Here is a 54,920-nt window from a genome sequence, read left to right on the forward strand (position 1 = left end):
CCGCTTCGTTTTCGCTGCGGCGCGGGGTGTGCATATTACGCTTTCCCGCTTCAGAGTCAAGCGTTTGTTTTGCTTTTCTCTGCTGACCCGGCGGCTTGCGTGCCGTTGTTCCGTGTCAGTGGAGGCGCATTATAGGGAGTAATTCCGAACCTGCAAGGATAAAGTGAAAATTATTTCCTGACCGCTCATTTTCCAGGCAAATCACATCCCAGACCTCAATTTTCGCCTGGTTTTTAAACAAAAACGAGCCGCAAGCGGCCCGTTTTTGCGTTTTGTGACTTACTGCACTGCCACAATGCGATCGTCGTTGGCTTCCAGACGAATAACTTTGCCCGGAACCAGCTCCCCAGAGAGGATTTGCTGTGCCAGCGGGTTTTCGATCTGCTGCTGGATAGCACGTTTTAACGGACGCGCACCATAAACAGGATCGTAACCATTCTCGCTCAGCAGTTTCAGCGCATCGTCGGAAATGTGGATTTCATACCCACGCTCTTCCAGACGTTTGTACAGACGCTGCAACTGGATCTGCGCAATCGACGCGATGTGTTTCTCGCCCAGCGGATGGAACACGACCACTTCATCAATACGGTTGATGAACTCCGGACGGAAGTTTTGACTGACCACACCCAGCACAAGATCTTTCATATGGCTGTAATCCAGCTCACCGAAGCGTTCCTGAATCAAATCGGAACCCAGGTTCGAGGTCATGATCACCACCGTGTTACGGAAGTCGACCGTTCTTCCCTGCCCGTCCGTCAGACGCCCATCATCCAGCACCTGCAACAGAATGTTAAACACGTCAGGATGAGCCTTTTCCACTTCATCCAGCAGGATGACGGAATAAGGACGACGACGAACCGCTTCCGTCAGGTAACCGCCCTCTTCATAACCGACATATCCCGGAGGCGCACCGACCAGACGCGAGACGGAGTGTTTCTCCATAAACTCGGACATATCGATACGCACCATCGCGTCATCGCTGTCGAACATAAAGTTAGCCAGCGCTTTACACAGCTCAGTTTTACCGACACCGGTTGGCCCCAGGAAAAGGAACGAGCCGATTGGACGATTCGGATCGGACAGCCCCGCACGGCTACGACGAATGGCGTTAGATACCGCTTCGACCGCTTCGTTCTGTCCAATGACGCGCTGATGCAGATCCTGCTCCATACGCAGCAGTTTCTCACGTTCGCTTTCCATCATGCGAGCCACAGGAATACCCGTCCAGCGCGCCAGCACTTCGGCAATCTCGGCATCCGTCACTTTATTACGCAACAGACGCATGGTTTTGCCTTCCGACTGCGTGGCAATCTCTAGCTGTTTTTCCAGCTCAGGGATCTTGCCGTACTGTAGCTCGGACATCCGTGCCAGATCCCCCACGCGACGCGCCTGCTCAATGGCAATTTTCGCCTGCTCCAGCTCCGCCTTGATTGTCTGGGTGCCAGAGAGGGAGGCTTTCTCAGCTTTCCACTCTTCTTCCAGCTCAGAATACTGACGCTCTTTCTCGTCCAGTTCTTCGTTGAGCATATCGAGGCGTTTCTTACTCGCTTCATCAGACTCTTTGTTCAGCGCCTGCTGTTCCAGCTTGAGCTGGATAATGCGGCGATCGAGTCGGTCCAGCTCTTCCGGTTTCGAGTCAATCTGCATACGGATGCTGGACGCCGCTTCATCGATAAGGTCGATGGCTTTATCCGGCAACTGACGGTCGGCAATGTAACGATGCGAAAGCGTCGCCGCCGCAACGATGGCCGGGTCAGTGATCTGCACGTGATGGTGCAGCTCATAACGCTCTTTCAGTCCTCGCAAAATGGCGATGGTATCTTCAACGCTTGGTTCAGCGACAAACACCTTCTGGAAGCGACGCTCCAGCGCGGCATCTTTTTCAATGTACTGACGATACTCGTCCAGCGTAGTGGCGCCGACGCAGTGAAGTTCACCACGCGCCAGCGCAGGTTTCAGCATGTTCCCGGCATCCATTGCGCCGTCAGCTTTACCCGCCCCCACCATGGTGTGCAGTTCGTCGATAAACAGAATGACGTTACCTTCCTGTTTCGCCAGATCGTTCAGCACGCCTTTCAGACGCTCTTCAAATTCACCGCGGTATTTCGCCCCGGCCACCAGCGCGCCCATATCCAGCGCCAGTACGCGACGGCCTTTCAGCCCTTCGGGCACTTCGCCATTAACGATACGCTGCGCCAGCCCTTCAACGATGGCGGTTTTACCGACGCCAGGCTCACCAATCAGCACCGGGTTGTTTTTGGTACGACGTTGCAGTACCTGGATAGTCCGACGAATTTCTTCGTCACGGCCGATCACCGGGTCAAGTTTGCCCTGCTCGGCACGTTCGGTCAGGTCGACCGTAAATTTCTTCAAAGCCTGACGTTGGTCTTCGGCTCCCTGGTCGTTCACGCTTTCACCTCCGCGCATTTTCTCAATCGCCTGGGTCACATTAGCGGTGGTTGCACCGGCGGATTTCAGCAGGTCGGTTAAGGTACCGCGTGATTCAAGCGCCGCCAGAACAAACAGCTCTGACGAAATAAAGTTGTCCCCACGTTTTTGCGCCAGCTTGTCGCAAAGGTTCAGCACGCGCACCAGATCCTGCGACGGCTGCACGTCGCCGCCGGTACCTTCTACCTGCGGTAAACGGCTCAGCGCCTGATCGATGGCGGTGCGTAACTGGCCGGCATTAATGCCAGCGGACGTTAATAAAGGACGTACCGATCCCCCTTCCTGATTCAGCAAGGCGCTCATTAAATGAAGAGGTTCGATAAATTGGTTGTCGTGCCCCAGTGCAAGGGACTGGGCATCGGCGAGAGCAAGCTGGAATTTATTAGTAAGACGATCCAGACGCATAACTCCTCCCATAACAGGTCAAATTTGCTACTGGAGATTAAATGAGGTCATCCCTCAATTATTCAAGGTTAATAACCTGAATTATGTGAAAAGAAAACGGCGCGTACCGGATCGTCTTGATTCTTTAGGTTATATCAGCCAAATGAAACTTGCCATACGACCTGTCGTCTTGTCGCGGCGATAGGAGAAAAAATCACCCTTTTCGGTGAAGGTACAGCGATCTCCGCCGAAGATTTGGGTCACGCCGACGTTATTCAGGCGCTGGCGGGCAAGCTGATAAATATCGGCCAGATATTTATCTCCGGAAGCCACAAACGCTTCGACCGCTTGCGGATCTTTTTCCATAAAGGCATCCCGCACTTCGGGCCCTACCTCAAACGCCTGCGGGCCAATCGCCGGGCCAAGCCAGGCGATGAGATTTGCAGAATCGTCATGGAAGCAGGCAACGGTCTCTTCCAGCACGCCTTCGCACAGGCCTCGCCATCCGGCGTGGGCAGCAGCCACTTCAGTCCCTGCCTGATTGCAGAACAACACCGGCAGGCAATCAGCAGTCATCACCGCGCAAACCGTTCCCGGCGTATTGCTGTACGAAGCATCGGCGCGCTTAGACGCATAGGGCTCCCCCGTCAGCTTCAGCACCGCTTTACCATGCACCTGCTCAAGCCAGACCGGTTTTGAAGGAAGGTTTCCCGCAGCAAAGAGGCGTTTACGGTTCTCTTCAACGTGCTCCAGGTTATCACCACAGTGCGCACCGAGGTTCAGTGACTCCCACGCGCCCTGGCTCACGCCACCGATACGGGTTGAACTACAGGCGGCCACGCCTTCAGGCAGTGGCCATTCCGGGACAATCAGTTTGGTCATAACCAGTCCACGTGATCCTTATGTTCTTCGAAATCTGCGCGCATCGCGTCGATAAGTTCCACCATATCCTGTGGGATCGGCGCATGCCATTCCATCTGAATTCCGGTGATTGGGTGGTAAAGACGTAGCATCGTCGCATGCAGCGCCTGGCGATCGAATTTACGCAGCACGGAGATGAATTCATCCGATGCGCCCTTTGGTGGACGCGGACGACCGCCGTAAACAGGGTCCCCCACCAGCGGATGGGTAATATGCGCCATGTGCACGCGGATCTGGTGAGTACGCCCGGTTTCCAGACGCAGACGCAGGCGCGTATGAATACGGAAATGTTCCATGATGCGGTAGTGGGTTACCGCCGGTTTGCCCATCGGGTGTACAGACATATGCGTACGCTTGGTTGGGTGACGGCTGATAGGCTCTTCCACCGTGCCGCCAGAGGTCATATGACCAATCGCCACCGCTTCATACTCACGGGTGATTTCGCGCAGTTGCAACGATTCCACCAGGCGAGTCTGGGCGGGAACCGTCTTCGCCACCACCATCAGACCCGTGGTGTCTTTATCCAGACGGTGAACGATACCGGCACGCGGTACATCGGCAATCGGCGGATAATAATGAAGGAGAGCGTTAAGTACCGTACCGTCAGGATTGCCCGCGCCCGGGTGAACAACAAAGTCGCGCGGCTTGTTGATGACCAGAATGTCGTCATCTTCGTAGACGATATCCAGCGGGATATCCTGCGGCTCGAAGCGGACTTCCTCTTCGATTTCAGCATTGATGGCGACAGCTTCCCCACCAAACACTTTCTCTTTTGGTTTGTCCCAGATCTTGCCGTTTACCAGCACGCGCTGGTCAAGGATCCATTCTTTTATGCGTGAACGCGAATAATCAGGGAACAATTCGGCCAAAGCCTGATCTAAGCGTTGACCGAGCTGATTTTCGGAGACTGTTGCGGTGAGTTCTACTCGTTGTGCCATAAACTGCTTCTTCGTTTAACGTTGGGTTTTACGGCTTTGCCGTTTAATATAGTGTGCTATTGTAGCTGGTCTTAATCGGGAGCAGGAACTGAGTTTCTCCCGGACAAACATTTGAGGAAAGTCAAAACGTCATGACGCGCATGAAATATCTGGTGGCAGCGGCCACGTTGAGCCTGGCTTTGGTGGGCTGCTCCGGTTCGAATGAACAGGTCCCTGACAATCCGCCGAATGAAATCTATGCGACTGCACAACAAAAGTTGCAGGACGGTAACTGGAAACAGGCGATAACGCAACTGGAAGCGTTGGATAATCGCTATCCGTTTGGCCCGTATTCGCAGCAGGTACAGTTAGATCTTATCTACGCCTACTACAAAAATGCCGATCTGCCGCTGGCTCAGGCAACCATCGATCGTTTCATGCGTCTGAACCCTACCCATCCTAACATCGATTACGTGATGTACATGCGCGGCCTGACTAACATGGCGCTGGATGATAGTGCATTGCAGGGCTTCTTCGGGGTGGATCGTTCCGACCGTGACCCGCAACATGCGCGTGATGCTTTCAATGACTTCTCCAAACTGGTGCGTAGCTACCCGAACAGCCAGTACATTACCGATGCCACTAAGCGTCTGGTATTCCTGAAAGATCGTCTGGCGAAATATGAGTACTCCGTTGCGGAATACTACACCCGCCGTGGCGCATGGGTTGCCGTGGTTAACCGTGTAGAAGGCATGCTGCGTGATTATCCGGATACCCAGGCCACGCGTGATGGCCTGAAGCTGATGGAAAATGCGTATCGCCAGATGCAGATGACGGCTCAGGCTGACAAAGTGGCGAAAATCATCGCCGCGAACAGCAGCAACACCTGATACCGCTACAACGCATAACGGCAGCCCGCGGGCTGCCGTTTTTTTATTCTTTCACACTTACGCTGAAGCGGTTTAGCTTCAACACATCCATTCAACTATGACCGCAATTGTTGGCTTCGACAAGGTAAATCTCACCTCTTCCTGCCCTGCCTCACAAAAAAGATTCCCTGACAAAAACCGACAAAATAACGTGATCTAAATCACACATTTTGACATTAGGTCGGGTATGCTGGAATCACCAAGACGGAAAGACAAGAGGTAAAATTTATGACAATGAACATTACCAGTAAACAAATGGAAATTACTCCGGCAATCCGCCAGCACGTCGCAGACCGTCTCGCCAAACTGGATAAATGGCAAACACATTTGATTAATCCACATATCATCCTGTCCAAGGAGCCGCAGGGTTTCATCGCTGATGCAACTATCAATACTCCAAACGGCCATCTGGTCGCCAGCGCAAAACACGAGGATATGTACACCGCAATTAACGATTTGATCAACAAGCTGGAACGGCAGCTCAATAAAGTGCAACACAAAGGTGAAGCACGTCGCGCCGCAACCTCGGTGAAAGACGCCAGCTTCGCGGAAGAAGTTGAAGAAGAGTAATCCTCTAAAATTGAGTGTACCGACAACGCGCCTTCGGGCGCGTTTTTTATTGACAGGATCAAAACAGTGCAGGTACTTTAACCTATCAATTTCAGGATGACCTTATGAAACAGACGCCGTTTTTCTTCGCATTCTTTTTTACCTTCCCCTGACCGGGAGGCGTTTCGTCGTGTGATAAAGAATGCGAAGACGAACAACAAGGCCTCCCACACCGGGAGGCCTTTTTTATTGATAACGATAAAATGAGACAGACAACACTATGACACCGGAAAACCCGCTCCTGGATTTACGCGTAAAAATCAGTGCACTCGACGAAAAATTACTGGCCCTGCTGGCAGAACGCCGCGCGCTCGCCGTTGAAGTGGGCAAAGCCAAGCTCGAGTCCCATCGGCCGGTGCGCGATATCGATCGCGAACGTGATTTACTGGAACGGTTGATTCAACTCGGCAAAGCGCATCATCTGGATGCGCACTACATCACCCGCCTGTTCCAGCTCATCATCGAAGACTCCGTTCTGACGCAACAAGCCCTGCTCCAGCAGCATCTGAACAAAACCAACCCGCACTCTGCTCGTATCGCTTTCCTCGGCCCGAAAGGGTCCTATTCTCACCTGGCAGCTCGCCAGTACGCAGCCCGCCATTTCGAAGAGTTTATTGAGAGCGGCTGCGCGAAATTTGCAGACATTTTCAACCAGGTCGAAACCGGCCAGGCAGATTACGCCGTAGTGCCTATTGAGAACACCAGTTCCGGTGCCATCAATGATGTTTACGATCTGCTCCAGCACACCAGCCTGTCGTTAGTCGGCGAGTTGACTATCCCTATCGATCACTGCGTGCTGGTCTCTGGCTCAACCGATCTGAGTCAGATCGAAACGGTGTACAGCCACCCGCAGCCGTTCCAGCAGTGCAGCCAGTTCCTGAACCGTTATCCGCACTGGAAAATTGAATACACCGAAAGCACCTCGGCGGCGATGGAAAAAGTGGCGCAGGCAAACTCTTCTGCCGTCGCGGCTCTCGGTAGCGAAGCGGGCGGCGCGCTGTATGGCTTACAGGTGCTGGAACGCAATCTGGCCAACCAGACGCAGAATATCACCCGTTTCGTGGTTCTGGCCCGCAAGGCCATCAACGTGTCGGACCAGGTCCCGGCGAAAACCACCCTGCTGATGGCGACCGGCCAGCAGGCGGGTGCGCTGGTTGAAGCGCTGCTGGTGCTGCGTAATCACAACCTGATCATGACGAAGCTGGAATCCCGCCCAATACATGGCAACCCGTGGGAAGAAATGTTTTATCTCGACGTTCAGGCCAACCTGGAGTCTGCGTCCATGCAGAAAGCCCTGCGCGAACTGGGCGAGATCACACGCTCCATGAAAGTGCTGGGCTGCTATCCGAGCGAAAACGTGGTCCCGGTCGATCCGGCTTAACGTTCGATAAAGCGGCTTTTCTTCATCCCTGCCACATTTACAGGCAGGGTGAAGATGGCACCGGAAAGCGGATATTTCGCCAGCTCCTCCGCCTCCATATTTTCCCGCGTGGTGGTGATAAACAGCGTTTTCATATCGTCGCCGCCAAAGCAGACCATTGTCGGGCAGCGTACCGGCAGCCGATACTCTTCCAGCTGTTCGCCTTGCGGTGAAAACCGTGCGATACGCCAGCCGTCAAACAGTGCGCTCCAGTAGCAGCCTTCCTCATCCATTGCCGCACCGTCGGGTATACCTTCTCCCTCGCTAAACCGGCGAAACTCTTCGCGCTTACCGGGTTCTCCCTGCTCATCAAGCGGCGTACGGTAGATCACGCCGTTCGGCGTATCAGAAGTAAACATCCACCGTTTATCAGGACTAAACGCTAAACCGTTATGCCCGTGAATATCGCACTGGATCACTTGCGGCGTCAGGTCGTTGTCGATACGCATCAGCATGGCGCCGTTATAATCTCCCGGCCCCCAGAACGTGCCCGCATAAAACCGTCCCTGATGATCGGTACCGCCATCGTTAAAGCGTGCAAGCTGCGGGTTGGACGGGTTATCGCAAACCTTACGCTGGAGCAGGCCGTGTTTATCGGTCAGCCAGATGGCGTTTCGCATCGCGACGATAAATCCGCCGCGTTCACGCAGGGCAAAACACCCAACTTCTTCATGGAATGAGAGCACCGAGTGTTCCGCGGTGGGCAGATGGTACCGATGGATCTCCCCTTCCAGGATATCCGCCCAGTAGAGCGCCTTCTCGTCTGCACTCCATGTCGGGCATTCGGGCAGATGCCCGGTATAGTTCAACAGCAGCTGCGGTTCAGCCATGACAGTTCCCCAAAATGAAAAAAGCCAGCAATGCTGGCTTTCAGTATATACATCATCGCATTACTGGCGACTGTCATTTGCCTGGCGCAACAGCGTGCGGCTTTCACTCTGGAATCGCGTGGCGTAATCACCGAACCAGTGCTCCACTTTACGGAAACTGTCGATAAAGGCTTGTTTATCGCCGTGTTCCAGCAAGGTGATCGCTTCGCCAAAACGCTGATAATAGCGCTTGATCAGCGCCAGATTATTTTCAGACGACATGATGATGTCGGCGTAAAGCTGCGGATCCTGGGCAAACAGTCGCCCGACCATCGCCAGCTCCAGACGATAGATTGGCGAGGAAAGCGCCAGCAATTGTTCAAGCTGAACGTTCTCTTCCGCCAGGTGCAGCCCATAGGCGAAGGTTGCAAAGTGGCGCAGCGCCTGAATAAACGCCATGTTCTGGTCATGCTCTACCGCGCTAATGCGGTGCAAACGTGCTCCCCAGACCTGGATCTGTTCCAGGAACCACTGGTAGGCTTCCGGCTGCCGTCCGTCACAGTAAACCACTACCTGCTTCGCCAGGCTTCCGCTGTCCGGGCCAAACATCGGGTGTAACCCAAGCACGGGGCCAGTGTGCGCCGCCAGCATTGCCTGTAGCGGACCATTTTTAACGGAGGCCAGGTCCACCAGTATGCAATCTTCCGGCAGCGGAGGAAGTTTCGCGATTATTTGCTCCGTCACATGGATCGGCACGCTGACGATAACCATTCCGGCGTCTTTCATCAGCTCCGGCGCGTGCGACCAGTCCTCTTTCTCCAGAATGCGCACCTGATAGCCAGAAAGCGTCAGCATTTTCTCAAACAGACGCCCCATCTGCCCGCCACCACCGACGATAACCACCGGGCGCAGCGACGGACAGAGGGTTTTGAAGCCCTTGTCGTTTTCGCTGGAATAGGACTCGCGCATCACGCGACGCAGAACGTCCTCAATCAAATCAGGTGATACGCCCAGGGCCTGCGCCTCTTTACGGCGGGAGGCGAGCATAGAGGCCTCGCGCTCCGGAACGTAAATCGGCAGGCCGTATTTACTTTTAACCTCGCCGACCTCAGCAACCAGTGCCATGCGGCGCGCCAGAAGATCCAGCAACGCCTTATCCACTTCATCAATTTGATCGCGTAATGCGGTCAATTCAGCAACCATAACTACCCTCTTATGCCAGACGCGTCGCCAGCTGGCCGTTCAAATCTTTGTGGATCTCACGCAGCAGCGCATCGGTGGTTTCCCAGCTAATGCAGGCATCGGTGACCGAGACGCCGGGCTTCATCGCGCTACGCGGCTGTTCCGATGACTGATTGCCTTCATGAATATTACTTTCAATCATCAGGCCGATAATTGAACGGTTGCCATCTTTAATCTGAGCAATCACAGATTCTGCAACCGCAGGCTGGCGACGGTAATCTTTATTCGAATTACCATGACTGCAATCTACCATCAGCGCCGGACGCAGTCCCGCCTGTTCCATCTCTTTTTCACACTGCGCGACATCCGCCGGGCTGTAGTTTGGCGCTTTACCACCGCGCAGGATCACATGCCCGTCCGGGTTGCCCTGCGTTTGCAGCAGGCATACCTGGCCCGCCTGGTTGATCCCGACAAAACGATGGGGCATGGCGGCGGCGCGCATGGCGTTAATCGCCGTGGCCAGGCTGCCGTCGGTACCGTTTTTAAAACCAACCGGCATAGACAGGCCAGACGCCATCTCGCGGTGGGTTTGTGACTCGGTGGTGCGCGCCCCAATCGCAGACCAGCTGAAGAGATCGCCCAGGTACTGCGGGCTGTTCGGATCCAGCGCTTCGGTAGCCAGCGGCAGCCCCATGCTCACCAGTTCCACCAGCAGGCGACGCGCAATTTTCAGTCCTGCTTCCACATCAAACGAGCCATCCATGTGCGGATCGTTGATCAACCCTTTCCAGCCAACGGTCGTACGTGGCTTCTCAAAATAGACGCGCATCACCAGATAGAGGCTATCGCTGACCTCCTCCGCTAATGCTTTAAATCGACGAGCGTACTCAATGGCGGTTTCAGGATCGTGAATAGAGCAAGGACCACATACCACCAGCAGGCGCGGATCGCGGCCAGCGATAATGTCAGAAATGGTCTGGCGCGAGTGCTCAATCTGAGCTTCCTGCGCGACGCTCAGCGGGAATTCCGCCTTCAGTTGATCCGGGGTGATTAACACCTGTTCGTCAGTGATATGTACGTTGTTCAGCGCGTCTTTTTGCATGATTGCGATCCTGTCAAACTCGTTTGCGATAGTGGTTTTCCTCGAAGAGGTGACACAACGATATCACATTAAGTAAAGATTTCAATCCAAAACACGTACACATTACTTTACACCAACCCTTTAATTGCAAAAATAATGGCCTAAAATCGTAAAGTTAAAATTACACATGCACGCCTGTAAGCCAGGCTATGCTCACAAAAAGGAGAATAGCCATGCGTTCAATTGCTTTTATGTTGTTGTCGCTGATTTTGTCGGGTTGCCAGATCAATCCTTATACTTTTCAGCCTAACTGGACCAGACCGGACTGGTTCACGGCCGGTAAAGAAGACGCTATGAATGGTGTTCCGGTTAAAGATAACCAGGCTCTGGCCGATAGTTTTAATGACCCTCAGGTTGATCGAGCGGAATATCTTCGTGGCTACGCTGACGGACAGAAAAAAATATGCGAAGAGGGCTTTATTCACGCCTGGGGATTAGCGGGCAAATCATTTCCTGCCAGCTGCGATGCAACTGAAAATGCAGTAAAACTGCATGAATCCTGGCAACAAGGATTGGATGAAAGTATGCGTTCCAGCAGGCTTAATTGAGCCTGCCTTAATTCCTCTGAATATAGCTCACTGTAAGATTTAGCTTAGGTCAAAACAGGGATATTTCTGACATAATGACGGCTTTGATAAACAATGGTATTCTGCCGACAATTCTTAAGGACATCTATTTCCGGGGCGGTTTGGCGGATTCTGATGAGAAATGCAATCTTGATCGCTTTGCTCCGACTCCCCCTGGCGCTAATACTGTTCATTTTAGTAGCCCCTGCAACGGCAGGCTCGTTCACGGAAACGGATAAATCAGTACGTTCGATTGTTTCTGGCATTGTGAGCTACACCCGATGGCCAGCACTGTCCGGCCAGCCTAAGCTCTGTATTTATGCCTCTTCCCATTACAGACAGGCGCTCAGCAGTGAAGATGAACACAACCCGTTGCCCTATAGTCCTGTCATTGTGCATAGCGATCGGGAAGCACTCGCAGCAAGGTGTGATGCCCTCTATTTCGGGAGCGAGTCGCCGGCAAAACAACAGGAAATAATAAATCAATATCAGGGCCAGGCGTTGCTATTAATGTCAGAACAAAATCCTGAATGCGTTATTGGCAGCGCATTTTGTCTGATAATAGAGCACAACCTCGTCAGGTTTTCCGTAAATCTGGATGCGCTGGCGCGCAGTGGCGTAAGAGTCAATCCGGATGTATTAATGCTCGCACGGAATAAGAAGCATGAATAAGGAAGTCGCACCAACACCGCGTCCGACGTTTAAAAGAACGTTGCGACGAATCAGCATGATAAGCGTCATTATAACGATGACGTTTATATGGTTGCTGCTGTGTTTCGCTTCCGTGGTGACATTAAAGCAATACGCGCAAAAAAACCTCGAACTTACCGGCGCCACCATGAGCCACAGCCTTGAAGCCTCTCTGGTGTTCAACGATGCCGTGGCGGCAAATGAAACGCTGGCGACCCTCGGCAAGCAGGGGCAGTTCGCCGTGGCGGAAGTGCTTAACGCACATCATAAACGGTTTGCCTGGTGGTCATGGAACCCGGCGGATAATACCGACACGCTGGGCGCGCTGGTCAACCGGTGGTTGTTCCCTGTTCCTGTCGCACAGCCCATCATACATAATGGCAATGTGATTGGCGAAATTCGTCTGACCGCGCGAGACAGCCTGATTAGCCACTTTATCTGGCTCTCATTTGCGGTCCTCACCGGCTGCATTCTTTTTGCCTCTGCCGTCGCATTGACCATCACCCGCTCGCTACATCATGGCATGGTTGTTGAAATGCAAAACATCACTGACGTTGTGCATGACGTTCGCACTAACCGCAACTTCTCTCGCCGGGTAACGGAAGGCCGCATTGAAGAGTTCCACCAGTTTGGTGAAGACTTCAACAGCCTGCTGGATGAAATGGAAGAGTGGCAGCTCAAGCTACAGGCGAAAAACGCTCAACTGTTGCGTACCGCCATGCACGATCCGCTCACGGGGCTTGCAAACCGCGCCGCGTTTCGCAACAACATTGCGGCATTAATGAACGACGCTTCAGCAAAAACCAATTCTGCCCTGCTCTTCCTGGACGGTGATAACTTCAAGGTTATCAATGACACCTGGGGTCATGCCGCAGGTGACTGCGTACTGATCGAAGCCGCCAAAAGGATGGTCGAGTTTGGCGAAAAACGTCATCAGTCTTACCGTCTTGGCGGCGATGAATTTGCCATGATCCTTTACGGCGTCCACACCGCACGTGAGGTCGAATTTATTTGCGCTGCGCTGTCGCAGCAATTTATCCGTCCGTTTGATCTGCATAACGGGCACACAGCATCAATGTCCCTCAGCATTGGCTTTGCTCTGGCGTGGGAAAATGCCTCCGTTGAAGCATTACTGGAGCAAGCCGATCGCAATATGTATCTGGTCAAAAACCAGCGTTCGAAAACAATATCCTGAAAGGAAGACGATATGTTAAAGCGATACTTTGCGCCGTTAATACTGGCATCACTGGTAATGTCCGGATGCCAGTCATCCCCTGAAGGGAAATTCACGCCAGAGCAAATTGCGGCCATGAAATCCTACGGCTTTAACGAACTGAATGGCGACTGGTCTCTGGGCCTGTCGGATAAGATCCTGTTTGATAAAAATGACGCCAGGCTGCGCCCGGAAAGTGAAACGCAGATCCAGACTATGGCCTCACGCCTGGCGGCAACCGGTCTGAACCACGCCAGGATGGATGGCCATACGGATAATTATGGCGAAGAGAGCTACAACGAAGCGCTTTCGTTAAAACGTGCCAATGTTGTGGCGGATGCCTGGGCGAAGGGCGCGAACATCCCGCGCAGCAATCTCACTACGCGGGGCTTAGGCAAAAAATACCCTGTCAGCAGCAACCGCACTGCGCAGGGGCGCGCTGAAAACCGCCGGGTTGCGGTAGTCATCAGCACGCCTTAAGGCTATTTAACGGATGTTCCGGCGAGCGACACGCCTGAAACCGCTCGCCAGCGCAGCCAGTCAATCACAATAAAGACCGCCAGACTGACGCCCATTACCGGCAACGCCAGCCCCAGCAGGAGGCTTATCAGGAACGACACTCCCCTTCCCCACAGCGGCAATGCCAGCCAGCTTTGGCAGAGCGTCTGTACCGGGTTCGCGGCTGACGTTGCAGGGCGACGCATCCACCACATCCGGTATCCCCAGATAATCAACACACACAGCGCAACGCCAAACGCGATGAGCAGCAGCTGATTTGCCAGACCAAACAGGATCCCCATATGGAAATCCACGCCCCAGCGGGTGAGTTTAGCCATCAGCGGGAAATCCCCGAAGCGAGTGCTGTCCAGCACCTTCAGTGAGTGGGGATCCACGGCAACGGCATCAACCTGCGTAGGCCAGCGGCGATCGATTTCCGTCACCGTCCAGGCCTGGTCGACCCTGCTTGCCGGACGGATCTCAACGTTGTTCGCATCAATCCCTGACTGGCGGGCGACCTGCAATACGTTGTCAAAAAGCGACAGTTTGACTGGCATTTCAGGCATCGTCATTCCCCCGTGATGACCACGATGTTCGGCGTGTTCATCCCTCATTTCCGGCGCACCGGAAAGGGTGGTGTTTACCTGCGGCGTCAGCCAGTTCATCTCTGCACGCAGCTTATCGACGTTGCCACCGGCCCATTGTGACCAGGTTAACCCGGTGACTGAGAACAACAGCATTCCCGCCAGTAACGTCCAGCCTAAGATCACATGCAGGCGACGACGATTCTGGAAACGATTGTTAATACGGCGCTTCGGTCGGGTGTAGAACCACAGCGCGATCCCGCCCAGGGCAGCAACCCACATCCACGAGGCGGCTAACTCGCTATAGAGCCGCCCGATGTTGCCCAGCATCAGCGAGGTATGCAGATAATCGATAGTCTGACGCAGCGGTAAAATCCCGCTGGTGCCGTACACGGTCATATCCCCTCGAATCTCAAGGCTGGTGGGATCAATAAAAATAGCCCGATGCTCGGAGGTACCCAGCGCCGGGTCGGCAAACATCACGCGGGTCGTTTCGCCCCCTTCCAGCCCCGGACGTACAGCATGTAAACGCAGCGCTGAACCCACGGCCTTTTCCGCCACGGCAATTTGTTCAGCAAGAGGCTGCGCCTCACCCACGGCATCCGTGTGGAGTGCATGATGGTACAGCGCCTTTTCAAGCTGCGGCGTGGCGACATACAGCGTTCCGGTCAGCGCTGCGAAGAAGATAAACGGACCGACAAACAGCCCGATATAGAAATGGAGGCGACGCAGCAGGTTTCCCCATGCCGCGCGCGGAGTGCAGGTAGTCATACTTTTCCTTTTTAAGGCAAAAAGTGAGTGATTTTGTTTTAAAGGGAGAAAGCAGACCGACGCGGCGGCGCGCGGGTATCGGGGTAAAGCCAGGGGAAAAAGTGCCAGTGGCTGACCGCCTGACGAGGCGGTTTCACGCGCAGCCGCTGCAACACCACGCTGAGCAGAACGATAAGCGCCAGCATCACGCCCGGCACATGCGCTAACAGCACGCAGTAGCCGCATGCTTCCGCATGGTCAACTGGCATAGAATGCGGCATATCACCATGATGCTCGTCCATCGACATCATGCTCATGTCATGGTGCATACCCGGCATGGCGCTCATGGGATCTTTTTGCAGCGAGACGGAGATCAGCGGCGCCACGACGATCAGCAAGATCGCAAACAGCGCGGTCAATGCCGCTGCGCGTTTCCAGTTACGCTGATGCAGTACGTTATCCACTTACCCTCCACCCAAGAGGCGAACATTGTAAATGATTTATGACGGAAGGGTTAACGCGAGAGGTGCGATGGGATAAAAAAAGGGCCAGCCTTTCGGCCAGCCCTTTCTAACAGGATGTCGCTTAAGCGAATCTTAGTTCAGACGCTCTTTAATACGAGCAGACTTACCAGTACGCTCACGCAGGTAGTACAGTTTAGCTTTACGTACAGCACCACGACGTTTAACAGCAATGCTGTCAACTACCGGAGAGTGAGTCTGGAAGACACGCTCAACGCCTTCGCCGTTGGAAATTTTACGAACAGTGAATGCAGAGTGCAGACCGCGGTTACGAATAGCGATAACCACGCCCTCGAATGCCTGCAGACGTTTTTTGGAACCTTCAACAACCCATACTTTCACTTCCACGGTGTCACCTGGACGGAAGGAAGGTACGTCCTGCTTCATCTGCTCTTGTTCAAGTTGCTTAATAATGTTGCTCATAATTTAATCTCTTATCCTGGGTAAACTGATATTCGGGAGCGTATTACGCTTTCCCATCATGTTCATGCTGCTGGTGCGCGTGTTCAGTTTTGAACTCGGCCAGCAACTTTGCTTGCTCTTCAGTCAGAGCCAGGTTTTCCAGAAGTTCAGGTCTTCTAAGCCAGGTTCGGCCCAGCGACTGCTTCAAACGCCAGCGACGTATCTCGGCATGGTTTCCAGACAGTAACACTGCCGGGACTTCCATCCCTTCTAACACTTCAGGACGAGTATAGTGTGGACAGTCCAGCAATCCATCGGCAAACGAATCTTCTGTCGCCGAAGCTTCATGGCCCAGTACACCCGGAATGAACCGGGCAACGGAGTCAATCAGCGTCATTGCCGGTAACTCACCACCGCTGAGAACGTAATCGCCGATAGACCATTCTTCATCAATCTCGGTTTGAATTACGCGCTCATCTATCCCTTCGTAGCGACCACAGACCAGAATCAGCTTTTGATTCGTCGCCAGTTCGCTCACGCCCGCTTGATCAAGCTTGCGTCCCTGAGGTGACAGATAAATCACCTTCGCGCCTTCACCTGCCGCGGCTTTTGCTGTGTGAATGGCGTCCCGTAAGGGTTGCACCATCATCAACATCCCCGGTCCGCCGCCGTAAGGACGATCGTCCACGGTACGGTGCCGGTCGTGCGTGAAGTCACGAGGACTCCAGCTCTGGATGCTCAGCAGGCCATTCTTTACTGCCCGGCCAGTTACCCCGTAATCGGTAATCGCGCGGAACATTTCAGGAAACAGGCTAATTATGCCAATCCACATAGCGCCGTCTTTTACCGTTTATCCGGAGAATTTAAAAACCAGGATCCCAATCTACTTCAATGGTTTGAGTAGTGAGATCGACTTTCTTGATAACCTGTCCATCGAGGAACGGAACCAACCGCTCCTTGATGCCAAATGCATCTTTCAGGTTTGCCTTAATGACGAGAACGTCATTTGACCCGGTTTCCATCATGTCGATGACTTTCCCCAGGCTGTAGCCTTCAGTGGTCACTACCTGGCAACCCATAAGGTCTTTCCAGTAGTAGTCACCCTCTTCCAGCTGTGGCAACTGCGACGAATCCACGACAATTTCACAATTAGTCAGCGCATTCGCGGCATCACGATCGTCAATGCCTTTCAGCTTGATGATGATGTCCTGATTGTGGTGACGCCAGCTTTCCAGCTCGACCTCTTCCCACTTACCGCCTTTCTGGATAAACCAGGGCTGGTAATTAAAAATGCTATCAGCGTCTTCAGTGGAGGAAAACACTCTGAGCCAACCACGGATACCGTAGCAAGAACCCATTTTTCCCAATACGATCGGTTCAACAGGTGCTTTATTGCTCATCATGACCACCGTGACAGATTAAGCTGCTTTGTTTGCTGCTTTGATCAGCGTAGCAACGCGATCGGAAACAGTAGCGCCCTGGCCAACCCAGTGAGCGATACGATCCAGATCCAGACGGGTTTCTTCTTCTGCGCCAGCGGCCAGTGGGTTGAAGAAACCAACGCGCTCGATGAAGCGACCGTTGCGTGCATTACGGCTGTCAGTCACAACAACCTGGTAGAACGGACGCTTTTTAGCGCCGTGACGAGCTAAACGAATAGTTACCATAACATCCTCTTGTGTGAATAAAACAACCGGGCCCCATCGAGGAACGGAGCCCGGGTGTCATATTAAAAGCCCGAAAATTTTACTCATTTTCGGGCAAAAAGCAATCTCAAAAGCGATTAACGCCCAGGAAAACCGGGAGGCATCATGCCTTTCATGCCGCGCATCATCTTCGCCATGCCGCCTTTCTTCATTTTCTTCATCATGCGCTGCATGTCGTCGAACTGTTTCAGAAGGCGGTTAACGTCCTGCACCTGCATGCCGCAACCGGCTGCGATACGGCGTTTACGGGAACCTTTGATGATTTCTGGCTTCGCGCGCTCTTTCAGCGTCATCGAGTTGATGATGGCCTCCATACGCACCAGCACTTTGTCATCCATCTGGGATTTGACGTTGTCCGGGATCTGGCCCATGCCTGGCAGTTTGCCCATCAGGCTTGCCATGCCGCCCATGTTTTTCATCTGACGCAACTGCTCAAGGAAGTCGGTGAGATCGAAACCGTCGCCTTTTTTCAGCTTGCTGGCCAACTTCTCGGCCTGCGCGCGGTCAACCTTGCTCTCGATATCTTCGATCAGCGACAGCACGTCGCCCATGCCGAGGATACGGGAGGCAATACGATCCGGATGGAACGGCTCCAGCGCTTCGGTTTTCTCGCCCACGCCGAGGAACTTGATTGGCTTACCGGTGATATGACGAATAGAGAGCGCCGCACCGCCGCGGGCATCGCCGTCGACTTTGGTCAGCACCACGCCGGTTAACGGCAGGGCTTCGTTAAACGCTTTTGCGGTGTTCGCTGCATCCTGACCGGTCATGGCGTCAACAACAAACAGGGTCTCTACCGGATTGATAGAGGCATGCACCTGCTTGATTTCGTCCATCATCGCTTCGTCAACGTGCAGACGACCGGCGGTATCCACCAGCAGCACGTCGTAGAATTTCAGCTTCGCCTCTTTCAGCGCCGCGTTAACGATATCGACAGGCTTCTGCGCCACGTCGGACGGGAAGAAGTCTACGCCAACCTGCTCGGCCAGCGTTTCCAGCTGTTTGATCGCCGCTGGGCGATACACGTCCGCCGACACCACCAGCACCTTTTTCTTGTGCTTTTCGCGCAGGAATTTCCCCAGCTTACCAACGCTGGTGGTTTTACCCGCACCTTGCAGACCCGCCATCAGTACGACGGCCGGCGGCTGAGCCGCCAGGTTAAGCACCTGGTTCTCTTCACCCATCGCCGAAACCAGTTCGTTACGGACGATTTTGACGAACTCCTGACCCGGAGTCAGGCTCTTGTTCACTTCATGGCCAACCGCTTTCTCTTTCACGCGGTTGATAAAATCACGTACGACCGGCAACGCGACGTCTGCTTCCAGCAGCGCCATGCGCACTTCGCGCAGCGTTTCCTTGATGTTCTCTTCGGTGAGGCGTCCACGGCCGCTGATGTTGCGCAGCGTGCGCGACAAACGATCGGTTAAATTATCAAACATTGTCTCTCGCCTGGGGTAGAAACGTTGGGTCGCCTGGGCGACACATACACAGAATTTTGCCGGAGTATAACATGAAGGCGCCTTTGTTGTTATGCAACGGTTGGAGCAGGCGTCACGTAACGTTATACTGCTTCTCTTTCTTATTAAGACAACTGTCGACGCCTATATGCCTGTTTTCGCACTGATCGCCCTTGTTGCCTACTCTGTCAGCCTCGCGCTGATCATTCCTGGCCTGCTGCAAAAAAACAGCGGCTGGCGGCGCATGGCTATTCTTTCGGCAGTGATCGCACTGATTAGCCACGCGTTTGCGCTGGAATCACGCATCATTTCCGGCGACGGCAGCGTGCAGAATCTGAGCGTACTGAACGTCGGCTCGCTGGTCAGCCTGATGATCTGTACGGTCATGACCATTGTCGCGTCTAAAAACCGTGGCTGGCTGCTGCTGCCGATAGTCTACGCCTTTGCGCTGATCAACCTGGCGTTAGCCACGTTCATGCCCAATGAGTTTATTACTCACCTGGAAGCCACGCCGGGGATGCTGGTGCATATTGGCCTGTCGCTGTTCTCCTACGCGACGCTGATCATCGCCGCCCTTTACGCCATGCAACTCGCCTGGATTGACTACCAGCTGAAAAATAAAAAGCTGGCGTTTAACCACGAAATGCCGCCGCTGATGGTGATTGAGCGTAAGATGTTCCACATCACCCAGGTCGGTGTGGTTCTGCTGACGCTGACGCTGTGCACGGGCTTGTTTTATATGAAGAACCTGTTCAGCGTGGAGAATATCGATAAAGCGGTCCTCTCCATCATCGCGTGGTTTGTCTATATTGTCCTGTTATGGGGCCATTATCATGAAGGCTGGCGCGGTCGTCGCGTGGTCTGGTTCAACGTAGCGGGTGCGGGCATTCTCACGCTTGCCTATTTTGGTAGCCGCTTCATACAGCAATTTGCTGGCTAAGTAACAAAAGGAGTTCCCCCTGGAACACATCTCTACCACCACGCTGATCGTCATTCTGGTCATCATGGTGGTCATCTCCGCTTATTTCTCTGGCTCTGAAACCGGCATGATGACGCTGAACCGCTACCGGTTACGCCATCGCGCCAAGCAGGGTAACCGTGCCGCGCGTCGTGTAGAAAAGCTTCTGCGTAAGCCGGACCGGCTGATTAGCCTGGTGCTTATCGGTAACAACCTGGTCAATATTCTCGCCTCTGCACTGGGCACCATCGTCGGGATGCGTCTGTACGGCAACGCAGGCGTGGCGATTGCCACAGGTGTGCTCACGTTTGTGGTGCTGGTGTTTGCGGAAGTGCTGCCCAAAACCATCGCGGCGCTTTACCCGGAAAAAGTCGCCTACCCGAGCAGCTTCCTGTTAGCACCGCTGCTTATTCTGATGATGCCGCTGGTCTGGCTGCTGAATATGGTGACACGGGTGCTGATGCGCATGGTGGGTATAAAGGCAGACGTCACCATTAGTAGCGCGCTCAGCAAAGACGAACTGCGTACCATCGTGAATGAATCCCGCTCGCAGATCTCCCGCCGCAATCAGGACATGCTCCTGTCGGTGCTGGATCTGGAAAAGGTCAGCGTTGACGACATCATGGTGCCGCGCAATGAAATCGTCGGGATTGATATCAACGACGACTGGAAGGCCATTGTCCGCCAGCTGACACACTCCCCGCACGGGCGTATCGTCCTCTATCGCGATTCCCTCGACGATGCCATCAGCATGCTGCGCGTGCGCGAGGCCTATCGTCTGATGACTGAGAAAAACGAGTTCACCAAAGAGGTAATGCTGCGCGCCGCCGACGAAATTTACTACGTGCCGGAAGGCACCCCACTCAGCACGCAGCTGGTGAAGTTCCAGCGAAACAAGAAGAAAGTCGGCCTGGTGGTGGATGAATACGGCGACATACAGGGGCTGGTGACGGTCGAAGATATTCTGGAAGAGATTGTCGGGGACTTTACCACGTCGATGTCGCCTTCCCTTGCGGAAGAAGTCACCCCGCAAAACGACGGGTCAGTGCTTATCGACGGCAGCGCCAACATTCGTGAAATCAATAAAGCTTTCAACTGGCATTTGCCGGAAGACGAAGCGCGGACGATGAACGGAATGATCCTGGAAGCGCTGGAAGAGATCCCGGCGGCAGGCACGCGCGTGCGCATTGAACAGTATGATATTGATATTCTGGACGTTCAGGACAACATGATTAAGCAGGTGAAGGTCCTGCCCGTTAAGCCTCTACGCGAAAGTATTGCCGAATAAAATGTAGGCCGGGTAAGGCGAACGCCGCCACCCGGCACTACAGGCAGCACGTTATGCTTTCGCTTTCGCCACGGTCACCATCGCAGCGCGAATAGTACGACCGTTCAGGGTATACCCTTTTTGCATCACGCCCAGCACGTTACCCGCGGCAACGTCTTCGGATTCCACCATCGCAATGGCCTGGTGAACGTTTGGATCCAGCGGTACATCCGTATCGGCAATCACCTCAACACCGAACTTACGCACCACATCCAGCATGGATTTCAGCGTCAGCTCAATGCCTTCAATCATCGCCGCGTTATCCGGGTTAGCTTTATCCGCCACTTCCAGCGCGCGATCCAGGCTGTCGATCACCGGAAGCAGTTCGTTGACGAATTTCTCCAGCGCAAATTTGTGCGCCTTTTCAACGTCCAGCTCGGTACGACGGCGCAGGTTTTCCATTTCCGCTTTGATACGCAGTACGCCATCGCGTTCGCGATTCTGCGCTTCTACCAACTGAGCTTCCAGGTTGGCAATTTTTTCATCGCGCGGGTCCACCTGCTCAGCAGACGTGTCTGGCTCTACTGCCTCAACTTCATCGTGCTGTTCCGTGATAATTTCTTCAGGGGCTTGCCCCTCAGGCGTTTTCTGTTCTTTACTACTCATGAATTTCTCCGCGTTTTTCTGCATTCATCTCGCTAACTTCGCTTATTATGGGGATCAGTTTCCTGGATTCAAGGGAACAAGGCAGATTGTCATCATTCATCAGGCACAAGGACCTCCAGAAAATGAATAATCATTTCAGGTGTATTGGTATCGTCGGCCATCCGCGTCACCCTACCGCATTGACGACACATGAAATGTTGTATCGCTGGCTGTGTGGTAAAGGCTATGAAGTGATGGTCGAGCAGCAGATCGCCCAGGAGTTGCAGCTTAAAAGCGTCAGAACCGGCACGCTGGCGGAAATTGGCCAGCAGGCGGATCTCGCCGTGGTGGTCGGTGGCGACGGCAATATGCTGGGCGCGGCGCGAACGCTGGCTCGCTATGATATTAAGGTTATTGGTATTAACCGTGGCAATCTCGGTTTCCTGACCGACCTCGACCCGGACAATGCGCAGCAGCAGCTGGCGGACGTGCTGGAAGGCCACTATATCAGTGAAAAACGGTTTTTACTGGAAGCCCAGGTGTGTCAGCAAGACTGCCAGAAGCGCATCAGCACCGCCATTAACGAGGTGGTTCTCCATCCCGGTAAAGTGGCGCACATGATCGAGTTCGAAGTCTATATCGACGAAATATTCGCTTTCTCGCAGCGTTCTGACGGGCTGATTATTTCAACCCCGACGGGGTCAACTGCCTACTCGCTTTCAGCCGGAGGCCCAATCCTGACGCCATCGCTGGATGCCATTACTCTGGTGCCGATGTTCCCGCATACGCTCTCGGCGCGTCCGCTGGTGATCAACGGCGACAGTACCATCCGCCTGCGTTTTTCCCATCGCCGTAACGACCTGGAGATCAGCTGCGACAGTCAGATTGCGCTCCCCATTCAGGAAGGTGAAGATGTCCTCATTCGCCGCTGCGATTACCATCTGAACCTGATTCACCCGAAAGATTACAGCTATTTCAACACATTAAGCTCCAAGCTCGGCTGGTCAAAAAAATTGTTCTGATTTTGCATCCAGCACTTTACTGTATATAAAACCAGTTTATACTGTATACAAACACAGTTATGGTTTTTCATACAGGAAAACAATTATGCTGGCACAACTGACCATCAGCAACTTTGCCATTGTTCGTGAGCTTGAGATCGACTTCCATAGCGGAATGACGGCGATTACCGGAGAAACCGGTGCAGGTAAATCCATTGCCATTGATGCCCTCGGCTTGTGCCTCGGCGGTCGTGCTGAGGGGGATATGGTGCGCACAGGCGCCGCCCGTGCCGATCTCTGCGCCCGCTTCTCGTTGAAAGACACACCTGCCGCCCTGCGCTGGCTGGAAGCGAACCAGCTCGAAGACGGACGTGAGTGTTTACTTCGCCGCGTCATCAGCAGCGATGGCCGCTCCCGCGGTTTTATCAATGGTACAGCGGTTCCCCTTTCCCAGCTTCGCGAGCTGGGCCAGCTGCTCATCCAGATCCATGGTCAGCATGCGCACCAGCAGTTAATCAAACCCGAACAACAGAAAGCCCTGCTTGATGGCTACGCAGGTGAGTACGCGCTTACTCAACTCATGGCGGAGCACTATCGTCAGTGGCATCAAAGCTGCCGCGAACTTGCGCAGCATCAGCAGCAAAGCCAGGAGCGTACCGCGCGCGCCGAGCTGCTGGAATATCAGCTGAAAGAGCTGAACGAATTTAACCCGCAGGCGGGTGAATTTGAGCAAATCGACGAAGAGTACAAGCGTCTGGCCAACAGCGGTCAGCTGCTTTCCACCAGCCAGACTGCCCTTAATATGCTGGCGGATGGCGAAGACGTGAATTTGCAGAGCCAACTGTATAACGTGCGTCAGCTTGTGACCGAACTGACCGGCATGGACAATAAGCTTTCTGGCGTACTGGAAATGCTGGAAGAGGCCGCGATTCAGATTTCAGAAGCCGGGGATGAACTGCGCCACTACTGTGAACGTCTGGATCTCGACCCGAACCGTCTGTTCGAGCTTGAGCAACGCATCTCCCGTCAGATTTCACTGGCGCGTAAGCATCACGTAATCCCGGAAGAGCTGCCGAATTACTATCAGTCTCTGCTGGAGGAACAGCAGCAGCTGGACGATCAGGCCGATTCCCTTGAAACCTTGTCTCTGGCGGTCAATCTGCATCATCAGCAGGCGCTGGAAACGGCGAAACGGCTGCATGACGTGCGGCAACACTATGCGCTGGAGCTTAGCCAGCACATTACCGACAGCATGCATACGCTGGCGATGCCGCATGGGGTGTTCACCATAGATGTTCGCTTTGAAGAGAATCACCTGACGGCGGAAGGCGCAGACCGCGTAGAATTCCGCGTCACCACCAACCCGGGCCAGCCTTTGCAGGCGATTTCGAAAGTGGCTTCCGGCGGTGAACTGTCGCGTATCGCCCTGGCCATTCAGGTGATTACCGCCCGTAAAATGGAAACCCCGGCGTTGATTTTCGATGAAGTGGATGTGGGTATCAGCGGCCCGACCGCGGCCGTTGTCGGCAAACTGCTGCGTCAGTTAGGTGAATCGACGCAGGTCATGTGTGTGACTCACCTGCCGCAGGTCGCCGGTTGTGGTCATCACCACTTTATCGTCAGCAAGAAAACCGATGGCGAAATGACGGAAACGCACATGAAGCCGCTGGATAAACGCTCACGCTTGCAGGAGCTGGCACGCCTGCTCGGCGGCAGTGAAGTCACCCGCAATACGCTTGCGAATGCGAAAGAACTGCTGGCGGCATAAACTTTTTCGGGATCTCAGGGTCATACAGAACAACAAAAACGCCGCCAGACCGGTTTCAAAGTGGGGCAAGGTCTATTATCATCGGCATATTACATATGAGCCGCGTACTGCTCGGGCCCGAAAAGGAATCAAATCACTATGCGCTGTAAAACGCTGACCGCTGCCGCAGCGGTTCTTCTGATGTTGACCGCAGGCTGTTCCACTCTGGAGAAAGTGGTTTACCGTCCTGACATCAACCAGGGGAACTACCTTACCCCTAACGATGTGTCCAAAATCCGCGTGGGTATGACACAACAGCAGGTCGCTTATGCCCTGGGAACCCCGATGATGTCCGATCCGTTCGGCACAAACACCTGGTTCTATGTATTCCGCCAGCAGCCTGGTCATGAAGATGTGACCCAGCAAACCCTGACGCTGACCTTCAGCAGTGCTGGCGTGCTGACCAACATCGACAACAAGCCTGCCCTGACCAAATAATCAGGCGTCAGCAACGCAAAAAGGTGCTCAATGAGCACCTTTTTTGTATCTGAATTCTTACGCAGAATCGTAGCCCCGGTAAGCGAAGCGCCACCAGGGGAGAAAGCGCTACTTACCCGATTTCTCCGCTCGCTGACGGCGCAGCTCTTTCGGATCAGCAATCAGCGGGCGATAAATCTCAACCCGATCGCCATCCTTCAGCGCATCAGCAAGCTTAACCGGACGGCTATAAATGCCGACTTTATTCTTCGCCAGGTCAATATCACGGCGAAGTTCAAGGATGCCGGAGGCCCGGATAGCCGCCTCAACGGTGGCGCCCTCTTCAAGCATCACGCGCTGCAAATACTGCTTCTCCGGCAGCGCATACACCACCTCAACAGCAATCTTATGCGACACTGTAAACCTCTTTGGCGCGCGTGGTGAACGCCTGAACCATATTCGAGGCCAGCTCTTTAAAGATACGGCCAAACGCCAGTTCGATCAGCTTATTGGTAAATTCAAAATCCAGATGAAACTCAATGCGGCAGGCGTCAGCGCTCAGCGGCGTAAACTTCCACCCCCCCATCAGTTTTTTAAACGGACCATCCACCAGATGCATCAAAATACTCTGATTGCTCGTCAGGGTATTGCGCGTGGTGAACGTTTTGCTGATCCCCGCTTTGGAGACATCCACGGCCGCAGTCATCTGCGTCGGGCCGGATTCCAGCACCCGGCTACCGGTGCATCCCGGAATAAATTCCGGATAGGACTGAACGTCGTTCACTAACTGATACATTTGTTCCGCGCTGTAGGGAACAAGCGCGGTACGGCTAATCTGAGGCATAGCATTTTCCATGGTCACACAACAGACAAATAATAACATTTATCACCTGTTAAAAAAACGCTAAGCCTTATCTCGTGCTAAGATAGCGCGTTAGACCTCACAGGACGCAATGAGGTGACTTTTTAAAATCAGATTACCGACGGCTTTACGACACTTATGACGAAGAAAAAAGCACATAAACCTGGTTCGGCGACCATTGCGCTTAACAAGCGTGCTCGCCACGAGTATTTCATCGAAGAAGAATTCGAGGCCGGCCTTGCGTTGCAGGGCTGGGAAGTAAAATCGCTGCGTGCCGGGAAAGCCAATATCGGCGACAGCTACGTGATCCTGAAAGACGGTGAGGCCTTCCTGTTCGGCGCGAACTTTACGCCGCTGACCGTCGCCTCTTCACATTACGTCTGCGATCCTACCCGCACCCGTAAGCTGCTGCTGAACAAGCGCGAACTGGAATCCCTCTACGGACGCATCAACCGCGAAGGCTTCACCGTGGTGGCGCTCTCTTTGTACTGGAAAAATGCCTGGTGCAAAGTGAAAATCGGCGTGGCGAAAGGTAAGAAACAGCACGACAAACGTACTGACCTGAAAGCACGCGAGTGGCAGCTCGACAAAGCACGTATCATGAAAAACGCAGGACGTTGATTCTGCGCACTTATTGTACTATTCAATAAGTTAGCGTTTCGGGCTGGTGTCGAGGAAGTAAAATCTGGTATACTGAGTTCAACACTATTGGGGCTGATTCTGGATTCGACGGGATTTGCGAAACCCAAGGTGCATGCCGAGGGGCGGTTTGCCTCGTTAAAAGCCGCAAAAAAATAGTCGCAAACGACGAAAACTACGCTTTAGCAGCTTAATAACCTGCTAAGAGCCCTCTCTCCCTAGCTTCCGCTCTTAAGACGGGGATCAAAGAGAGGTCAAACCCAAAAGAGATCGCGTGGAAACCCTGCCTGGGGTTGAAGCGTTAAAACTAATCAGGCTAGTTCGTTAGTGGCGTGTTTGTCCGCAGCTGGCGTGCGAATGTAAAGACAAACTAAGCATGTAGTACCGAGGATGTAGAAATTTCGGACGCGGGTTCAACTCCCGCCAGCTCCACCAAATGATGATCCGGATACGTCCGGTGAAGTACAGAAAGCCCGCATGGCACAAGCCCTTCGGGCTTTTTTGTGTCTGACGTTGTCCGAGAACATCCGGCTAAATCCGGTGATTATTGGTATACGTTTAGGTATACGGTAGGATGTATACCTAAAAACGTATACCAATTCATGAAGGAGCGGCCACAGTGGCACGGACAACACGCCCCCTTACCAACACCGAAGTTCTGCGCGCTAAGGCGTTAGAGAAGGATCTAACGCTGCACGATGGCGACGGGCTTTTCCTGATAGTGAAAACTAGTGGCAAAAAGCTCTGGCGCTTTCGCTATCAACGTCCGGTAACAAAGCAGCGGACAATGATGGGGCTCGGTGCCTTCCCCGCCCTATCGCTTGCTGATGCCCGAGGATTAAGAGCGGATTACCTTGCCTTATTAGCCAACGGACTCGACCCGCAAATTCAAACTGAAGTTGCAGAGGAACAGCAGCAAATAGCACTGGACAGTATTTTTTCAACGGTCGCCGCTAACTGGTTCCAGCTCAAAAGCAAAAGCGTTACCCCTGATTACGCAAAAGACATTTGGCGCTCACTGGAGAAAGATGTATTCCCTGCCATCGGTGAGATCCCCGTTCAGCAAATCAAAGCACGGACACTGGTTGAAGCTCTTGAGCCAATCAAAGCTCGTGGGGCGCTTGAGACTGTACGTCGACTGGTGCAGCGCATTAACGAGATAATGATTTATGCCGTAAACACTGGCCTGATTGATGCTAATCCAGCATCAGGTGTTGGGATGGCCTTTGAGAAGCCCAAAAAACAAAACATGCCGACGCTTCGGCCAGAAGAGTTACCAAAACTCATGCGTTCTTTGGTGATGTCAAATCTCTCTGTTTCGACTCGCTGTTTAATTGAATGGCAACTCCTGACGCTTGTGCGCCCTTCTGAGGCCTCCGGTGCTCGTTGGGCAGAAATCGATCTCGATGCAAAGCTTTGGACTATTCCATCCGAACGGATGAAGGCGAAACGTGAGCACATAGTACCTCTCTCAACTCAGGCATTAGAGATTCTTGAAGTGATGAAACCAATCAGCGCTCACCGTGAACATGTTTTTCCCAGTAGGAATGATCCAAAACAATCCATGAATAGCCAAACAGCTAATGCAGCTTTGAAGCGTATAGGATATGGAGGAAAATTAGTTGCACACGGTTTACGATCTATTGCAAGTACTACATTGAATGAAGCGGGCTTTAATTCAGATGTGATAGAAGCGGCATTAGCTCATACAGATAAAAATGAGGTAAGAAAAGCATATAACCGCTCTATCTATTTAAAGCAAAGAATAGGCATGATGGAATGGTGGGGTGAAAAAGTTTATAATAAAAACTGAAAAAAAATAAAAGCTCATTCTTATGAGCTTTTATTTTCCTGCATTATCTTTCGAATTATCAGCATCCTGTTTATTTTGAAAAGTCATAAAGGTATTATACCAACTAGAAACACGGAATATAGCAAGAACAGCTGCTAATGCAGAGAATACTGAGTAAATAAATATAAAGTAAGCAAAAAAACTAAATGTTAATAACGCATACTTATAGAAAACACCTAAATAATAATACATAAAAGCATTATTTATGAGAATACTACTATAGGCCTTGGTAACCAAGGCCGTAATAATAGTTAGTAATTGCAACAATATAAAATGGACAAAAGTTGCATTGACTGACATATAAGGAGAATATTCTACTTCCCCACTTTCACTTTTTTCATCACCAGTTATTATTTTTTTAAAGGCCTCATCACCAATAGCTATCCACATAGCAAAACCACCTAATGAAAAGCCCAGAAGGTTCGGCATCAATGATAGGATATCATTCCACCACCCCTGATGAGACCAAGATGGATAAAGAATCACTGTCATTAAAAAAGCACACCAAAAATAGCGACTTTTAAACACAGCCCCAGCGCCACCATAGATTTTCCAGTATCTAGCCAATGCACTGGTTGATTCTTTTTCTTCACTCATTACTTTCTCAGAAGCCTCTTAAATTCATCTGCTAATGATTTTGCCCTTAATAACAATAGCTCAGAAACCGATGTTACGTCAGAATCATATGGTTCAACCCTTTGAAGTGGTACGTCACTTGAGGCATGAATCTCTACTAATCCCGCCTCATTAATCCTGCGTATACTAACTTCACCATTTCTCGAAGCAATAAGAGCATCCTGTTTTAACTCACCATCAGGTTTAATTTCCTGACCTCGCTCAGACTTATATGTTTTATCCTCTTCAATAACCCCAATACGCTTGAAGCGCTTTTGCATAACACTTTCTGCAGAAGCGAGATCATCCGGATTAGGACGTCGAGTGACCATATTTATACACGTAATACCTTTTAAAGAAAGCATACGTTCTACACTATCTGGCTCAGTCAATATTGTAACATTAACTTTTCCAAATTTCTCTATAATTCTCTCGTGAGAAAATATCCCATTCAGAAAGCTTTCTATTTGTCTTGATGTAAGATGCCGGCTCTTGTCCTGCATTTCGTAAACTAAAAGATGACTTGCGGGTAGAAAAACAAAAGAGAATCTAGCTACATTTGGTTTTAAATTATCAGGTATATTTATTCTTTCCTTTTCCTCATCTGAAGCTATATCTTTCTTTACGATATCGAACCAGTCGCCATTAACGTCAATATCTGTATACTTTAGAATTTCCCCCTCAAAAGGTTCACTAATTACCTGACCTTTCTTATAAGGGTAAAAATATGATAAAGTTGCGAATGAGTCTCCTCTTAAATTAACATTGCTCGCATTTTTTCTTGCCATCCTGAATAACTCGACATACTTTTCTGGCGAGTGGGGGTGCATGGTTATATTCACAGCCCCGTAAGTTAATTTTTTTGCCCTTGCCATTTTTATCTTTGTTCCCTTATTTCGTGAAAGAATCATATATACATGAAAGATTTAGGGAAAACTATGTCTTAACGCACACCTTCTAATAGCCAAAGGAAATAAAAATACAATTCATTATTCAAAATGGGAATATTATTTCCTCCACGGATAATGCTCATTGGTTCTACTACCAGATTCGTAAAAATTAAAAAAACAACATCCAAGAACAGCGCGCAATGCTCTCCCCGCCCCGCCTGCCCGCTTAAGGGGGCGCTTTTAATGCAGGTGCATGACCAGCCTCAGGGCGCGCCAGTGCTGGCGCTGGCGGGGAATTCAGTGACGTTAAAACGCATGCAAAACCATGCACCTTATGCATGCATGGCTTTTATACGTAAAAATAGCGGGATTTTCGGGGATTTTTAAGCGAACTATTGCACAGCCAGTTCTGCACGGCGGCGGTTGTAATTCAGGTTCTGTGCAGGTGTAAATTTTTCACGATTATCATCACGCGAAGCCGCGTCAGGTCTGAATCCGATGGCCGTTAAAATGTCATTATCCTGCGCCGAATAATTAATTTTTTCACCGGCGACCAGCCAGAGCTGTAGCGCCTCACGCAGATAATCGAGTGAGTGCTGCATGGCGCAGCGCTGAACGGCGGAATGTTGCCCGGAATAATTCATCAGCTCAGGGGCAAGGGCGGCGGCCAGCTCCGCGCCGTGCGCCTGCATAAAATCATTTAATCGGTCGCGGATGCTGATGCGCTGCACCTCCTCATGCGAACGGATATAGCGACCGGCAGCCTGATTAATTTCCCATTTTTTCACGTCGATAATCTCGCGCAGGGTTTGCAGGCTCTGGCCGCTGTGGCCGCTGCCGGCAAGCTGTTCGCGGTATGCCTGTTCGGCCTGCGTCAGTTCATCCCTGCGTTGCAGCCAGGCGGATTTATTTGCCTGACAGGCCTCAAAGGCTTTCTGTAGCGTCAGTGTGGTCACGTATGTTTCTCCTGATGACTGGCCGTGCTTACGCACCGGCACGGTTAACGGTGGCCGCCGGTGCGGGTAGCGGGATAACCGGCTCTGTCACCGGTGAACGAATAACCCCGTCGATGGATTCAAGCGTGCGGAACGTGGCCGAGCACTCGATGTTCATGCACTGGTGATAGCGCTGTTTGACGTTATCGGACAGATAGCGACTGGTGCGGGAATGCGCGCTGGTTTTGCAGAACGGGCAGTGAAACATGCTTACCCCTCCGCTTCTGTCTCGCCATTTTCAGCCAGCTTTCTGGCAAGCATCATTCTCTTCGCAGGGCTGCGTAACAGCTCCGTATCAACGTCAGTAATCTGCGGCCGGTGCATGCCCGTCACGGACAACACCGGCTCCTGCGTCATATCGAAGTGATACAGGCTGCCCTGACGGCTCAGCGCATCGCGCAGTTCACTGATGGCCACGGACTGAGGAGCGCTTTCTCCCTTCATTTCGAGGGCACGAATGCGCAGCATGAAAGCACGAATGAGGGCGACGGGAACCGCATTGACAGCCTGAGCCCATTCCGCACTGGCATAAGCGGTAAAGGCATCTTCATGCGCTGAAAGGTATTTATTTCCGGTGGAGCAGGCATTCAACATGGCGCGTGTCCGGTCGGTCTCCAGCTCCGCAATCAGACCGGTGAACTCATCGGCCAGCTCTCGACTGGCGATACGCCTGCTGTGCTCAGCTTTCATTTCAGGGGTGAGACTGCCGCGCAGGGTGCGAAAGCGGCTGCGCCAGTCCTGCTCCGCCTCAGTGCTCTCATCGAGGGCGGTCTGCCGCTCCTGCTTGCAGCGTTCAATGGACGTATCAATCTCTTTCAGCGCCTGCATGCTGGCCGCGTGGGTGTCTCTGGCCACAGTAAATGCGCTCAGCTTGCCGGTGATATGCGGGTTGTTCTCTGCGGACTGCCTGGCGGCAACATTTTGCAGGGCGGTAATGACTGTTTCGGGTTTCATGTTCAGGCTCTCCGTTTATTCAACCTGAAATGATTCTGCCCTTCATCACACAACATCTCGATTCATTGCAGTTGTGGCAGTTCTGGCACAAACAGCACTCAAAACCCGGCTGGCCAGAGAAAGACCTCAGCAAAACCTTGCTCATCGTTTGTTTTTTTACTTATAACTGTTCACTACTGTTCACCTTAAATAAAAATATAAGTAATACAGTGAGATAAAGGGTGAACAGTTGAGGGACTGACTGTTCACCGTCTGTTCACCACTGTTCACCCTCCTGTTTTGCTCTGTCTATACCACTTAGACTTTATTCCGATTAAAAATGAAAAATGTATAACTAAAAGCAATAGAAATTGCTGCATTGTAATGCAGTGATTTGCATATCTTTGCCAGCGTTTGTCTTTGTTTGCCAGAGCGAAAAGTCAATGTTTGTTTCACCGAAAATCTCACATGACCTGAGGAAAAATATAGACATAATAAGGAGCTACCCGAAGCCGGACGGACATAACCGGCACTGTATGGACATTATGAGGTAGCCCGATGCAAACCGCTTTTTCTTCCCCGTCTTCTGCCCCTGCCGCACCACTGATGCCGGTTTCTGATGCCGTTCAGGAGCGCTTTATCCGCCTGCCCGAAGTGATGCATCTGTGCGGCCTGTCCCGGTCAACCATTTACGACCTCATCAGCCGGGAGGCTTTCCCGAAACAAATCAGCCTGGGCGGTAAAAACGTGGCGTGGGCGCAGTCTGAAATCACCGCATGGATGGCAGATCGCATTGCCGAACGCAACCGGGGCTATGACGCATGATGATGACCGTTCAGCAAACAGCCCCCTTTTCTGGCTTGCTTCCTGTCGCCGTTTCCAGGTATAGTTTTCCTGCTGTCGCAAAATCGGCAGCCGGGATTTGCAGCCCGTGTAACTCAATGGCGACACCAGACGCGCCTTGCGTCTTTTTTTACGTCGTAGCTCAGACACACCCATTCTTCGGGCTGTGGTGTTTACACCGTGGCTCCTGTCAGATAATGGTGGTTCGGGCGGGGCAGCCTTCGGGCTGGCCGGTATCCATTGAGGCCGGTACTGCAAACCCTGTCCGGGCCACCACCCATGAGATTTGCAGCTCCGGTGGTGGCGATAACCGCTACTCAATGGAGGTTGCCCTTATGGCTACGACCCTCACCCCGTCACACCCGCAGTTCGTCTTTGTGTTTGCCGCCGTTCGTCGCGCAGACCGTAAACCCCGTATCTGTATGCTCCGCACCATTGCCGGTGATGAACACGCCGCACGCCTGTCCCTCGTTCGCGACTACGTCCTCTCGTTTGCCGGCCGCCTGCCGGTTGCGGAGGTGCGTGCATGAGACACACCACCATCAGCGCCCGTGACCTCGAATGCCTTGAGCACATGCGCAACGTCGGCCAGCTCGTCAACGAGCTGATGCAGGTGCAGGACTGCGCGACCGTTCGTCGTGACCCGGCGCAGCAGTCACAGCTCACTTCCGTGATTTACCTCATGACCGCCCAGCTCGACGGCGTGGTAGAGCGCTGCAATCAGCGCTGGCTGACCGGGGAGGGCAACGTATGAAAAAGCCATTACCGCCCGTATTACGCGCCGCGCTGTATCGTCGCGCTGTCGCCTGTGCGTGGCTGACAGTCTGCGAACGTCAGCACCGCTATCCGCACCTCACCCTCGACGCACTGGAAAGCGCCATTGCCGACGAGCTGGAGGGCTTCTACCTGCGCCAGCACGGCGAGGAAAAAGGCCGCCAGATTGCCTGTGCACTGCTGGAAGATTTAATGGAAGCCGGACCGCTCAAGGCCGCGCCGTCGCTGTCCTTTCTCGGGCTGGCCGTGATGGATGAACTCTGCGCCCGTCATATCACATCGCCTGTTATGCACTGAGGGAGAAAATAACGATGAAAATGAACGTAACGGAAACCGTAAAACAGGCGTGCGGCCACTGGCCGCGCATTCTTCCGGCGCTGGGTGTGAAGGTCATGAAAAACCGGCATCAGGCCTGTCCGGTGTGCGGCGGCTCTGACCGTTTCCGCTTTGACGATAAAGAGGGGCGAGGGACGTGGCTCTGTAATCAGTGCGGCGCGGGGGATGGCCTGAAACTGGTCGAAAAGGTGTTCGGTGTAAAACCATCAGAGGCAGCCCAAAAGGTGAACGCCGTGACCGGCAACCTGCCGCCGGTTGCCACGGAAGTGATTGCGGCCGCAGAGGCTGAAACGGAGGCTGACCGCCAGGCTGCGGCCGCGCTGGCCGTAAGGCTCATGGAGAAAACCCGACCGGCCAGCGGCAACGCCTACCTCACCTGCAAGGGCTTCCCCAACCGGGAATGTCCGGTACTGTCGGCCACACACAAAACCGGCGGCGTGACGTTCCGCGCCGGGGATGTGGTTGTCCCGTTGTATGACGATACCGGCGCACTGGTTAACCTTCAGCTTATCAGTTCTGACGGTCTCAAACGCACCCTGAAGGGCGGTCAGGTTAAAGGGGCATGTCATGTCATCGAAGGGAAAAAACAGGCCGGAAAGCGCCTGTGGATTGCGGAGGGCTATGCAACCGCGCTCACCGTGCATCACCTGACCGGTGAAACCGTCATGGTGGCGCTGTCGTCCGTGAACCTCCTTTCTCTGGCGAGCCTTGTCCGTCAGAAACACCCGGCCTGTCAGATTGTGCTCGCCGCCGACCGCGACCTGAGCGGCGACGGCCAGAACAAAGCCGCTGCGGCCGCAGACGCCTGTGAGGGCGTTGTCGCCCTGCCGCCGGTATTCGGTGACTGGAATGATGCGTTTATGCAGCACGGCGGGGAGGCAACGCGGAAAGCCATTTATGACGCCATCCGGCCACCGGCGCAAAGTCCGTTTGATACCATGAGCGAGGCGGAATTTACCGCCATGAGCGCCAGCGACAAGGCCTTGCGGGTGCATGAGCATTACGGCGAAGCGCTGGCTGTGGATGCAAACGGCCAGCTCCTGTCCCGCTATGAAAGCGGCATCTGGAAAAATATCCCTGCCGCCACTTTCTCACGAAATGTGGCTGACTTATTCCAGCGTCTGCGCGCCCCGTTCTCGTCCGGGAAAATTGCCTCGGTGGTGGAGACCCTGAAACTGATTATTCCGCAGCAGGATACACCGGCACGCCGTCTGATTGGCTTTCGCAACGGCGTACTCGATACCCAAAGTGGCCTGTTCAGCCCGCACAGTAAATCGCACTGGCTGCGCACCCTGTGCGACGTGGATTTTACCCCACCGGTGGAGGGGGAAACGCTGGAGACGCACGCGCCGAACTTCTGGCGCTGGCTCGACCGTGCAGCCGGTAAAAATTCCCAAAAACGCGACGTGATTCTGGCTGCGCTGTTTATGGTACTGGCGAACCGTTACGACTGGCAGCTCTTTCTCGAAGTCACCGGTCCCGGCGGGAGCGGTAAAAGTATTCTGGCTGAAATCGCGACCCTGCTCGCCGGGGAAGATAACGCCACGTCAGCCGATATCGACACACTGGAAGACCCGCGCAAGCGTGCATCCCTGATTGGCTTCTCGCTTATCCGTCTGCCAGACCAGGAAAAATGGAGCGGTGACGGGGCAGGACTCAAGGCAATCACCGGCGGTGATGCGGTCTCGGTTGACCCGAAATACCAGAACCCGTACTCAACACATATTCCGGCGGTGATTCTGGCCGTCAATAACAACCCGATGCGCTTCACCGACCGCAGCGGCGGTGTGTCACGTCGCCGGGTGATTATTCACTTCCCGGAGCAGATTGCGCCGGAAGAGCGTGACCCGCAGCTCAGGGATAAAATTGCGCGCGAGCTGGCCGTTATCGTGCGCCAGCTTATGCAGAAATTCAGCGACCCGATGACCGCCCGCGCACTGCTCCAGTCGCAGCAGAACTCCGACGAGGCACTCAGCATCAAGCGCGATGCTGACCCGACGTTTGATTTTTGCGGTTATCTGGAAATGCTGCCGCAGACCAACGGGATGTTTATGGGTAATGCCAGCATCATCCCGCGTAATTATCGTAAATATCTTTATCACGCGTATCTGGCCTATATGGAGGCTAACGGGTACAGGAACGTGCTCAGCCTGAAAATGTTCGGACTGGGGCTGCCCATGATGCTGAAAGAGTACGGCCTGAATTATGAGAAGCGGCACACAAAGCAGGGGATACAGACCAACCTGTCGCTGAAAGAGGAAAGCTACGGCGACTGGCTGCCGAAATGCGATGAACCCGCAGCGACATAACCCACTCCAGACCGGCTACAGCCGGTCTTTTTATATCAGCTGAATATGCGGAGTTTAAATAAATAAGGAAGGTTAAGAATTTACTCTTATCAACCGAAGAAAGTTTTGGCTATTATCGAGTAAGGATATGGGGGAATGGGATACTGTTATGGAAGAAGGTGGAATGGTCGTTGTTATGTCGCCGGTACAACTGGCGGCGGTGCTTTCAGATAAGAGCGTCACAGAGGCGGAAACGCTGAGCAACCGACTGTTGGGTGGACTTGGTGTTTTACTCGGAGCGGTAGAAATGGCCGGTGCCACAGCACTATGTATCGCGCCAGAACCAACAGGACTAACGAAAGCGGGATGTGTGGTTGTTGGCGCACATAGTCTTGACGCTGTTCAAAGCGCAGCCAGACAGGTGATAACTGGTCGTGATACGCGCTCAGCCACCTGGCAGATTGCTGTGAGCGCGGCAAGAGAACTTGGTGCTGATGAAGACACCGCCCTCAATATCGGCATGACAGTTGATATAGCCGTTCCGCTTGGATTTGCAGCTGCTATTGGTGCCGTCCGTGTAGCTGCAATTAAAGCTGGTCGCATCAAATTGATCCAGCATGAATCAGTTACGGGTCTCAAACCCGGCGGGCATACACTCGCAAATCATGTCGGAAAAACTGACAGTGAGTTACTTGCCCGATTCGAGAAAAATAAGCGACTTGTTATGTCTTCAACGTTTAAAGATTTAAATGTTGCTGAAAATGTTATTTCGAGGGCAGTCTATCTTAACCGGGCAAATATCAAATCCTTACTCGGAGGTGGTAAAAACGGTGGGCGCCTTACCATCAATTATCCTGCCGGTCAGGAGGTTGGGTATGGATTCACGCGAGGCAGCACACAGCGCATCAGCATGCGTGGAGTGAGGATTGTTATCGAACTGCAAGAGTATAACGGAAAACCTTACTATATCCTTACAGCATTCCCGACCCCATAGGACAGGTGGATTATGCAAAGTTTCTATCATCTTGATCAGCTGATTCAGGGTTATTTCAATCAGGATCATGACCTCATAAATGAGGGAGAGGATACTATTGAAGGCACTGTTGAACTCTATAAAAAAACAGCTCCCGACTGGATGTTAAAAGAGTTAGCCGAAGAGGTCGATTCTTTCCTTGCGCTTTACGGAGACAGGCTGGATGAGGAGTTCAAAAGCCGGTACGGATTTGATTTTTCACCTGAGTTGTGGGATTCAACCCCATTCAATTTCCTGATGACTGTGCGCAGACTTGCCCTTTCTTCGAAGTAGCTATAGGTAGACAAACCCGCAGCAGCTTAACCGACCTCAGATGGCAACAGCCGGTCTTTTACTCCCTAAACATAACTTAAGAGTGAACAGTCCACTGTTCACTCTTCACCGTATGTTCACCATCTAACCGAATGAAATTACTTGTAAAAAATCAAAGGTGAACAGTGTGAACAGTTAAATGCAAAAAAACTTTTTTCTTGATGTGGTCCATTCGAAAAACAGGTTTGCTTAAACTCAGGCGACACTGCAACAAATCGCCATTGGTATACGCTTAGGTATACCGATGAAAGTTGAATTGATAAAATTCCAATAAAAACATTAATTTAATGGATTTATTCAGACTCCGCCAGCGGCGTCCAGCCGACAAAATTGGTGTGGTTGACGTTGATGTCGGTTTTTTCCAGCAGCTCACGCACGATTTCAACGTGCCCTTTTTCACTGGCAGGGGTAATGCCCACGCCGCCAAAGCGCGTCAGACGATCGAGATCCGGATTTGCCGGAAGGACAATGCGCAGCAGGGTTAAATCATTGGTCAGGCAGCCGATCAGGAAGGGGTTAAAACAGGTCTGGTCCTGTTTATCAATATCCGCCCCGGCGGCAATTAAAAACTCCACACAGGCGTAATGCTTTTTCAGGCTGGCAATAATAATGGCGGTTCTTTTCTGGCGGTTGGTCGCGTTAATATCCACGCCTTTCTCCAGGCAGGCTTTTAGCGCGTCGATATTGCCCTCTTCTGCCGCTAGCAGAAATTCTGTAACCAGTGCAGTTGCAGACATATTCAGACTCCCTATGTTTCACTTCTGATGACCTGAGAATAGCAACAGCCTGGTCATAAAAGAATCCGCTTAAAAATGATTCATCGACACGCAATTCATTGTTGAGTTAAATTCAACGGTCCGGGAGAAATGTGCGTCTGTGCAACCTTTTTCTTATGTTTTACCGCTTTTACGCGCTTCAGGCTGCATTATCCTTATGGTTGAAAAAGCCTTACACAGCGCGGTTCTACGTAAAAATCCAGAACTGTGATCGACATCAACTATGATGTAACGCCGCTGTTAAAATATGTTCAAAACTGATGGTCACCAGGAGCCATAATATGAATTCCATCTTTACCGAAGAGAATTTGCTGGCCTTCACCACCGCGGCACGTTTTGGCAGTTTTAGCAAAGCGGCTGCCGAGCTGGGCGTGACCACCTCCGCCATCAGTTACACCATCAAACGCATGGAGACCGGACTGGACGTGGTGCTGTTTGTACGCAACACGCGCAGCATTGAGCTGACCGAATCCGGTTTTTATTTTTATCGTAAAGCGACCGACCTGCTGAATGACTTTCATGCCATCAAGCGCGGGATTGATACCATTTCTCAGGGCATTGAGACGCGGGTGCGCATCTGCATAAATCAGCTTTTGTATACGCCACGCCATACCGCGCGTTTGCTCCAGGTGCTGAAAAAACAGTTTCCCACCTGCCAGATCACGGTGACGACCGAGGTGTATAACGGCGTCTGGGATTCCATCATTAATAATCAGGCCAACATCGCCATTGGCGCGCCGGATACGCTGCTGGACGGCGGCGGCATTGATTACACCGAGATAGGGGCGATCCGCTGGGTATTTTCCATCGCGCCCACGCATCCGCTGGCGTTCGCCCCGGAGCCCATTTCCGAAAGTCAGCTGCGTCTGTATCCCAATATCATGGTCGAGGACACCGCGCATACCATCAACAAGAAGGTGGGCTGGCTGCTTCACGGTCAGGAGGCGATTCTGGTGCCGGACTTCAACACGAAATGCCAGTGTCAGATCCTGGGGGAAGGTATTGGCTTTTTACCGGAATATATGACGCGTGAGGCGGTGGAGGACGGGCTGCTGGTAACGCGGCGGATCAATAATCCACGTCAGGATTCGCGCATGCTGCTCGCCACGCAGCATGCGGCGACCGGTCAGGTCACGCGCTGGATCAAACAGCAGTTTGGCCCCGAAGGCGTGCTGACCCGGATCTACAGTGACTTACTGTGGCGCACCTAGCTCTTCGTCTGAACCCAAAACGCGTGGATAAGACCGGGGAAGTAGCCCAGGATGGTCAGAAGGATATTCAGAATAAACGCCCAGCCCAGCCCCTTGCCAAGCAGCACGCCCAGCGGCGGGAGAATAATCGTAAAAACAACGCGCCAAAAACCCATAAAAAACTCCGTGCAAGCTAACCAATTGAAAATTATAAAAGACACTTCTCTAAGCGTAGCCAGTTTACGGTTAACTGCCATGCGTCTCTCGCGCTTTTACCTGCCTTTACCCTCTTTACACTGGCTTAAACCCCCGCCTTAAATGCTCTACTGTTCTGAAATTGACCGTAAGGAAACGCAATGTCTCTTCCTCTTATTTCGCCGCAGCAGGCAAACGCGCTGATTGCTGAAAGTGATGCCGTGGAACCGACGTACCTGATAAGGAGTATCTGAAAGATTAGGCTGTACCCCGCCCCCGGACGTGGGCTATGGTGAAGATCATGACAATGATGAGGAGGTGCTATGTTTTCTGTCGGTGATTATGTCCAACCGCGTCAGGGCGGTCCGAAACTGAAAGTGCTCGAAGTGAATGGTGAAAACATTGTGGCTGTGCAGGCCAGCAATGAGCAGGGCGAGAAATATCACCTGAAAGCGGCGGACGTGGTTCTGTACTCCGAAGACGGTGACTTTGGCGTCTGCTAAGTCAATAATCGGGCGGAATACACCGCCCGAATAATCATCAGATCAGGAAATCGTCCAGCGATTTACCGTTTGCCAGTGCGGTTGCAATTGGCTTTGGCGTACGCCCCTGGCCGGTCCAGGTTTTTTCTTCACCGTTCGCGTCAATAAAACGATATTTCGCCGCACGCGCTTTACGTTTTTTCGTCGGCTGACCCGCCTGCGCCAGATCACTGCCTAACAGATCGCTCGGAGAAATACCGTCAGCTTTCATCAGTTCCAGCAGAGCATTAATTTTATCCTGCTGTTCAGCGCGTTGACGCTCTAATTCAGCCTGCTCGCTGCGTTTTTCTTCAGTGACAATCCGGAATTTTTCCAGCACTTCTTCCAGAACATCCATGGATAATTCACGTGCCAGCGCCCGGAGGGTACGAATATTATTAAGATTCTGTAACGTTAAAGCCATAATAATGAAAAACCTTTCTTCGTGTGTATAACATAAATCAGGCAACAGAATAATTGATTTTTGTTCTGATATCTACCCACCCTGACGTTTTGACATTATTGTAAATGTTTTAGAATATCCCGTTAATATAACCCCGAAATATATGTCTGTTTTAATGCGTAATATACCGCCCTTCCCCAGGCCAAAAACCCCTGTTTAAAACAGTTCAAAAAACCGCCTCCACTCTCCCACACAACAGAGGTTTCACACGCACACAGACAAACTAATCCATTGATATATTTCACTAAAATAGGCGCGAGGAGAGAAAATAACGAAGCGCGCAAAAAACGAACAATTTTAGAGAATTTTATGGCCAAAGCGCCTGTAAATAAAAATTAATCACTACTTGTTAGTTAAAAGCCAGAGAGATACGCTATACACTCAAAACAAACCAACCTAAAGCACTAAAGGCCGCAGGTAAAACGCCACTTTTTTGTCCTGTTCGAGGAGTTCAGACATGTTCTCACCGCAGTCTCGCCTGCGCCATGCGGTAGCGGATACATTCGCGATGGTCGTTTACTGTTCCGTCGTGAATATGCTGATTGAAATTTTCCTGTCGGGAATGTCCTTTGAGCAATCCCTCTCGTCGCGCCTGGTGGCCATTCCGGTGAATATCATGATTGCCTGGCCGTACGGCCTGTATCGCGATGCAGTGATGCGTTTAGCCCGGCGTATTAGCCCGGTGGGTTGGGTAAAAAACCTGGCGGACGTGCTGGCTTACGTAACGTTCCAGTCCCCGGTGTATGTGGTTATTTTGCTGACGGTGGGCGCAGACTGGCATCAAATCGCCGCTGCGGTAAGTTCAAATATCGTGGTATCCATGCTGATGGGTGCGGTGTACGGTTACTTTCTTGACTACTGCCGCCGCCTGTTTAAAGTCAGCCCTTATAGCCAGGCAAAAGCGTAAGGTAAGGCGACTGGCTCAGGCCAGTCGCAGAGTTATTGTACGTCGCCAAACAGCCCTTTCAGGAACCGCTCCAGCGCCATACGCGAGCTGAAACCGTGCGGAATACCATAATGTTCATGCGTCTCGCCGCCTAAATAGAGCGGAAATTGCTGATAATGATCGCAGGTTTTAATATCCGAGGCGGGCTCAGCAAATGACAGGCTTCTGTCTTTGAGTGTCGGGTGAATAATGAGAGCAGTACGCCCCATTCTTGCTTCACGGTTGACGTAAACATAATTCTCACCACGGCGATATCCGTACGCTTTTGATGTTACCTCATCCATGGTGAACCCTTCTTTTTCAAGAACGCGCGCCACCTCATCGGGTCGTAAATACATATCTTTTCCTCATTATCATTCCTGCCCGGCAACCTTACAGTATTCAGCATTAGCAGGGCTTTCAGAATATTCCATAAACTGCCCTATAAGCCGTGACTCGCTTCAGATATTACATTTCTGGACTAAACTAAACGGGAACACAAATTATGGAGGATCGTATGTTTAACAGACCGAACCGAAACGATATTAATGACGACACACAGGATATTCGTAACGATGTCAGCCAATTAGCGGACACGCTGGAAGCCGTATTGAAATCCTGGGGCTCTGACGCGAAGGACGAAGCAGATGCCGCGAAACGTAAGGCTCAGTCTCTGCTGCGTGAAACGCGGGCAAGGATGAATGGCCGCTCACGTACCACTCAGGCGGCCTGCGACATGGCCAGCTGCGCCACCACCTTCGTACGTGAAAAACCACTTTGTACGCTGGGAACGGTCGCGGCGGTCGGGATTTTTGTCGGCGCCCTGCTTAGCCTGCGTAAGTAAGCGCGCGTTCTCAGCCCCGGCCGCCTCAGGCGCCGGGGCTTTTCTTTGCCTGACAGCCTGAAAAACCCGCACAGCCCGCCCTGCCCCGCCAGGCTCATCGTTGGGGCCTTATTAATCTGTATTTCCCATATCTTGTGTGGTTGAAACTTATCGCAACTACATCTAGTATTCCCTTTAGCAAGACACACACAACATGACGCGTTTACTCGCGCCGTTCTCTCATTCTAAATGGAAATACGAATCATGAGCATTATTATTTACACTCGTAACGATTGTGTTCAGTGCCACGCCACGAAACGGGCGATGGAGAGCCGCGGCGTGGCATTTGAGATGGTCAATATTGATCAGGTGCCCGACGCGGCAGACACCCTGCGGGCGCAGGGTTTCCGTCAGCTTCCGGTTGTCGTTGCCGGCGACACCAGCTGGTCTGGCTTCCGTCCGGACATGATCAACCGCCTTGCCGCTCAGGGCGTCAGTGCATGAGCACGCTGGTCTACTTTTCCAGCAGCTCGGAAAACACGCTTCGGTTTATGGAGCGTCTCGGGCTGCCCGCGATACGCATTCCGCTGAACGAGCGGGAGCGTATTCAGGTAGACGAACCCTACATTCTGGTGGTGCCCAGCTATGGCGGTGGCGGCACCGCAGGGGCTGTGCCTCGTCAGGTGATCCGCTTTCTGAACGATCCCCATAACCGGCAGCTGATTCGCGGCGTGATCGCCGCAGGCAATCGCAACTTCGGCGAGGCCTTTGCCCGCGCCGGGGATGTCATCTCTCAAAAATGCGGCGTGCCGTATCTCTATCGTTTTGAACTGATGGGGACACAGCAGGACGTAGAGAACGTGCGTAAAGGAGTGAACGAATTTTGGCAACGACAACCGCAGAACGCGTGATTCAGGCGACGCCGGATTACCACGCATTAAACGCCATGCTAAACCTCTATGACCGCGAGGGGCGCATTCAGTTTGGCAAAGATCATGAGGCGGTGGACGCCTTTTTTGCCGCTCATGTACGCCCGAACAGCGTCGTCTTTGGCAGCCAGCAGGAACGTCTCGACTGGCTGGTAAAAGAGGGTTATTACGAAGAGCGTGTCCTGACACGCTACGACCGCGCCTTCGTGGTGGCATTGTTTGAACGGGCGCACGCCAGCGGTTTTCGCTTCCAGACGTTTCTCGGCGCGTGGAAGTATTACACCAGCTACACCCTGAAAACCTTTGACGGCAAACGCTATTTAGAAAGCTTTGAAGATCGGGTGGTGATGGTGGCGCTGACGCTGGCGCAGGGCGATGAAGCGCTAGCCGAAAGACTCACGGAGGAGATCCTCTCCGGTCGCTTCCAGCCCGCCACGCCAACGTTCCTTAACTGTGGGAAAGCCCAGCGCGGCGAACTGGTCTCCTGCTTCCTGCTGCGTATTGAAGACAATATGGAGTCGATTGGCCGTGCGGTGAATTCGGCGCTACAGCTTTCGAAACGCGGCGGCGGCGTGGCGTTTCTGCTTTCGAACCTGCGGGAAGCGGGCGCGCCGATTAAGCGCATCGAAAACCAGTCTTCCGGCGTCATCCCGGTGATGAAGATGCTGGAAGATGCCTTCTCATACGCCAACCAGCTTGGCGCACGTCAGGGCGCGGGTGCGGTTTATCTGCACGCGCACCACCCGGACATTCTGCGTTTTCTGGATACCAAACGTGAAAACGCCGACGAAAAGATCCGCATCAAAACCCTGTCGCTCGGCGTGGTGATCCCGGATATCACGTTTAAGCTGGCTAAAGAGAATGCCGACATGGCGCTCTTCTCACCGTATGACGTTGAGCGGATTTACGGCAAAGCCTTTGGCGACGTGGCGATAAGCGAGCTGTACGACGAGCTGGTGGCCGACGATCGCATTCGCAAAAAAACCATCAACGCCCGCGATTTCTTCCAGACGCTGGCTGAAATTCAGTTTGAGTCCGGCTATCCGTACATCATGTACGAGGACACGGTGAACCGCGCGAACCCGATTGCCGGGCGCATCAACATGAGCAATCTGTGCTCGGAGATTTTGCAGGTCAACAGCGCGTCCAGCTACGACGAGAACCTCGACTACGCGGACGTGGGCAAGGATATCTCCTGTAACCTCGGGTCGCTGAATATTGCCCATACCATGGATTCACCCGATTTTGGCCGCACGGTAGAGACCGCCATTCGCGGGCTGACGGCGGTATCGGACATGAGCCACATCCGCAGCGTACCGTCCATTGAGGCGGGCAACGCTGCGTCGCATGCCATCGGCCTTGGGCAGATGAACCTGCACGGCTATCTGGCGCGGGAGGGCATCGCCTACGGTAGCCCGGAAGGGCTGGATTTCACCAACCTTTATTTCTACACCATCACATGGCATGCGCTGCATACCTCGATGATGCTGGCGCGCGAACGCCACCAGCGGTTCGCAGGCTTTGAGCAGTCCCGCTACGCCAGCGGAGAGTATATCAGCCAGTACCTGGAAGGCGACTGGCAGCCGAAAACCGAAAAAGTACGCGCGCTGTTTGCCCGCGCTGGCATCACCCTGCCGACGCGTGAGATGTGGCAACAGCTGCGTGAAGAGGTGATGCGCTACGGCATTTATAACCAGAACCTTCAGGCGGTGCCGCCAACCGGCTCCATTTCCTATATCAATCACGCCACGTCGAGCATCCACCCCATCGTGTCGAAGATTGAAATCCGTAAGGAAGGCAAAACCGGGCGTGTCTACTACCCTGCCCCGTTTATGACCAACGAGAATCTGGCGCTGTACCAGGACGCCTATGAGATTGGCCCGGAAAAGATCATTGATACCTACGCCGAGGCGACTAAACATGTGGATCAGGGGCTGTCACTGACGCTCTTCTTCCCGGACACCGCCACCACGCGGGATATCAACAAAGCGCAGATCTACGCCTGGAAGAAAGGCATCAAAACGCTGTACTACATTCGCCTGCGCCAGCTCGCGCTGGAAGGCACCGAAATTGAAGGCTGCGTGTCCTGCGCGCTGTAAGGAGAAAGGATGAAACTGTCACGCGTAAGTGCCGTTAACTGGAACAAAATTCAGGATGATAAAGACCTGGAGGTCTGGAACCGCCTGACCAGCAACTTCTGGCTGCCGGAAAAGGTCCCGCTCTCCAACGATATTCCGGCCTGGCAAACCCTGAGCCATGCCGAGCAGCAGCTGACAATCCGCGTCTTTACCGGCCTGACGCTGCTGGACACCATTCAGAATACCGTGGGTGCGCCCGCGCTGATGAGTGATGCGCTGACCCCGCACGAAGAGGCGGTAATGTCGAATATCAGCTTTATGGAGGCGGTCCATGCCCGCTCCTACAGCTCGATTTTCTCCACCCTGTGCCAGACCAGAGACGTGGACGCGGCCTACGCCTGGAGTGAAGAGAGCGCGTCATTGCAGCGCAAGGCAGATCTGGTGCTGGAATATTACCGGGCCGACGAGCCGCTGAAGAAGAAGATCGCCAGCGTGTTCCTGGAATCTTTCCTCTTCTATTCCGGCTTCTGGCTGCCTATGTACTGGTCGAGCCGGGGCAAGCTCACCAACACCGCCGATTTGATTCGCCTCATCATCCGCGATGAAGCGGTACACGGGTATTACATCGGCTATAAGTATCAGAAAGGGCTGGAGAAAGTCAGCGCGGAAAAACGCGAGGAACTCAAAGGTTTTGCCCTCGATTTACTGATGGATCTGTATGACAACGAGCTGAGCTATACCGAAGAGCTGTACGCCGGAACGGGCTGGGAAGAGGACGTAAAAGCCTTCCTCTGCTATAACGCCAACAAGGCGCTGATGAACCTGGGCTACGAAGCGTTATTCCCACCAGAAATGGCGGAGGTGAACCCGGCGATCCTCGCGGCGCTGTCGCCCAACGCCGATGAAAACCACGACTTCTTTTCCGGGTCCGGCTCGTCGTACGTGATGGGTAAAGCGGTGGAAACGCAAGACGAGGACTGGGATTTTTAATGAATGAATTAACGTTCATTAATTAACTCTGCATTTCATTATTTCCAGCCGAATATTCCACTACGTACTACACTGTAATTTCCCCGTCATATTCGCCTGAATCACACCGATTCAGGCGAAATTTCCCGATGCAGCAGCAAAAAATTGAGAAAAATTCAAACCGCCCTCAGCCCTTTATTCATGGGAAATTCAGCCGTTTCGCTTGCGGCAAAATTCCGCCCTCAGGCCGGTCCAGGGTTGTCTCAGATTCTGAGTATGTTAGGGTAATGCCAGTTAACTATTCACCATGGTAATCATATCGACATAAACAAATAACAGGACACTCTCTATTGCATGGCAATTAAATTAGAAGTGAAAAATCTTTATAAAGTATTTGGCGAGCACCCGCAGCGCGCATTCAAATATATTGAGAAAGGCCTTACGAAAGAGCAAATTCTGGAAAAAACCGGGCTATCGCTTGGCGTTAAAGACGCCAGTCTGGCCATTGAAGAAGGCGAGATTTTTGTCATCATGGGATTATCCGGTTCGGGTAAATCCACTATGGTTCGCCTTCTCAATCGCCTGATTGAACCCACCCGCGGACAGGTGCTGATAGACGGCGTGGATATCGCCAGAATATCAGACGCAGATCTCCGCGAGGTGCGCAGAAAGAAAATTGCGATGGTGTTTCAGTCATTTGCACTGATGCCGCACATGACGGTACTCGATAATACCGCCTTTGGCATGGAGTTAGCCGGCACGCCCGCTCAGGAACGTCAGGAAAAAGCCCTTGATGCACTGCGTCAGGTCGGGCTGGAAAATTATGCTCATGCGTATCCGGATGAACTCTCCGGCGGTATGCGTCAGCGTGTGGGATTAGCGCGCGCATTAGCGATTAATCCGGACATCTTATTAATGGACGAAGCCTTCTCAGCGCTCGATCCCTTAATTCGCACCGAGATGCAGGATGAGCTGGTAAAATTACAGGCCAAACATCAGCGCACCATTGTTTTTATTTCTCACGATCTGGATGAAGCCATGCGTATTGGCGACCGTATCGCCATTATGCAAAATGGTGAAGTGGTGCAGGTCGGCACACCGGATGAAATTCTCAATAATCCGGCGAATGATTATGTGCGCACCTTCTTCCGCGGCGTGGATATTAGCCACGTATTCAGTGCGAAAGATATTGCCCGTCGAACACCAAACGGCATTATTCGTAAAACGCCAGGTTTTGGCCCGCGCTCCGCGCTGAAGCTGTTGCAGGACGAAGACCGTGAATACGGTTATCTGGTTGAACGCGGCAATAAATTTGTCGGCGTGGTCTCCATTGACTCTCTGAAAACCGCCCTGAGCGAAAACCAGGGAATCGATGCGGCGTTGATTGACGCTCCGCTTGCCGTGGACGCCGAAACGCCGCTCAGCGAGTTGCTCTCTCACGTGGGTCAGGCGCCGTGCGCCGTGCCGGTCGTCGGTGAAGAACAACAGTACGTTGGCATCATCTCAAAACGGATGCTGCTACAGGCTTTAGATCGCGAGGGGACAAACAATGGCTGATCAATCAAACCCATGGGGCACCACTGAAGCAGCGGACAGCGCGGCGCAATCTGCCGATGCGTGGGGGTCGACGCCTGCGCCTGCCGATGGCGGCGGCGCGGCAGACTGGCTCAACAGCGCACCAGCGCCTGCCCCAGAGCATTTCAATATTATGGATCCGTTCCACAAGACGCTGATCCCGCTGGATAGCTGGGTAACGGAGGGGATCGACTGGGTCGTTACCCACTTCCGTCCGGTGTTCCAGGGGATCCGCATCCCGGTGGATTACATCCTGAACGGCTTCCAGCAGCTGATGCTGGGCATGCCCGCGCCGGTGGCGATTATCGTGTTCTCGCTGATCGCATGGCAGTTCGGCAGCGCGGGTATGGGGATCGCCACGCTCATCTCCCTGATTGCCATCGGCGCGATTGGCGCGTGGTCTCAGGCGATGATCACCCTGGCGCTGGTGCTGACCGCCCTGCTGTTCTGCGTGGTGATCGGCCTGCCGATGGGGATCTGGCTGGCGCGCAGCCCCCGGGCCGCGAAGATTATTCGCCCGCTGCTGGATGCGATGCAGACCACGCCAGCGTTCGTTTACCTGGTGCCTATCGTCATGCTGTTCGGCATCGGTAACGTACCGGGGGTGGTCGTGACCATTATCTTCGCCCTGCCACCGATTATTCGCCTGACCATTCTGGGCATTAACCAGGTGCCTGCGGATCTGATAGAGGCATCGCGCTCGTTCGGCGCCAGCCCGCGTCAGATGCTGTTTAAGGTTCAGCTTCCGCTGGCGATGCCGACCATTATGGCAGGTGTTAACCAGACGCTGATGCTGGCGCTGTCGATGGTGGTGATCGCCTCGATGATTGCCGTTGGCGGGTTAGGTCAGATGGTACTGCGCGGCATTGGCCGTCTCGATATGGGGCTGGCGACCGTCGGCGGCGTCGGGATTGTGATCCTCGCCATCATTCTTGACCGCCTGACCCAGGCTGTCGGTCGTGATTCACGTAGTCGCGGCAACCGTCGCTGGTACACCACCGGCCCTGTCGGGTTACTCACCCGCCCATTTACAAAATAAGGAACAACGATGCGACATAACGTACTTTTTGCCACAGCGTTTGCGACCCTTGTCTCCACCAGCGCAGTTGCCGCTGACCTGCCGGGCAAAGGCATTACCGTGCAGCCGGTGCAGAGCACCATTTCGGAAGAGTCCTTCCAGACCCAGATTGTCAGCCGTGCGCTGGAGAAACTGGGCTATACGGTGAATACCGCCAGCGAAGTGGATTACAACGTGGGCTATACCTCCATTGCCTCCGGTGACGCCACCTTTACCGCCGTGAACTGGCAGCCGCTGCACGACGACATGTATGCCGCCGCAGGCGGTGACAAGAAATTCTACCGCGAAGGCACCTTTGTGACCGGCGCTGCGCAGGGATATCTGATCGACAAGAAAACCGCCGATAAATATCACATCACCAATATTGAACAGCTGAAAGATCCGAAGATCGCAAAACTGTTTGATACCAACGGTGACGGTAAAGCCGACATGATGGGCTGTTCGCCGGGCTGGGGCTGTGAAGCGGTGATTAACCACCAGAACAAAGCCTTCGATCTGGCGAAGACCGTCGACGTGAGCCACGGCAATTACTCTGCGATGATGGCCGACACCATCGCCCGCTTTAAAGAAGGCAAGCCGGTGATCTACTACACCTGGACGCCGTACTGGGTGAGCGACGTGCTGAAGCCGGGCAAAGACGTGGTGTGGTTGCAGGTGCCCTTCTCCTCCCTGCCAGGCGAGCAGAAAGATATCGACACCAAACTGCCAAACGGCATGAACTATGGCTTCCCGGTGAACACCATGCATATTGTGGCGAACAAAGCCTGGGCCGAGAAAAACCCGGCGGCGGCGAAGCTGTTCTCGGTGATGAAACTGCCGCTGGCAGACATTAACGCCCAGAACGCGATGATGCACGCGGGTAAATCATCCGAAGCTGATATCAAAGGCCACGTGGATGGCTGGATCAAAGCCCACCAGCAGCAGTTCGATGGCTGGGTGAAAGAGGCGCTTGAGGCGCAGAAGTAAAACATTTTCCCTCACCCTAACCCTCTCCCCCTGGGAGAGGGTCGGGGTGAGGGGATCAAACCGCACCCAACCTTAACCGCACAATCCACCACGTAACAATTCCCCAACATTCACCATCATTGGTTATTATGTTTCCGGAAAAATAATCACTTAACTCACGATTCCTGAAACTAATGACAAAAACAACTCAAGGGCTTAGCCCCGCACTCATCCTTTTAATGTCCGTGGCAACGGGTCTGGCCGTCGCCAGCAACTATTACGCACAACCACTGCTCGACACCATCGCACGCGCCTTCGATCTTTCAGCCAGCTCCGCCGGGTTTATTGTCACCGCCGCACAGCTCGGCTATGCCGCCGGGCTGCTGTTCCTGGTGCCATTAGGCGATATGTTTGAGCGCCGGATGCTTATCGTCTCCATGACGCTGCTGGCGGCGGGCGGGATGTTGATCACCGCCAGCAGCCAGTCGTTAACGATGATGATTATCGGCACCGCGCTGACGGGGCTGTTCTCGGTGGTGGCGCAAATTCTGGTTCCCCTCGCCGCGACGCTGGCTTCCCCGGAAAAACGCGGCAAAGTGGTCGGCACTATCATGAGCGGCCTGCTGCTGGGCATCCTGCTGGCGCGAACCGTTGCCGGGCTGCTGGCGAGCCTCGGCGGCTGGCGCACCGTTTACTGGGTGGCGAGCGTGCTGATGGTTATCATGGCGCTGGCCCTGTGGCGCGGCCTGCCAAAGGTGAAGCAGGAAAATCACCTGAACTATCCGCAGCTCCTCGCCTCCGTTTTCAGCCTCTTTACCCGGGATAAACTCCTGCGCACGCGCGCCATTCTGGGGTGTCTCACCTTCGCTAACTTCAGCATCTTATGGACGTCGATGGCGTTTCTGCTCGCCGCGCCGCCGTTTAACTACTCAGAAGGCGTGATTGGCCTGTTCGGGCTGGCAGGCGCGGCTGGCGCACTGGGCGCGCGCCCGGCGGGTGGGCTGGCCGACAAAGGCAAATCTCATATGACCACCTCCGCAGGGCTGGTTTTACTCCTGCTCTCCTGGGCGGCCATCTGGTACGGACACGTATCTGTGCTGGCGCTGATTGTCGGTATTCTGGTGCTCGACCTCACCGTGCAGGGTGTACATATCACCAACCAGACCGTGATTTACCGCGTGAAGCCGGATGCCCGTAACCGTCTGACGGCCGGGTACATGACCAGCTACTTTATCGGCGGCGCGGCGGGCTCGCTCATCTCAGCCTCCGCCTGGCAGCATGCGGGCTGGACGGGCGTGTGCGCCATCGGCGCCATTGTCGCGGCGATAAATCTGCTGGTATGGTGGCGCGGCTATCACCGTCAGGAAGCAATTCACTAAGTTTTACATTGCTTTGGGCCCCCTGGGGTGTAAAGGGGGCCTGCATCTGTTAAGGTAACGGTAATCATTTATCCCAGAAATTTTACTGTGGGTGACATATTTACTACCGGCATGAATAGTTCAGACCCCTGTCCTCACATCCCCTCTTTCGCGGGTACACACCCCACGCTCTCTGTGTTCACCGGGTCACGGATTTACCCGGCGCTTTCTGATGGTGACATACGTTTGGCGGATATAACCGCACAAATAATTCATTTACATTATTTGTCACTGTCGTTACTATATCGGCTGTAATTAATGAGGTTATGCCCAAAATGGATAGTTCGTTTACGCCCATTGAACAAATGCTTAAGTTCCGCGCCAGTCGTCATGAGGATTTCCCGTATCAGGAAATTCTGCTGACCCGCCTGTGCATGCACATGCAGGGTAAGCTGCTGGAAAATCGTAACAAGATGCTGAAAGCGCAGGGGATTAACGAGACGTTGTTTATGGCGTTAATTACGCTGGAGTCTCAGGAAAATCACAGCATTCAGCCGTCGGAACTGAGCTGTGCGCTGGGGTCATCCCGTACCAATGCGACCCGTATCGCGGATGAACTGGAAAAGCGCGGCTGGATCGAACGCCGTGAAAGCGATAACGATCGCCGCTGCCTGCATCTGCAACTGACCGAGAAAGGTCACGAATTCTTGCGCGAAGTGCTGCCACCGCAGCACAACTGCCTGCACCAGCTCTGGTCTGCCCTCAGCACCGCCGAGCGCGACCAGCTTGAGCACATTACTCGCAAGCTGCTCACCCGTCTGGACCAGATGGATGAAGACGGCGTCATCCTTGAGGCGCTGCGCTAACGCGACGATCCGCTCAACATTCCAGATTGCTAAAAAGAAAAACTGACAGGCCAGCACGTGAAACTGCTGGCCTTTCTGACAACAGGTCGGCTCAGCCGATGTGAAAATAAAAAGATCGTGGAGAACAACAATGAGCGCAAATGCGGAGAACACCCTCCCGCAGCAACCGGCCAACAAAAAGGGCAAACGTAAGAGCGCCCTTATTCTGCTGACCTTGCTCTTTATTATTATTGCCGTGGCATATGGGATCTTTTGGTTTTTAGTCTTGCGTCATGTTGAAGAGACAGACGATGCATACGTGGCAGGGAATCAGGTTCAAATCATGGCCCAGGTGTCAGGCAGCGTGACGAAAGTCTGGGCTGATAACACCGACTTTGTGAAAAAAGGCGATGTGCTGGTCACGCTCGACCCGACCGACGCCCAACAGGCGTTTGAAAAAGCACAGACGGCGCTGGCCTCCAGCGTTCGCCAGACCCGCCAGCTGATGATCAACAGCAAGCAGCTTCAGGCCAATATCGACGTGCAGAAAACGGCCCTGGCTCAGGCGCAGAGCGACCTCAATCGTCGTGTTCCTCTCGGCACCGCCAACCTGATTGGCCGTGAAGAGTTGCAGCACGCCCGCGACGCGGTGGCCAGCGCACAGGCGCAGCTGGACGTGGCGATCCAACAGTACAACGCTAATCAGGCGATGGTGCTGGGTACCTCTCTGGAAAACCAGCCAGCGGTGAAACAGGCGGCGACCGAAGTGCGTAACGCATGGCTTGCCCTGCAACGTACCAAAATCGTCAGCCCGATGACCGGCTACGTTTCCCGTCGTTCCGTACAGCCTGGGGCGCAGATTAGCACCACCACGCCGCTAATGGCGGTCGTTCCGGCGAACAATCTGTGGGTCGATGCGAACTTCAAAGAGACCCAGCTGGCGCATATGCGTATCGGCCAGACCGCGACCGTGGTCAGCGATATTTACGGCGATGACGTCAAGTACACCGGAAAAGTGGTCGGTCTGGACATGGGGACCGGCAGCGCGTTCAGCCTGCTGCCTGCACAGAACGCCACCGGCAACTGGATCAAAGTGGTACAGCGCTTGCCTGTGCGTATCGAGCTGGATCCTAAGCAGCTGGCAGACCATCCGCTGCGAATTGGCCTTTCCACGCTGGTGACGGTCGATACCGCCAACCGCGACGGTCAGATCCTCGCAAGCCAGGTGCGCAGTACGCCAGCTTATGAAAGTAACGCCCGTGAAATTAGCCTCGATCCGGTCAATAAGCTGATCGATGACATCGTGAAGGCAAACGCCGGTTAAGCCGAAGGTGAGCGTTATGCAACAGCAAAAGCCGCAAAAACCGCTGGAGGGGGCGCAGCTGGTCATTATGACCATTGCGCTGTCGCTGGCGACATTCATGCAGGTGCTGGACTCCACCATCGCAAACGTGGCGATCCCTACGATCGCCGGGAACCTTGGCTCATCGCTGAGCCAGGGGACCTGGGTCATTACCTCGTTCGGGGTGGCGAACGCCATCTCCATTCCCATCACCGGCTGGCTGGCGAAGCGCGTCGGTGAAGTGAAGCTGTTCCTCTGGTCGACGATCCTGTTCGTGCTGGCCTCCTGGGCCTGCGGCATGTCCAGCAGCCTGACGATGCTGATTTTCTTCCGCGTCATCCAGGGGATTGTCGCCGGGCCGTTGATTCCGCTGTCGCAGAGTTTGCTGCTGAACAACTATCCGCCCGCCAAGCGCTCCATCGCGCTCGCGCTGTGGTCGATGACGGTGATCGTCGCCCCAATTTGCGGGCCAATCCTCGGCGGCTATATCAGCGATAACTATCACTGGGGCTGGATCTTCTTCATCAACGTGCCCATCGGTGCGCTGGTGGTGCTGATGACGCTACAGTCTCTGCGTGGTCGCGAAACGCGGACCGAACAGCGGCGGATCGACGGCATCGGGCTGGCACTGCTGGTTGTCGGCATCGGCAGCCTGCAAATCATGCTCGACCGCGGCAAAGAGCTGGACTGGTTTGCCTCTACGGAAATCATTGTGCTGACGGTGGTCGCCGTGGTGGCCATCAGCTTCCTGATTGTCTGGGAGCTGACGGACGATAATCCGATAGTCGACCTCTCGCTGTTTAAATCGCGAAACTTCACCATCGGCTGCCTCTGTATCAGTCTCGCCTATATGCTCTACTTCGGCGCGATTGTTCTGCTGCCGCAGCTGTTGCAGGAGGTGTACGGCTATACCGCAACCTGGGCGGGGCTGGCCTCCGCGCCGGTGGGGTTAATTCCGGTTCTGCTGTCGCCGATTATTGGCCGTTTCGCCCATAAGCTCGACATGCGCAGGCTGGTGACGTTCAGCTTCATCATGTACGCCGTGTGCTTCTACTGGCGCGCGTATACGTTTGAACCGGGAATGGACTTTGGCGCCTCCGCGTGGCCGCAGTTTATTCAGGGCTTCGCCGTAGCGTGCTTCTTTATGCCGCTGACCACCATTACGCTTTCCGGCTTACCGCCTGAGCGGATGGCGGCGGCATCGAGCCTGTCGAACTTCACCCGTACGCTGGCGGGCTCCATCGGGACTTCGATCACCACCACGCTGTGGACCAACCGGGAATCGATGCACCAT

The 54,920-nt window shown here is 53.4% G+C and carries 61 protein-coding genes, 1 other RNA gene, 1 pseudogene and 1 other annotated feature (1 of these 64 running past the window's edge); of the genes and pseudogenes, 38 read left to right on the forward strand and 25 right to left on the reverse strand.

The genetic code is table 11. The features are described 5' to 3' along the window. Nucleotides 1-279 precede the first annotated feature (279 nt). The 3 genes from clpB to rluD form a co-directional block, all read right to left on the reverse strand. Nucleotides 280-2,853: an ATP-dependent chaperone ClpB gene (clpB, locus tag ACWKXX_RS21595; RefSeq protein WP_017692862.1), complete on the reverse strand. Its 2,574-nt coding sequence runs from the start codon at nt 2,851-2,853 to the stop codon at nt 280-282. A 129-nt stretch (nt 2,854-2,982) separates the two neighbouring features. After that, on the reverse strand, nt 2,983-3,714 hold the full coding sequence (gene yfiH, locus ACWKXX_RS21600; RefSeq protein ID WP_023304261.1) for a purine nucleoside phosphorylase YfiH: 732 nt from the start codon (nt 3,712-3,714) through the stop codon (nt 2,983-2,985). Further along, nucleotides 3,711-4,691, reverse strand: a complete 981-nt coding sequence (gene rluD / locus ACWKXX_RS21605) for a 23S rRNA pseudouridine(1911/1915/1917) synthase RluD (RefSeq protein ID WP_017383977.1) — start codon at nt 4,689-4,691, stop codon at nt 3,711-3,713. The genes yfiH and rluD overlap by 4 nt, the downstream gene beginning before the upstream one ends. Nucleotides 4,692-4,822: 131 nt before the next feature. Here rluD and bamD point away from each other — a divergent pair, with 131 nt between their 5' ends. The 4 genes from bamD to pheA all read left to right on the forward strand — a co-directional run bounded on the left by bamD (nt 4,823) and on the right by pheA (nt 7,589). Continuing rightward, complete coding sequence (bamD, locus tag ACWKXX_RS21610) at nt 4,823-5,560, forward strand: outer membrane protein assembly factor BamD (RefSeq protein WP_003863164.1); 738 nt, start codon at nt 4,823-4,825, stop codon at nt 5,558-5,560. A gap of 267 nt (nt 5,561-5,827) precedes the next feature. Then, nucleotides 5,828-6,169, forward strand: coding sequence for a ribosome-associated translation inhibitor RaiA (gene raiA, locus ACWKXX_RS21615; RefSeq protein WP_003863162.1), 342 nt, complete (start codon nt 5,828-5,830; stop codon nt 6,167-6,169). Between the two features lie 103 nt (nt 6,170-6,272). Then, nucleotides 6,273-6,398 (forward strand) — a sequence feature (Phe leader region). Beyond that, a complete protein-coding gene (pheL, locus tag ACWKXX_RS21620) occupies nt 6,274-6,321 on the forward strand; it encodes a pheA operon leader peptide PheL (protein ID WP_100229775.1) in 48 nt (15 codons plus the stop codon). It overlaps the preceding feature by 48 nt. Before the next feature lie 30 nt (nt 6,399-6,428). Beyond that, nucleotides 6,429-7,589: a bifunctional chorismate mutase/prephenate dehydratase gene (gene pheA, locus ACWKXX_RS21625; RefSeq protein ID WP_015571567.1), complete on the forward strand. Its 1,161-nt coding sequence runs from the start codon at nt 6,429-6,431 to the stop codon at nt 7,587-7,589. Here the strand turns inward: pheA and ACWKXX_RS21630 are convergent. From ACWKXX_RS21630 to aroF, 3 genes are read right to left on the reverse strand one after another with little or no spacing between them, the layout of a single operon-like run. Continuing rightward, nucleotides 7,586-8,458, reverse strand: a complete 873-nt coding sequence (locus tag ACWKXX_RS21630) for an SMP-30/gluconolactonase/LRE family protein (protein WP_017383978.1) — start codon at nt 8,456-8,458, stop codon at nt 7,586-7,588. The genes pheA and ACWKXX_RS21630 overlap by 4 nt on opposite strands. Before the next feature lie 60 nt (nt 8,459-8,518). Next, nucleotides 8,519-9,640 (reverse strand): bifunctional chorismate mutase/prephenate dehydrogenase, encoded by a 1,122-nt coding sequence (gene tyrA, locus ACWKXX_RS21635; protein ID WP_006811631.1) that lies wholly within the window; start codon nt 9,638-9,640, stop codon nt 8,519-8,521. A gap of 10 nt (nt 9,641-9,650) precedes the next feature. Then, a complete protein-coding gene (gene aroF, locus ACWKXX_RS21640; protein WP_006811632.1) occupies nt 9,651-10,721 on the reverse strand; it encodes a 3-deoxy-7-phosphoheptulonate synthase AroF in 1,071 nt (356 codons plus the stop codon). Nucleotides 10,722-10,933: 212 nt separating this feature from the next. Between aroF and ACWKXX_RS21645 the strand changes: the two genes are divergently transcribed. The 4 genes from ACWKXX_RS21645 to ACWKXX_RS21660 all read left to right on the forward strand — a co-directional run bounded on the left by ACWKXX_RS21645 (nt 10,934) and on the right by ACWKXX_RS21660 (nt 13,709). Further along, entirely contained in the window at nt 10,934-11,308 is a 375-nt protein-coding gene (locus ACWKXX_RS21645; RefSeq protein ID WP_032619209.1) for a DUF2799 domain-containing protein, read from the forward strand. A gap of 153 nt (nt 11,309-11,461) precedes the next feature. Continuing rightward, entirely contained in the window at nt 11,462-11,998 is a 537-nt protein-coding gene (locus ACWKXX_RS21650) for a YfiR family protein (protein ID WP_032619208.1), read from the forward strand. Continuing rightward, nucleotides 11,991-13,211, forward strand: a complete 1,221-nt coding sequence (gene dgcN / locus ACWKXX_RS21655) for a diguanylate cyclase DgcN (RefSeq protein WP_017692859.1) — start codon at nt 11,991-11,993, stop codon at nt 13,209-13,211. Before ACWKXX_RS21650 ends, dgcN begins: the two co-directional genes overlap by 8 nt. A gap of 12 nt (nt 13,212-13,223) precedes the next feature. Next, on the forward strand, nt 13,224-13,709 hold the full coding sequence (locus ACWKXX_RS21660) for an OmpA family protein (protein ID WP_017382956.1): 486 nt from the start codon (nt 13,224-13,226) through the stop codon (nt 13,707-13,709). 2 nt (nt 13,710-13,711) lie between these two features. On the opposite strand, the gene ACWKXX_RS21665 is transcribed toward ACWKXX_RS21660, so the two are convergent. The 7 genes from ACWKXX_RS21665 to ffh form a co-directional block, all read right to left on the reverse strand. Continuing rightward, complete coding sequence (locus ACWKXX_RS21665; protein WP_023304264.1) at nt 13,712-15,082, reverse strand: PepSY-associated TM helix domain-containing protein; 1,371 nt, start codon at nt 15,080-15,082, stop codon at nt 13,712-13,714. 38 nt (nt 15,083-15,120) lie between these two features. Next, on the reverse strand, nt 15,121-15,525 hold the full coding sequence (locus ACWKXX_RS21670; protein ID WP_023304265.1) for a DUF2946 domain-containing protein: 405 nt from the start codon (nt 15,523-15,525) through the stop codon (nt 15,121-15,123). Between the two features lie 132 nt (nt 15,526-15,657). Then, nucleotides 15,658-16,005, reverse strand: coding sequence for a 50S ribosomal protein L19 (rplS, locus tag ACWKXX_RS21675; protein ID WP_002914145.1), 348 nt, complete (start codon nt 16,003-16,005; stop codon nt 15,658-15,660). A 43-nt stretch (nt 16,006-16,048) separates the two neighbouring features. Further along, nucleotides 16,049-16,816: a tRNA (guanosine(37)-N1)-methyltransferase TrmD gene (gene trmD, locus ACWKXX_RS21680; protein ID WP_003863138.1), complete on the reverse strand. Its 768-nt coding sequence runs from the start codon at nt 16,814-16,816 to the stop codon at nt 16,049-16,051. A gap of 31 nt (nt 16,817-16,847) precedes the next feature. After that, on the reverse strand, nt 16,848-17,387 hold the full coding sequence (gene rimM / locus ACWKXX_RS21685; protein WP_032609925.1) for a ribosome maturation factor RimM: 540 nt from the start codon (nt 17,385-17,387) through the stop codon (nt 16,848-16,850). Between the two features lie 15 nt (nt 17,388-17,402). Then, nucleotides 17,403-17,651: a 30S ribosomal protein S16 gene (gene rpsP, locus ACWKXX_RS21690; RefSeq protein ID WP_003863133.1), complete on the reverse strand. Its 249-nt coding sequence runs from the start codon at nt 17,649-17,651 to the stop codon at nt 17,403-17,405. A gap of 116 nt (nt 17,652-17,767) precedes the next feature. Further along, on the reverse strand, nt 17,768-19,129 hold the full coding sequence (gene ffh, locus ACWKXX_RS21695) for a signal recognition particle protein (protein ID WP_003863132.1): 1,362 nt from the start codon (nt 19,127-19,129) through the stop codon (nt 17,768-17,770). Nucleotides 19,130-19,295: 166 nt separating this feature from the next. Here ffh and ACWKXX_RS21700 point away from each other — a divergent pair, with 166 nt between their 5' ends. After that, a complete protein-coding gene (locus ACWKXX_RS21700) occupies nt 19,296-20,087 on the forward strand; it encodes a cytochrome C assembly family protein (protein WP_261666064.1) in 792 nt (263 codons plus the stop codon). A 19-nt stretch (nt 20,088-20,106) separates the two neighbouring features. Beyond that, a complete protein-coding gene (locus ACWKXX_RS21705; protein WP_026094274.1) occupies nt 20,107-21,393 on the forward strand; it encodes an HlyC/CorC family transporter in 1,287 nt (428 codons plus the stop codon). A gap of 51 nt (nt 21,394-21,444) precedes the next feature. On the opposite strand, the gene grpE is transcribed toward ACWKXX_RS21705, so the two are convergent. Next, the gene (grpE, locus tag ACWKXX_RS21710; protein ID WP_003863126.1) at nt 21,445-22,038 is read right to left on the reverse strand and encodes a nucleotide exchange factor GrpE; all 594 of its coding nucleotides are present in this window, start codon (nt 22,036-22,038) and stop codon (nt 21,445-21,447) included. Between the two features lie 122 nt (nt 22,039-22,160). On the opposite strand from grpE, the gene nadK reads away from it, so the two are divergent. The 3 genes from nadK to bamE all read left to right on the forward strand — a co-directional run bounded on the left by nadK (nt 22,161) and on the right by bamE (nt 25,263). Beyond that, entirely contained in the window at nt 22,161-23,039 is an 879-nt protein-coding gene (gene nadK, locus ACWKXX_RS21715) for an NAD(+) kinase (protein WP_017383004.1), read from the forward strand. An 85-nt stretch (nt 23,040-23,124) separates the two neighbouring features. Then, nucleotides 23,125-24,786, forward strand: coding sequence for a DNA repair protein RecN (recN, locus tag ACWKXX_RS21720; protein ID WP_261666063.1), 1,662 nt, complete (start codon nt 23,125-23,127; stop codon nt 24,784-24,786). 138 nt (nt 24,787-24,924) lie between these two features. Beyond that, nucleotides 24,925-25,263, forward strand: a complete 339-nt coding sequence (gene bamE, locus ACWKXX_RS21725; protein ID WP_003863121.1) for an outer membrane protein assembly factor BamE — start codon at nt 24,925-24,927, stop codon at nt 25,261-25,263. A 108-nt stretch (nt 25,264-25,371) separates the two neighbouring features. Here bamE and ACWKXX_RS21730 read toward each other — a convergent pair whose 3' ends face one another. After that, on the reverse strand, nt 25,372-25,659 hold the full coding sequence (locus ACWKXX_RS21730; RefSeq protein ID WP_017383006.1) for an RnfH family protein: 288 nt from the start codon (nt 25,657-25,659) through the stop codon (nt 25,372-25,374). Next, entirely contained in the window at nt 25,649-26,086 is a 438-nt protein-coding gene (locus ACWKXX_RS21735; RefSeq protein ID WP_003863117.1) for a type II toxin-antitoxin system RatA family toxin, read from the reverse strand. The genes ACWKXX_RS21730 and ACWKXX_RS21735 overlap by 11 nt, the downstream gene beginning before the upstream one ends. Before the next feature lie 156 nt (nt 26,087-26,242). Between ACWKXX_RS21735 and smpB the strand changes: the two genes are divergently transcribed. The 3 genes from smpB (at nt 26,243) to ACWKXX_RS21750 (ending at nt 28,556) form a co-directional block, all read left to right on the forward strand. Next, complete coding sequence (gene smpB, locus ACWKXX_RS21740; protein ID WP_003863115.1) at nt 26,243-26,725, forward strand: SsrA-binding protein SmpB; 483 nt, start codon at nt 26,243-26,245, stop codon at nt 26,723-26,725. Between the two features lie 89 nt (nt 26,726-26,814). Beyond that, nucleotides 26,815-27,178: a transfer-messenger RNA gene (gene ssrA / locus ACWKXX_RS21745) on the forward strand. 184 nt (nt 27,179-27,362) lie between these two features. Next, on the forward strand, nt 27,363-28,556 hold the full coding sequence (locus ACWKXX_RS21750) for an integrase domain-containing protein (RefSeq protein WP_261666062.1): 1,194 nt from the start codon (nt 27,363-27,365) through the stop codon (nt 28,554-28,556). A gap of 30 nt (nt 28,557-28,586) precedes the next feature. Here ACWKXX_RS21750 and ACWKXX_RS21755 read toward each other — a convergent pair whose 3' ends face one another. From ACWKXX_RS21755 to ACWKXX_RS21775, 5 genes are all read right to left on the reverse strand, one after another. Beyond that, nucleotides 28,587-29,192 carry a hypothetical protein gene (locus tag ACWKXX_RS21755; RefSeq protein ID WP_001288034.1) on the reverse strand — a complete coding sequence of 202 codons (606 nt, stop codon included), beginning with the start codon at nt 29,190-29,192 and terminating at the stop codon, nt 28,587-28,589. Continuing rightward, nucleotides 29,192-30,085 (reverse strand): DUF4747 family protein, encoded by an 894-nt coding sequence (locus tag ACWKXX_RS21760; RefSeq protein ID WP_261666061.1) that lies wholly within the window; start codon nt 30,083-30,085, stop codon nt 29,192-29,194. Before ACWKXX_RS21760 ends, ACWKXX_RS21755 begins: the two co-directional genes overlap by 1 nt. Nucleotides 30,086-30,492: 407 nt before the next feature. Continuing rightward, nucleotides 30,493-31,056, reverse strand: a complete 564-nt coding sequence (locus tag ACWKXX_RS21765) for a phage polarity suppression protein (protein ID WP_261666060.1) — start codon at nt 31,054-31,056, stop codon at nt 30,493-30,495. A 28-nt stretch (nt 31,057-31,084) separates the two neighbouring features. Beyond that, nucleotides 31,085-31,303: an ogr/Delta-like zinc finger family protein gene (locus ACWKXX_RS21770; RefSeq protein ID WP_023323621.1), complete on the reverse strand. Its 219-nt coding sequence runs from the start codon at nt 31,301-31,303 to the stop codon at nt 31,085-31,087. A 2-nt stretch (nt 31,304-31,305) separates the two neighbouring features. Beyond that, the gene (locus tag ACWKXX_RS21775; RefSeq protein ID WP_261666059.1) at nt 31,306-32,049 is read right to left on the reverse strand and encodes a capsid protein; all 744 of its coding nucleotides are present in this window, start codon (nt 32,047-32,049) and stop codon (nt 31,306-31,308) included. Nucleotides 32,050-32,586: 537 nt separating this feature from the next. Here ACWKXX_RS21775 and ACWKXX_RS21780 point away from each other — a divergent pair. The 7 genes from ACWKXX_RS21780 to ACWKXX_RS21810 all read left to right on the forward strand — a co-directional run bounded on the left by ACWKXX_RS21780 (nt 32,587) and on the right by ACWKXX_RS21810 (nt 37,575). Further along, nucleotides 32,587-32,853, forward strand: a complete 267-nt coding sequence (locus ACWKXX_RS21780) for a helix-turn-helix transcriptional regulator (RefSeq protein ID WP_045344418.1) — start codon at nt 32,587-32,589, stop codon at nt 32,851-32,853. Next, complete coding sequence (locus tag ACWKXX_RS21785) at nt 32,850-33,401, forward strand: host cell division inhibitor Icd-like protein (RefSeq protein WP_261666058.1); 552 nt, start codon at nt 32,850-32,852, stop codon at nt 33,399-33,401. Before ACWKXX_RS21780 ends, ACWKXX_RS21785 begins: the two co-directional genes overlap by 4 nt. Continuing rightward, nucleotides 33,398-33,625 carry a hypothetical protein gene (locus ACWKXX_RS21790; RefSeq protein WP_021553806.1) on the forward strand — a complete coding sequence of 76 codons (228 nt, stop codon included), beginning with the start codon at nt 33,398-33,400 and terminating at the stop codon, nt 33,623-33,625. The genes ACWKXX_RS21785 and ACWKXX_RS21790 overlap by 4 nt, the downstream gene beginning before the upstream one ends. Beyond that, a complete protein-coding gene (locus ACWKXX_RS21795; RefSeq protein WP_063437869.1) occupies nt 33,622-33,942 on the forward strand; it encodes a DUF5375 domain-containing protein in 321 nt (106 codons plus the stop codon). Before ACWKXX_RS21790 ends, ACWKXX_RS21795 begins: the two co-directional genes overlap by 4 nt. A 14-nt stretch (nt 33,943-33,956) precedes the next feature. Next, the gene (locus ACWKXX_RS21800) at nt 33,957-36,290 is read left to right on the forward strand and encodes a primase-helicase zinc-binding domain-containing protein (RefSeq protein ID WP_261666057.1); all 2,334 of its coding nucleotides are present in this window, start codon (nt 33,957-33,959) and stop codon (nt 36,288-36,290) included. 148 nt (nt 36,291-36,438) lie between these two features. Continuing rightward, on the forward strand, nt 36,439-37,263 hold the full coding sequence (locus ACWKXX_RS21805; RefSeq protein ID WP_063436734.1) for an RNase A-like domain-containing protein: 825 nt from the start codon (nt 36,439-36,441) through the stop codon (nt 37,261-37,263). Between the two features lie 12 nt (nt 37,264-37,275). Continuing rightward, nucleotides 37,276-37,575, forward strand: coding sequence for a contact-dependent growth inhibition system immunity protein (locus tag ACWKXX_RS21810; protein WP_059443636.1), 300 nt, complete (start codon nt 37,276-37,278; stop codon nt 37,573-37,575). Between the two features lie 338 nt (nt 37,576-37,913). Here the strand turns inward: ACWKXX_RS21810 and ACWKXX_RS21815 are convergent. Beyond that, nucleotides 37,914-38,351 (reverse strand): annotated as a pseudogene (locus ACWKXX_RS21815) (ankyrin repeat domain-containing protein); the annotation flags it as partial. A gap of 320 nt (nt 38,352-38,671) precedes the next feature. Here ACWKXX_RS21815 and ACWKXX_RS21820 point away from each other — a divergent pair. Then, nucleotides 38,672-39,601: a LysR substrate-binding domain-containing protein gene (locus tag ACWKXX_RS21820; RefSeq protein WP_032649270.1), complete on the forward strand. Its 930-nt coding sequence runs from the start codon at nt 38,672-38,674 to the stop codon at nt 39,599-39,601. Here the strand turns inward: ACWKXX_RS21820 and ACWKXX_RS21825 are convergent. After that, complete coding sequence (locus ACWKXX_RS21825) at nt 39,598-39,756, reverse strand: YqaE/Pmp3 family membrane protein (protein WP_003862203.1); 159 nt, start codon at nt 39,754-39,756, stop codon at nt 39,598-39,600. The genes ACWKXX_RS21820 and ACWKXX_RS21825 overlap by 4 nt on opposite strands. Nucleotides 39,757-40,098: 342 nt before the next feature. On the opposite strand from ACWKXX_RS21825, the gene ACWKXX_RS21830 reads away from it, so the two are divergent. Further along, nucleotides 40,099-40,278 carry a hypothetical protein gene (locus ACWKXX_RS21830; RefSeq protein WP_015571651.1) on the forward strand — a complete coding sequence of 60 codons (180 nt, stop codon included), beginning with the start codon at nt 40,099-40,101 and terminating at the stop codon, nt 40,276-40,278. Between the two features lie 37 nt (nt 40,279-40,315). Here ACWKXX_RS21830 and stpA read toward each other — a convergent pair whose 3' ends face one another. Next, nucleotides 40,316-40,720 carry a DNA-binding protein StpA gene (gene stpA, locus ACWKXX_RS21835; RefSeq protein ID WP_022651717.1) on the reverse strand — a complete coding sequence of 135 codons (405 nt, stop codon included), beginning with the start codon at nt 40,718-40,720 and terminating at the stop codon, nt 40,316-40,318. A 496-nt stretch (nt 40,721-41,216) separates the two neighbouring features. Here stpA and alaE point away from each other — a divergent pair, with 496 nt between their 5' ends. Then, nucleotides 41,217-41,666, forward strand: coding sequence for an L-alanine exporter AlaE (alaE, locus tag ACWKXX_RS21840; protein ID WP_045141881.1), 450 nt, complete (start codon nt 41,217-41,219; stop codon nt 41,664-41,666). A 32-nt stretch (nt 41,667-41,698) separates the two neighbouring features. On the opposite strand, the gene ACWKXX_RS21845 is transcribed toward alaE, so the two are convergent. Beyond that, on the reverse strand, nt 41,699-42,043 hold the full coding sequence (locus ACWKXX_RS21845) for a DUF2002 family protein (protein WP_006811693.1): 345 nt from the start codon (nt 42,041-42,043) through the stop codon (nt 41,699-41,701). 158 nt (nt 42,044-42,201) lie between these two features. Here ACWKXX_RS21845 and ACWKXX_RS21850 point away from each other — a divergent pair, with 158 nt between their 5' ends. The 12 genes from ACWKXX_RS21850 to emrB all read left to right on the forward strand — a co-directional run. Further along, a complete protein-coding gene (locus ACWKXX_RS21850; RefSeq protein WP_017382769.1) occupies nt 42,202-42,528 on the forward strand; it encodes a DUF883 domain-containing protein in 327 nt (108 codons plus the stop codon). Between the two features lie 243 nt (nt 42,529-42,771). Beyond that, on the forward strand, nt 42,772-43,011 hold the full coding sequence (nrdH, locus tag ACWKXX_RS21855) for a glutaredoxin-like protein NrdH (RefSeq protein ID WP_017382770.1): 240 nt from the start codon (nt 42,772-42,774) through the stop codon (nt 43,009-43,011). Beyond that, on the forward strand, nt 43,008-43,418 hold the full coding sequence (gene nrdI / locus ACWKXX_RS21860) for a class Ib ribonucleoside-diphosphate reductase assembly flavoprotein NrdI (RefSeq protein WP_015571656.1): 411 nt from the start codon (nt 43,008-43,010) through the stop codon (nt 43,416-43,418). The genes nrdH and nrdI overlap by 4 nt, the downstream gene beginning before the upstream one ends. Further along, nucleotides 43,391-45,535 carry a class 1b ribonucleoside-diphosphate reductase subunit alpha gene (gene nrdE, locus ACWKXX_RS21865; RefSeq protein WP_261666056.1) on the forward strand — a complete coding sequence of 715 codons (2,145 nt, stop codon included), beginning with the start codon at nt 43,391-43,393 and terminating at the stop codon, nt 45,533-45,535. Before nrdI ends, nrdE begins: the two co-directional genes overlap by 28 nt. Before the next feature lie 9 nt (nt 45,536-45,544). Next, nucleotides 45,545-46,504, forward strand: a complete 960-nt coding sequence (nrdF, locus tag ACWKXX_RS21870) for a class 1b ribonucleoside-diphosphate reductase subunit beta (RefSeq protein WP_017382773.1) — start codon at nt 45,545-45,547, stop codon at nt 46,502-46,504. A gap of 333 nt (nt 46,505-46,837) precedes the next feature. After that, complete coding sequence (gene proV, locus ACWKXX_RS21875) at nt 46,838-48,040, forward strand: glycine betaine/L-proline ABC transporter ATP-binding protein ProV (protein WP_015571658.1); 1,203 nt, start codon at nt 46,838-46,840, stop codon at nt 48,038-48,040. Further along, complete coding sequence (gene proW / locus ACWKXX_RS21880; RefSeq protein WP_261666055.1) at nt 48,033-49,097, forward strand: glycine betaine/L-proline ABC transporter permease ProW; 1,065 nt, start codon at nt 48,033-48,035, stop codon at nt 49,095-49,097. Before proV ends, proW begins: the two co-directional genes overlap by 8 nt. A gap of 9 nt (nt 49,098-49,106) precedes the next feature. Then, the gene (gene proX, locus ACWKXX_RS21885; RefSeq protein ID WP_017382774.1) at nt 49,107-50,102 is read left to right on the forward strand and encodes a glycine betaine/L-proline ABC transporter substrate-binding protein ProX; all 996 of its coding nucleotides are present in this window, start codon (nt 49,107-49,109) and stop codon (nt 50,100-50,102) included. Nucleotides 50,103-50,275: 173 nt separating this feature from the next. Next, nucleotides 50,276-51,460, forward strand: coding sequence for an MFS transporter (locus ACWKXX_RS21890; protein ID WP_017382775.1), 1,185 nt, complete (start codon nt 50,276-50,278; stop codon nt 51,458-51,460). Between the two features lie 314 nt (nt 51,461-51,774). Next, a complete protein-coding gene (gene emrR, locus ACWKXX_RS21895) occupies nt 51,775-52,305 on the forward strand; it encodes a multidrug efflux transporter EmrAB transcriptional repressor EmrR (RefSeq protein ID WP_017694792.1) in 531 nt (176 codons plus the stop codon). A gap of 130 nt (nt 52,306-52,435) precedes the next feature. Continuing rightward, complete coding sequence (gene emrA / locus ACWKXX_RS21900) at nt 52,436-53,608, forward strand: multidrug efflux MFS transporter periplasmic adaptor subunit EmrA (protein ID WP_261666054.1); 1,173 nt, start codon at nt 52,436-52,438, stop codon at nt 53,606-53,608. Between the two features lie 16 nt (nt 53,609-53,624). After that, a protein-coding gene (gene emrB / locus ACWKXX_RS21905) for a multidrug efflux MFS transporter permease subunit EmrB (protein WP_006811709.1) crosses the window boundary here: on the forward strand, nt 53,625-54,920 show its 5' portion. The gene runs 252 nt beyond the window's last position; the window shows 1,296 of its 1,548 coding nt (coding positions 1-1,296); its start codon is at nt 53,625-53,627; its stop codon lies beyond the right edge, outside the window.

The sequence above is a fragment of the Enterobacter sp. UPMP2061 genome (genome assembly GCF_053709615.1).

Excerpts from the sequence above, each read along its gene's own strand:
- ACWKXX_RS21785 (WP_261666058.1), top strand. The coding sequence starts at position 32,850 with ATGATGATGACCGTTCAGCAAACAGCCCCCTTTTCTGGCTTGCTTCCT.
- ACWKXX_RS21650 (WP_032619208.1), top strand. The coding sequence starts at position 11,462 with ATGAGAAATGCAATCTTGATCGCTTTGCTCCGACTCCCCCTGGCGCTA.
- ACWKXX_RS21775 (WP_261666059.1), bottom strand. The coding sequence starts at position 32,049 with ATGAAACCCGAAACAGTCATTACCGCCCTGCAAAATGTTGCCGCCAGG.
- rluD (WP_017383977.1), bottom strand. The coding sequence starts at position 4,691 with ATGGCACAACGAGTAGAACTCACCGCAACAGTCTCCGAAAATCAGCTC.
- nrdI (WP_015571656.1), top strand. The coding sequence starts at position 43,008 with ATGAGCACGCTGGTCTACTTTTCCAGCAGCTCGGAAAACACGCTTCGG.
- ffh (WP_003863132.1), bottom strand. The coding sequence starts at position 19,129 with ATGTTTGATAATTTAACCGATCGTTTGTCGCGCACGCTGCGCAACATC.
- smpB (WP_003863115.1), top strand. The coding sequence starts at position 26,243 with ATGACGAAGAAAAAAGCACATAAACCTGGTTCGGCGACCATTGCGCTT.
- ACWKXX_RS21790 (WP_021553806.1), top strand. The coding sequence starts at position 33,398 with ATGAGACACACCACCATCAGCGCCCGTGACCTCGAATGCCTTGAGCAC.
- emrA (WP_261666054.1), top strand. The coding sequence starts at position 52,436 with ATGAGCGCAAATGCGGAGAACACCCTCCCGCAGCAACCGGCCAACAAA.
- ACWKXX_RS21755 (WP_001288034.1), bottom strand. The coding sequence starts at position 29,192 with ATGAGTGAAGAAAAAGAATCAACCAGTGCATTGGCTAGATACTGGAAA.
- raiA (WP_003863162.1), top strand. The coding sequence starts at position 5,828 with ATGACAATGAACATTACCAGTAAACAAATGGAAATTACTCCGGCAATC.
- pheA (WP_015571567.1), top strand. The coding sequence starts at position 6,429 with ATGACACCGGAAAACCCGCTCCTGGATTTACGCGTAAAAATCAGTGCA.
- ACWKXX_RS21800 (WP_261666057.1), top strand. The coding sequence starts at position 33,957 with ATGAAAATGAACGTAACGGAAACCGTAAAACAGGCGTGCGGCCACTGG.
- ACWKXX_RS21810 (WP_059443636.1), top strand. The coding sequence starts at position 37,276 with ATGCAAAGTTTCTATCATCTTGATCAGCTGATTCAGGGTTATTTCAAT.
- rpsP (WP_003863133.1), bottom strand. The coding sequence starts at position 17,651 with ATGGTAACTATTCGTTTAGCTCGTCACGGCGCTAAAAAGCGTCCGTTC.
- ACWKXX_RS21820 (WP_032649270.1), top strand. The coding sequence starts at position 38,672 with ATGAATTCCATCTTTACCGAAGAGAATTTGCTGGCCTTCACCACCGCG.
- nadK (WP_017383004.1), top strand. The coding sequence starts at position 22,161 with ATGAATAATCATTTCAGGTGTATTGGTATCGTCGGCCATCCGCGTCAC.
- proX (WP_017382774.1), top strand. The coding sequence starts at position 49,107 with ATGCGACATAACGTACTTTTTGCCACAGCGTTTGCGACCCTTGTCTCC.
- nrdF (WP_017382773.1), top strand. The coding sequence starts at position 45,545 with ATGAAACTGTCACGCGTAAGTGCCGTTAACTGGAACAAAATTCAGGAT.
- nrdH (WP_017382770.1), top strand. The coding sequence starts at position 42,772 with ATGAGCATTATTATTTACACTCGTAACGATTGTGTTCAGTGCCACGCC.
- ACWKXX_RS21780 (WP_045344418.1), top strand. The coding sequence starts at position 32,587 with ATGCAAACCGCTTTTTCTTCCCCGTCTTCTGCCCCTGCCGCACCACTG.
- trmD (WP_003863138.1), bottom strand. The coding sequence starts at position 16,816 with ATGTGGATTGGCATAATTAGCCTGTTTCCTGAAATGTTCCGCGCGATT.
- aroF (WP_006811632.1), bottom strand. The coding sequence starts at position 10,721 with ATGCAAAAAGACGCGCTGAACAACGTACATATCACTGACGAACAGGTG.
- ACWKXX_RS21890 (WP_017382775.1), top strand. The coding sequence starts at position 50,276 with ATGACAAAAACAACTCAAGGGCTTAGCCCCGCACTCATCCTTTTAATG.
- alaE (WP_045141881.1), top strand. The coding sequence starts at position 41,217 with ATGTTCTCACCGCAGTCTCGCCTGCGCCATGCGGTAGCGGATACATTC.
- grpE (WP_003863126.1), bottom strand. The coding sequence starts at position 22,038 with ATGAGTAGTAAAGAACAGAAAACGCCTGAGGGGCAAGCCCCTGAAGAA.
- stpA (WP_022651717.1), bottom strand. The coding sequence starts at position 40,720 with ATGGCTTTAACGTTACAGAATCTTAATAATATTCGTACCCTCCGGGCG.
- recN (WP_261666063.1), top strand. The coding sequence starts at position 23,125 with ATGCTGGCACAACTGACCATCAGCAACTTTGCCATTGTTCGTGAGCTT.
- ACWKXX_RS21665 (WP_023304264.1), bottom strand. The coding sequence starts at position 15,082 with ATGACTACCTGCACTCCGCGCGCGGCATGGGGAAACCTGCTGCGTCGC.
- proW (WP_261666055.1), top strand. The coding sequence starts at position 48,033 with ATGGCTGATCAATCAAACCCATGGGGCACCACTGAAGCAGCGGACAGC.
- rplS (WP_002914145.1), bottom strand. The coding sequence starts at position 16,005 with ATGAGCAACATTATTAAGCAACTTGAACAAGAGCAGATGAAGCAGGAC.
- ACWKXX_RS21630 (WP_017383978.1), bottom strand. The coding sequence starts at position 8,458 with ATGGCTGAACCGCAGCTGCTGTTGAACTATACCGGGCATCTGCCCGAA.
- ACWKXX_RS21700 (WP_261666064.1), top strand. The coding sequence starts at position 19,296 with ATGCCTGTTTTCGCACTGATCGCCCTTGTTGCCTACTCTGTCAGCCTC.
- bamE (WP_003863121.1), top strand. The coding sequence starts at position 24,925 with ATGCGCTGTAAAACGCTGACCGCTGCCGCAGCGGTTCTTCTGATGTTG.
- dgcN (WP_017692859.1), top strand. The coding sequence starts at position 11,991 with ATGAATAAGGAAGTCGCACCAACACCGCGTCCGACGTTTAAAAGAACG.
- ACWKXX_RS21805 (WP_063436734.1), top strand. The coding sequence starts at position 36,439 with ATGGAAGAAGGTGGAATGGTCGTTGTTATGTCGCCGGTACAACTGGCG.
- ACWKXX_RS21850 (WP_017382769.1), top strand. The coding sequence starts at position 42,202 with ATGTTTAACAGACCGAACCGAAACGATATTAATGACGACACACAGGAT.
- ACWKXX_RS21760 (WP_261666061.1), bottom strand. The coding sequence starts at position 30,085 with ATGGCAAGGGCAAAAAAATTAACTTACGGGGCTGTGAATATAACCATG.
- bamD (WP_003863164.1), top strand. The coding sequence starts at position 4,823 with ATGACGCGCATGAAATATCTGGTGGCAGCGGCCACGTTGAGCCTGGCT.
- ACWKXX_RS21735 (WP_003863117.1), bottom strand. The coding sequence starts at position 26,086 with ATGCCTCAGATTAGCCGTACCGCGCTTGTTCCCTACAGCGCGGAACAA.
- ACWKXX_RS21830 (WP_015571651.1), top strand. The coding sequence starts at position 40,099 with ATGTTTTCTGTCGGTGATTATGTCCAACCGCGTCAGGGCGGTCCGAAA.
- rimM (WP_032609925.1), bottom strand. The coding sequence starts at position 17,387 with ATGATGAGCAATAAAGCACCTGTTGAACCGATCGTATTGGGAAAAATG.
- proV (WP_015571658.1), top strand. The coding sequence starts at position 46,838 with ATGGCAATTAAATTAGAAGTGAAAAATCTTTATAAAGTATTTGGCGAG.
- emrR (WP_017694792.1), top strand. The coding sequence starts at position 51,775 with ATGGATAGTTCGTTTACGCCCATTGAACAAATGCTTAAGTTCCGCGCC.
- clpB (WP_017692862.1), bottom strand. The coding sequence starts at position 2,853 with ATGCGTCTGGATCGTCTTACTAATAAATTCCAGCTTGCTCTCGCCGAT.
- yfiH (WP_023304261.1), bottom strand. The coding sequence starts at position 3,714 with ATGACCAAACTGATTGTCCCGGAATGGCCACTGCCTGAAGGCGTGGCC.
- ACWKXX_RS21660 (WP_017382956.1), top strand. The coding sequence starts at position 13,224 with ATGTTAAAGCGATACTTTGCGCCGTTAATACTGGCATCACTGGTAATG.
- ACWKXX_RS21825 (WP_003862203.1), bottom strand. The coding sequence starts at position 39,756 with ATGGGTTTTTGGCGCGTTGTTTTTACGATTATTCTCCCGCCGCTGGGC.
- ACWKXX_RS21770 (WP_023323621.1), bottom strand. The coding sequence starts at position 31,303 with ATGTTTCACTGCCCGTTCTGCAAAACCAGCGCGCATTCCCGCACCAGT.
- ACWKXX_RS21645 (WP_032619209.1), top strand. The coding sequence starts at position 10,934 with ATGCGTTCAATTGCTTTTATGTTGTTGTCGCTGATTTTGTCGGGTTGC.
- tyrA (WP_006811631.1), bottom strand. The coding sequence starts at position 9,640 with ATGGTTGCTGAATTGACCGCATTACGCGATCAAATTGATGAAGTGGAT.
- ACWKXX_RS21795 (WP_063437869.1), top strand. The coding sequence starts at position 33,622 with ATGAAAAAGCCATTACCGCCCGTATTACGCGCCGCGCTGTATCGTCGC.
- ACWKXX_RS21845 (WP_006811693.1), bottom strand. The coding sequence starts at position 42,043 with ATGTATTTACGACCCGATGAGGTGGCGCGCGTTCTTGAAAAAGAAGGG.